The 49,150-nt window shown below is 68.1% G+C and carries 49 protein-coding genes; 20 read left to right on the forward strand and 29 right to left on the reverse strand.

Features of this window, described 5'->3' with window-relative positions; all coding sequences use genetic code 11:
- Positions 1–41: 41 nt before the first annotated feature.
- The 6 genes from DEU38_RS15045 to DEU38_RS15070 are packed head-to-tail and all read right to left on the reverse strand — an operon-like array spanning position 42 to position 6,666.
- The gene (locus DEU38_RS15045) at positions 42–818 is read right to left on the reverse strand and encodes an enoyl-CoA hydratase (protein ID WP_114722216.1); all 777 of its coding nucleotides are present in this window, start codon (positions 816–818) and stop codon (positions 42–44) included.
- Positions 815–1,726 (reverse strand): 3-hydroxyisobutyrate dehydrogenase, encoded by a 912-nt coding sequence (mmsB, locus tag DEU38_RS15050; RefSeq protein WP_114722217.1) that lies wholly within the window; start codon positions 1,724–1,726, stop codon positions 815–817. The genes DEU38_RS15045 and mmsB overlap by 4 nt, the downstream gene beginning before the upstream one ends.
- A complete protein-coding gene (locus DEU38_RS15055) occupies positions 1,723–2,817 on the reverse strand; it encodes an enoyl-CoA hydratase/isomerase family protein (protein WP_114722218.1) in 1,095 nt (364 codons plus the stop codon). The genes mmsB and DEU38_RS15055 overlap by 4 nt, the downstream gene beginning before the upstream one ends.
- Entirely contained in the window at positions 2,814–3,962 is a 1,149-nt protein-coding gene (locus DEU38_RS15060; RefSeq protein WP_114722219.1) for an isobutyryl-CoA dehydrogenase, read from the reverse strand. Before DEU38_RS15060 ends, DEU38_RS15055 begins: the two co-directional genes overlap by 4 nt.
- Before the next feature lie 48 nt (positions 3,963–4,010).
- Positions 4,011–5,156, reverse strand: coding sequence for an acyl-CoA dehydrogenase family protein (locus DEU38_RS15065; protein WP_174909447.1), 1,146 nt, complete (start codon positions 5,154–5,156; stop codon positions 4,011–4,013).
- Between the two features lie 4 nt (positions 5,157–5,160).
- On the reverse strand, positions 5,161–6,666 hold the full coding sequence (locus DEU38_RS15070) for a CoA-acylating methylmalonate-semialdehyde dehydrogenase (RefSeq protein ID WP_114722221.1): 1,506 nt from the start codon (positions 6,664–6,666) through the stop codon (positions 5,161–5,163).
- A 215-nt stretch (positions 6,667–6,881) separates the two neighbouring features.
- On the opposite strand from DEU38_RS15070, the gene DEU38_RS15075 reads away from it, so the two are divergent.
- Positions 6,882–8,555, forward strand: a complete 1,674-nt coding sequence (locus DEU38_RS15075) for a sulfatase-like hydrolase/transferase (protein WP_114722222.1) — start codon at positions 6,882–6,884, stop codon at positions 8,553–8,555.
- Between the two features lie 135 nt (positions 8,556–8,690).
- Here DEU38_RS15075 and DEU38_RS15080 read toward each other — a convergent pair whose 3' ends face one another.
- The 6 genes from DEU38_RS15080 to DEU38_RS15105 form a co-directional block, all read right to left on the reverse strand.
- Positions 8,691–9,857, reverse strand: a complete 1,167-nt coding sequence (locus tag DEU38_RS15080; RefSeq protein WP_114722223.1) for a mandelate racemase/muconate lactonizing enzyme family protein — start codon at positions 9,855–9,857, stop codon at positions 8,691–8,693.
- Positions 9,854–10,993, reverse strand: a complete 1,140-nt coding sequence (locus tag DEU38_RS15085) for a mandelate racemase/muconate lactonizing enzyme family protein (protein ID WP_114722224.1) — start codon at positions 10,991–10,993, stop codon at positions 9,854–9,856. The genes DEU38_RS15080 and DEU38_RS15085 overlap by 4 nt, the downstream gene beginning before the upstream one ends.
- Positions 10,990–12,627 (reverse strand): BCCT family transporter, encoded by a 1,638-nt coding sequence (locus DEU38_RS15090; protein WP_114722225.1) that lies wholly within the window; start codon positions 12,625–12,627, stop codon positions 10,990–10,992. The genes DEU38_RS15085 and DEU38_RS15090 overlap by 4 nt, the downstream gene beginning before the upstream one ends.
- Before the next feature lie 26 nt (positions 12,628–12,653).
- Positions 12,654–13,319, reverse strand: coding sequence for a GntR family transcriptional regulator (locus tag DEU38_RS15095; protein ID WP_114722226.1), 666 nt, complete (start codon positions 13,317–13,319; stop codon positions 12,654–12,656).
- A 305-nt stretch (positions 13,320–13,624) separates the two neighbouring features.
- Positions 13,625–14,938 (reverse strand): alpha/beta fold hydrolase, encoded by a 1,314-nt coding sequence (locus tag DEU38_RS15100; RefSeq protein WP_114722227.1) that lies wholly within the window; start codon positions 14,936–14,938, stop codon positions 13,625–13,627.
- A gap of 14 nt (positions 14,939–14,952) precedes the next feature.
- The gene (locus tag DEU38_RS15105; RefSeq protein WP_114722313.1) at positions 14,953–15,750 is read right to left on the reverse strand and encodes a helix-turn-helix domain-containing protein; all 798 of its coding nucleotides are present in this window, start codon (positions 15,748–15,750) and stop codon (positions 14,953–14,955) included.
- A gap of 130 nt (positions 15,751–15,880) precedes the next feature.
- Here DEU38_RS15105 and DEU38_RS15110 point away from each other — a divergent pair, with 130 nt between their 5' ends.
- Positions 15,881–16,246 (forward strand): nuclear transport factor 2 family protein, encoded by a 366-nt coding sequence (locus DEU38_RS15110; protein WP_114722228.1) that lies wholly within the window; start codon positions 15,881–15,883, stop codon positions 16,244–16,246.
- Positions 16,247–16,279: 33 nt separating this feature from the next.
- On the opposite strand, the gene DEU38_RS15115 is transcribed toward DEU38_RS15110, so the two are convergent.
- The 3 genes from DEU38_RS15115 to DEU38_RS15125 are packed head-to-tail and all read right to left on the reverse strand — an operon-like array spanning position 16,280 to position 20,172.
- A complete protein-coding gene (locus tag DEU38_RS15115) occupies positions 16,280–16,492 on the reverse strand; it encodes a hypothetical protein (protein WP_114722229.1) in 213 nt (70 codons plus the stop codon).
- Positions 16,493–16,523: 31 nt separating this feature from the next.
- Positions 16,524–17,324, reverse strand: coding sequence for an SWIM zinc finger family protein (locus DEU38_RS15120; RefSeq protein ID WP_114722314.1), 801 nt, complete (start codon positions 17,322–17,324; stop codon positions 16,524–16,526).
- 22 nt (positions 17,325–17,346) lie between these two features.
- Entirely contained in the window at positions 17,347–20,172 is a 2,826-nt protein-coding gene (locus DEU38_RS15125) for a DEAD/DEAH box helicase (RefSeq protein ID WP_181818794.1), read from the reverse strand.
- A gap of 89 nt (positions 20,173–20,261) precedes the next feature.
- Between DEU38_RS15125 and DEU38_RS15130 the strand changes: the two genes are divergently transcribed.
- From DEU38_RS15130 to DEU38_RS15150, 5 genes are all read left to right on the forward strand, one after another.
- The gene (locus DEU38_RS15130; RefSeq protein ID WP_114722231.1) at positions 20,262–20,579 is read left to right on the forward strand and encodes a hypothetical protein; all 318 of its coding nucleotides are present in this window, start codon (positions 20,262–20,264) and stop codon (positions 20,577–20,579) included.
- A gap of 64 nt (positions 20,580–20,643) precedes the next feature.
- Positions 20,644–21,348 carry an HNH endonuclease family protein gene (locus DEU38_RS15135; RefSeq protein WP_114722232.1) on the forward strand — a complete coding sequence of 235 codons (705 nt, stop codon included), beginning with the start codon at positions 20,644–20,646 and terminating at the stop codon, positions 21,346–21,348.
- A gap of 43 nt (positions 21,349–21,391) precedes the next feature.
- Positions 21,392–22,222, forward strand: coding sequence for a shikimate 5-dehydrogenase (locus DEU38_RS15140; RefSeq protein ID WP_114722233.1), 831 nt, complete (start codon positions 21,392–21,394; stop codon positions 22,220–22,222).
- Positions 22,223–22,708, forward strand: a complete 486-nt coding sequence (locus tag DEU38_RS15145; protein ID WP_114722234.1) for a DUF6328 family protein — start codon at positions 22,223–22,225, stop codon at positions 22,706–22,708.
- 23 nt (positions 22,709–22,731) lie between these two features.
- Positions 22,732–23,190, forward strand: coding sequence for a thioesterase family protein (locus DEU38_RS15150; protein ID WP_114722235.1), 459 nt, complete (start codon positions 22,732–22,734; stop codon positions 23,188–23,190).
- A gap of 6 nt (positions 23,191–23,196) precedes the next feature.
- On the opposite strand, the gene DEU38_RS15155 is transcribed toward DEU38_RS15150, so the two are convergent.
- Positions 23,197–24,225, reverse strand: coding sequence for a phosphotransferase family protein (locus tag DEU38_RS15155; protein ID WP_114722236.1), 1,029 nt, complete (start codon positions 24,223–24,225; stop codon positions 23,197–23,199).
- A gap of 167 nt (positions 24,226–24,392) precedes the next feature.
- Complete coding sequence (locus DEU38_RS15160) at positions 24,393–24,872, reverse strand: Lrp/AsnC family transcriptional regulator (RefSeq protein ID WP_114722237.1); 480 nt, start codon at positions 24,870–24,872, stop codon at positions 24,393–24,395.
- A 166-nt stretch (positions 24,873–25,038) separates the two neighbouring features.
- Here DEU38_RS15160 and pdhA point away from each other — a divergent pair, with 166 nt between their 5' ends.
- The 4 genes from pdhA (at position 25,039) to DEU38_RS15180 (ending at position 29,530) form a co-directional block, all read left to right on the forward strand.
- Entirely contained in the window at positions 25,039–26,136 is a 1,098-nt protein-coding gene (pdhA, locus tag DEU38_RS15165; protein WP_114722238.1) for a pyruvate dehydrogenase (acetyl-transferring) E1 component subunit alpha, read from the forward strand.
- A complete protein-coding gene (locus tag DEU38_RS15170) occupies positions 26,133–27,128 on the forward strand; it encodes an alpha-ketoacid dehydrogenase subunit beta (RefSeq protein WP_114722239.1) in 996 nt (331 codons plus the stop codon). Before pdhA ends, DEU38_RS15170 begins: the two co-directional genes overlap by 4 nt.
- Positions 27,129–27,147: 19 nt before the next feature.
- The gene (locus DEU38_RS15175; protein ID WP_114722240.1) at positions 27,148–28,299 is read left to right on the forward strand and encodes a dihydrolipoamide acetyltransferase family protein; all 1,152 of its coding nucleotides are present in this window, start codon (positions 27,148–27,150) and stop codon (positions 28,297–28,299) included.
- A 136-nt stretch (positions 28,300–28,435) separates the two neighbouring features.
- The gene (locus DEU38_RS15180) at positions 28,436–29,530 is read left to right on the forward strand and encodes an MFS transporter (RefSeq protein WP_397484719.1); all 1,095 of its coding nucleotides are present in this window, start codon (positions 28,436–28,438) and stop codon (positions 29,528–29,530) included.
- Positions 29,531–29,667: 137 nt separating this feature from the next.
- Here DEU38_RS15180 and DEU38_RS15185 read toward each other — a convergent pair whose 3' ends face one another.
- Genes DEU38_RS15185 through DEU38_RS15195 form a run of 3 tightly spaced genes read right to left on the reverse strand, consistent with a single transcriptional unit; the run spans position 29,668 to position 32,539 of the window.
- Positions 29,668–31,092: an NAD(P)(+) transhydrogenase (Re/Si-specific) subunit beta gene (locus tag DEU38_RS15185; RefSeq protein WP_114722242.1), complete on the reverse strand. Its 1,425-nt coding sequence runs from the start codon at positions 31,090–31,092 to the stop codon at positions 29,668–29,670.
- Positions 31,092–31,424 (reverse strand): NAD(P) transhydrogenase subunit alpha, encoded by a 333-nt coding sequence (locus DEU38_RS15190; RefSeq protein ID WP_114722243.1) that lies wholly within the window; start codon positions 31,422–31,424, stop codon positions 31,092–31,094. Before DEU38_RS15190 ends, DEU38_RS15185 begins: the two co-directional genes overlap by 1 nt.
- Positions 31,424–32,539: a Re/Si-specific NAD(P)(+) transhydrogenase subunit alpha gene (locus tag DEU38_RS15195; RefSeq protein ID WP_114722244.1), complete on the reverse strand. Its 1,116-nt coding sequence runs from the start codon at positions 32,537–32,539 to the stop codon at positions 31,424–31,426. Before DEU38_RS15195 ends, DEU38_RS15190 begins: the two co-directional genes overlap by 1 nt.
- A 269-nt stretch (positions 32,540–32,808) precedes the next feature.
- Between DEU38_RS15195 and DEU38_RS15200 the strand changes: the two genes are divergently transcribed.
- Positions 32,809–33,174 carry a DUF488 domain-containing protein gene (locus DEU38_RS15200; RefSeq protein WP_114722245.1) on the forward strand — a complete coding sequence of 122 codons (366 nt, stop codon included), beginning with the start codon at positions 32,809–32,811 and terminating at the stop codon, positions 33,172–33,174.
- On the opposite strand, the gene DEU38_RS15205 is transcribed toward DEU38_RS15200, so the two are convergent.
- Positions 33,150–34,697 (reverse strand): AMP-binding protein, encoded by a 1,548-nt coding sequence (locus DEU38_RS15205; RefSeq protein WP_114722246.1) that lies wholly within the window; start codon positions 34,695–34,697, stop codon positions 33,150–33,152. The genes DEU38_RS15200 and DEU38_RS15205 overlap by 25 nt on opposite strands.
- Before the next feature lie 214 nt (positions 34,698–34,911).
- Here DEU38_RS15205 and DEU38_RS15210 point away from each other — a divergent pair, with 214 nt between their 5' ends.
- From DEU38_RS15210 to DEU38_RS15220, 3 genes are read left to right on the forward strand one after another with little or no spacing between them, the layout of a single operon-like run.
- Entirely contained in the window at positions 34,912–35,622 is a 711-nt protein-coding gene (locus tag DEU38_RS15210; RefSeq protein WP_114722315.1) for a DsbA family protein, read from the forward strand.
- Complete coding sequence (locus tag DEU38_RS15215; protein WP_114722247.1) at positions 35,619–36,440, forward strand: maleylpyruvate isomerase family mycothiol-dependent enzyme; 822 nt, start codon at positions 35,619–35,621, stop codon at positions 36,438–36,440. Before DEU38_RS15210 ends, DEU38_RS15215 begins: the two co-directional genes overlap by 4 nt.
- Positions 36,441–36,446: 6 nt before the next feature.
- A complete protein-coding gene (locus DEU38_RS15220) occupies positions 36,447–37,103 on the forward strand; it encodes a Type 1 glutamine amidotransferase-like domain-containing protein (protein WP_114722248.1) in 657 nt (218 codons plus the stop codon).
- On the opposite strand, the gene DEU38_RS15225 is transcribed toward DEU38_RS15220, so the two are convergent.
- The 3 genes from DEU38_RS15225 to DEU38_RS29220 all read right to left on the reverse strand — a co-directional run bounded on the left by DEU38_RS15225 (position 37,061) and on the right by DEU38_RS29220 (position 39,362).
- Positions 37,061–37,429 carry a hypothetical protein gene (locus DEU38_RS15225; RefSeq protein ID WP_258557925.1) on the reverse strand — a complete coding sequence of 123 codons (369 nt, stop codon included), beginning with the start codon at positions 37,427–37,429 and terminating at the stop codon, positions 37,061–37,063. The genes DEU38_RS15220 and DEU38_RS15225 overlap by 43 nt on opposite strands.
- A 335-nt stretch (positions 37,430–37,764) precedes the next feature.
- Entirely contained in the window at positions 37,765–39,018 is a 1,254-nt protein-coding gene (fmdA, locus tag DEU38_RS15230) for a formamidase (RefSeq protein ID WP_114722316.1), read from the reverse strand.
- 32 nt (positions 39,019–39,050) lie between these two features.
- Positions 39,051–39,362: a zinc ribbon domain-containing protein gene (locus DEU38_RS29220; protein ID WP_254622880.1), complete on the reverse strand. Its 312-nt coding sequence runs from the start codon at positions 39,360–39,362 to the stop codon at positions 39,051–39,053.
- A 163-nt stretch (positions 39,363–39,525) separates the two neighbouring features.
- On the opposite strand from DEU38_RS29220, the gene DEU38_RS15240 reads away from it, so the two are divergent.
- From DEU38_RS15240 to DEU38_RS15255, 4 genes are read left to right on the forward strand one after another with little or no spacing between them, the layout of a single operon-like run.
- Entirely contained in the window at positions 39,526–40,998 is a 1,473-nt protein-coding gene (locus DEU38_RS15240) for a wax ester/triacylglycerol synthase domain-containing protein (protein WP_114722250.1), read from the forward strand.
- Complete coding sequence (locus tag DEU38_RS15245; protein WP_114722251.1) at positions 40,995–43,310, forward strand: glycerol-3-phosphate 1-O-acyltransferase; 2,316 nt, start codon at positions 40,995–40,997, stop codon at positions 43,308–43,310. The genes DEU38_RS15240 and DEU38_RS15245 overlap by 4 nt, the downstream gene beginning before the upstream one ends.
- Positions 43,307–44,746, forward strand: a complete 1,440-nt coding sequence (locus tag DEU38_RS15250; RefSeq protein WP_114722252.1) for an HAD-IB family hydrolase — start codon at positions 43,307–43,309, stop codon at positions 44,744–44,746. Before DEU38_RS15245 ends, DEU38_RS15250 begins: the two co-directional genes overlap by 4 nt.
- A 46-nt stretch (positions 44,747–44,792) precedes the next feature.
- Positions 44,793–45,380, forward strand: a complete 588-nt coding sequence (locus tag DEU38_RS15255; protein WP_114722253.1) for a hypothetical protein — start codon at positions 44,793–44,795, stop codon at positions 45,378–45,380.
- 95 nt (positions 45,381–45,475) lie between these two features.
- Here DEU38_RS15255 and DEU38_RS28490 read toward each other — a convergent pair whose 3' ends face one another.
- Entirely contained in the window at positions 45,476–45,616 is a 141-nt protein-coding gene (locus DEU38_RS28490; protein ID WP_174909400.1) for a hypothetical protein, read from the reverse strand.
- A 295-nt stretch (positions 45,617–45,911) separates the two neighbouring features.
- Between DEU38_RS28490 and DEU38_RS28495 the strand changes: the two genes are divergently transcribed.
- Positions 45,912–46,100: a hypothetical protein gene (locus tag DEU38_RS28495; protein WP_181818807.1), complete on the forward strand. Its 189-nt coding sequence runs from the start codon at positions 45,912–45,914 to the stop codon at positions 46,098–46,100.
- Here the strand turns inward: DEU38_RS28495 and DEU38_RS29815 are convergent.
- Genes DEU38_RS29815 through DEU38_RS15280 form a run of 4 tightly spaced genes read right to left on the reverse strand, consistent with a single transcriptional unit; the run spans position 46,032 to position 48,852 of the window.
- Entirely contained in the window at positions 46,032–46,580 is a 549-nt protein-coding gene (locus DEU38_RS29815) for an LpqN/LpqT family lipoprotein (protein ID WP_114722255.1), read from the reverse strand. The genes DEU38_RS28495 and DEU38_RS29815 overlap by 69 nt on opposite strands.
- Complete coding sequence (locus tag DEU38_RS28075; RefSeq protein ID WP_147283516.1) at positions 46,577–47,533, reverse strand: hypothetical protein; 957 nt, start codon at positions 47,531–47,533, stop codon at positions 46,577–46,579. The genes DEU38_RS29815 and DEU38_RS28075 overlap by 4 nt, the downstream gene beginning before the upstream one ends.
- A gap of 48 nt (positions 47,534–47,581) precedes the next feature.
- Complete coding sequence (locus tag DEU38_RS15275) at positions 47,582–48,556, reverse strand: WXG100 family type VII secretion target (RefSeq protein WP_114722257.1); 975 nt, start codon at positions 48,554–48,556, stop codon at positions 47,582–47,584.
- On the reverse strand, positions 48,553–48,852 hold the full coding sequence (locus tag DEU38_RS15280; RefSeq protein ID WP_114722258.1) for a hypothetical protein: 300 nt from the start codon (positions 48,850–48,852) through the stop codon (positions 48,553–48,555). Before DEU38_RS15280 ends, DEU38_RS15275 begins: the two co-directional genes overlap by 4 nt.
- Between the last annotated feature and the right edge of the window lie 298 nt (positions 48,853–49,150).

The raw sequence follows: 49,150 nt of genomic DNA on the forward strand, positions 1-49,150 counted from the left end.
CGTATCGACGAGCGATACGGGGCCGATGCGCGTTGCGGTACTCAGTGGTGCCCGAAGTTGGGATCCCGCTTCTCGGTGAAGGCGGCCATGCCTTCCTTCTGATCCTGGGTTGCGAACGCCGAGTGGAACACCCGCCGCTCGAAGCGCACGCCCTCGGACAGCGTCGATTCGAATGCGCGGTTGACGGATTCCTTGACCATCATCGCGATCGGCAGCGACATGTCGGCGATCTTCGACGCCGTGGCGATGGCCTCGTCCATGAGGTCGACCGCCGGAACCACCCGCGCGACCAGACCGGCCCGCTCGGCCTCCTCGGCGTCAATCGTCCGCCCGGTGAGGCACAGGTCCATCGCCTTCGCCTTCCCGACGGCCCGCGTGAGTCGCTGCGAGCCACCGATACCCGGGAGGACACCCAGCTTGATCTCGGGCTGACCGAACTTCGCCGAATCCGCGGCGAGCAGCACGTCGCACATCATCGCGAGCTCACAGCCGCCCCCGAGCGCATAGCCGGCGACGGCGGCGACGATGGGCTTGCGGGCCGCGGCCAGCCGGTCCCACGCCGAGAACCAGTCGTCGAGGTACATCTCCATGAACGACTTGCTCTGCATCTCCTTGATGTCGGCGCCGGCCGCGAACGCGCGATCCGAGCCGGTGATCAGGATGGCGCCGATACCGCGGTCGCGCTCGAAGTCGTCGACGGCGGCCACCACCTCCGACATCAACTGCGCGTTCAGCGCATTGAGCGCCTCGGGACGGTTGAGCGTGATCATGCCCACCCGCCCCGTGCGTCCGACCAGAATGGTCTCGTAGTCCGTCATCGAGTGCCTCCGTTCGACCTGTCCCTGATGTCCCTGATGATCGCCGAGAAGTCCTCGCCGCCGTGTCCGGTCTCGTGGAACCGCCGGTACAGCTCGGCCGCGCGCATGCCGAGCTCGGCATCGACACCGTTGGCGCGCAACGCGTTCGATGCCAGACCGAGATCCTTGTCCATGAGCGCCGCCGCGAACCCCGGCTGGTAGTCGTTGTTCGCCGGGCTCGTCGGCACCGGTCCCGGGACCGGGCAGTTGGTGGTGAGTGCCCAGCACTGCCCCGACGCGTTGGATGCGACGTCGAACAGTGCCTGGTTGCTCAGGCCCAGCTTCTCGCCCAGCACGAACGCCTCGCTGATCGCGATCATCGAGACGCCGAGGATCATGTTGTTGCAGATCTTCGCCGCCTGGCCGACGCCCGGACCGCCGCAGTGGACCACCTTGCGGCCCATCACCTCGAGCAGCGGGCTCGCCGCCTCGAAGTCCTCGTCGGCGCCGCCGACCATGAACGCGAGGGTGCCCGCGCTCGCGCCCATGACACCGCCCGACACCGGAGCGTCGACGCTGCGGTGTCCGGCCAGCTCGGCCAGCTCGTGGGCCGCGCGGGCGTCGGCGACGTCGATCGTGGAGCAGTCCACGAACAGCGTGCCCGGCCGCGCTGCCGCCAGCAGCCCACCCTCGTACAGGTCCAGCACGTGCTTGCCGCTGGGCAGCATCGTGATGACGACATCGGCGTCGGTGGCCGCGGCGTGCGCCGACGGGGCGACGGTCACGCCGTCTCGGCGGGCCTGATCGAGCGCGGCCTCGGCGAGATCGAACCCGTTGACGCGGTAGCCCGCCGTCGCCAGGTTCGCGGCCATCGGACCGCCCATGTGGCCTAGTCCGACGAACCCTACGGTGACATCGGTACTGCTCATCGCTGTTCCTCCCCACTCACGAGTGCCGCGGTCAGGCCCAGTTCGGCCTCGCCGAGCGACTCGAAGAATTGATCCACGTGTTCGTCGGTGACCGCCTCGAGGGTCGACGGCGACCATGCGGGGTTACGGTCCTTCTCTACCACCTGCGCCCGGATGCCCTCCACCAGATCGTGGGATCCGAGGCACGCCAACGACACCCGGTACTCCTGATCCAGCACGGCCTCGAGGTTGTCGAGCTCACGCGCGCGCCGCAGCGCCCGCAACGTCACCTTCGCCGCGGTCGGCGACTTCGCGAGGATCTGGTCGGCGGCGGCCTCGGCCTCCGGGATGCCGCTGGAGCGCAGGTTCGCGACGATCTCCTCGACGGTGTCGGCCGCGTAGGCCGCGTCGATCCAATCCTGCCGGGCCGCCAGGTCCGACGCCGGCGCAGGCTCTGCGAACTCGGCGAGCGCCGACTCCACGGATCCGCCGACGAGTGCCTCCTCGAGGGCGGCGATCCGGTCGGACGGGACGAAGTGGTCGGCGAAGCCGCAGTGGATCGCGTCGCCCGCCGTCAAACGCGCCGTGGTGAGCGCGATATGCGTCCCGAGTTCACCTGGCGCCCGCGACAGCAGGTAGGTGCCACCGACGTCGGGCACGAATCCGATGCCCACCTCCGGCATCCCGATCATCGACCGCTCGGTCACGACCCGGACGTTGCCGTGCGCCGAGACGCCGACGCCGCCGCCCATGACGATGCCGTCCATGATCGCGACGTACGGCTTGCCGTAGCGGGCGATCGCGGCGTTGAGCACGTACTCGTCCCGCCAGAAGTCCCGTGAGCCGTTACCGCCCTCGCGGGCATCGTGGTAGATCGAGACGATGTCGCCGCCCGCGCACAGGCCACGCTCGCCGGCGCCCCGCAGCAGCACCGCGCGGACCGCGTCGTCGTCCGACCATTCGAGCAGCGCGGCGGCCATCTGCCGCACCATGGCGTGGTTCAGTGCGTTGATCGCCTTGGGCCGGTTGAGTGTGATCCGCCCGAGGTCGCCGAACCGGTCGACAATGACCTCGCGGACCTCGGCGTCGTCGCTTCCGAGAGATTCACTCACGCCGGGCCCGCCGATCCGACGACCGAGCGGGCCACCACGATCCGCATGATCTCGTTGGTCCCCTCCAGGATCTGATGCACCCGCAGGTCACGCACGATCTTCTCCAATCCGTATTCCGCCAGATAGCCGTAGCCGCCGTGCAGCTGCAGCGCCTTGTTCGCGACGTCGAACCCGGTGTCGGTGGCGAACCGCTTGGCCATCGCGCACAGCTCCACCTTGTCCGCGGTGTCCGCGTCGAGCGCGTCCGCGGCCCGCCACAGCAGGGTGCGTGCGGCCTCGAGCTCGATCCGCATGTCGGCCAACTGGAACTGCAGCGCCTGCGACTCGATCAGCGCCGACCCGAACGCCTTGCGCTCCGCGAGGTACGCGACCGCCTTGTCGAGCGCGGCCTGGGCCCCGCCGACCGAGCACGCGGCGATGTTGAGCCGGCCGCCGTTGAGCCCCTTCATCGCGATCCGGAAGCCCTCGCCCTCGCCACCGAGCAGGTTCGCCGCCGGCACCCGCACCTCGTCGAGGATCACCTGACGGGTGGGCTGCGCGTTCCAGCCCATCTTCTTCTCGTTGGCGCCGAACGACAGTCCGGGCGCATCCTTCGGCACGATGAACGCCGAGATGCCGCGGGCACCGACCGACCCGGTCCGCGCCATGACGACGTAGACATCGGAGGTGCCGGCCCCGGAGATGAACTGCTTGACGCCGGTGAGGACGTAGTCGTCGCCGTCGCGAACGGCCTTGGTGCTCAGGGCCGCCGCGTCGGATCCGGCGCCCGGCTCGGTGAGGCAGTAGCTGCCCAACTGCTCCATCGACGCCAGTCCCGGCACCCAGCGGCGCCGCTGCTCGTCGTCGCCGAACTCGTCGATCATCCACGTCACCATGTTGTGGATGGAGATGTACGCGGCGATCGACGGGCATCCCGTCGCGAGCTGCTCGAAGATGCGGACGCCGTCGAGTCGGGTCAGGCCGGAGCCGCCCACGTCCTCGCGGATGTAGATGCCGCCCATGCCGAGCGCGCCGGCCTTGCGCAGCACGTCCACCGGGAAGTGCTTGGTCTGGTCCCATTCGATCGCGTTGGGCGCCAGGTACTCCGCGGCGAAGTCGCGCGCGGTGTCGCTGATGGCGCGCTCGTCGTCGGAAAGTCTGAACATTGCCTTCGCTCCTAGTTCGTCGTCAGGATCACGCTGTGGCCGCCGTCGTCAGAGAGATTTCGCAATGATCCCCTTCATGACCTCGTTGGCACCCGCGTAGATCTTCTGCACCCGTGCGTCCTCGTACATGCGGGCAACGAGGTACTCGCGCATGTACCCGTAACCACCGTGCAGCTGCACGCAGCGGTCGACGACCTCGCACTGTTTGTCGGTGAGCCAGTACTTCGCCATGGCCGCTTCCGCCGCGTCGAGGTCTCCCCGCAGGTGTTCCCGGATGCAGTGGTCGAGGAACACCTCGCACGTTCGTGCAATCGTCTGGCACTCGGCGAGTTCGAACGCCGTGTTCTGGAACTCGAACAGGCTGTGGCCGAACGCCTGCCGGGACTTGACGTAGGCGACGGTTTCCTCGACGGCCCGGTTCATGGCACCCGACGCCTGGGCCGCGATGATCAACCGTTCCTGGACGAGTTGCGCGACGAGCTGACCGAAGCCTCGGCCCTCCTCACCCAACCGGTTCGAAACGGGAACCCTCACATCGACGAAGGACAGTTCGGAGGTGTCCGCGGCGTGCTGCCCCACCTTGTCGAGCACCCGCCCCACCGTGAATCCGGGGCAGTCCCGCAGGTCGACGATCAACAACGAGATTCCCCGGGCGCCGGCCTTGGGGTCGGTCTTGACCGCCAGGACGATCATGTCGGCCGAAGAACCGTTGGTGATGAACGTCTTGGAACCGTTGACGACGTAGTGGTCGCCGTCCCTGACGGCCGTCGTCCGGATGGCCTTGAGGTCGGACCCTGCTCCCGGTTCGGTCATCCCGATGGCGCCGAGGATCTCCCCGGACGCCATGCCGGGCAGCCAGGTCCGCTTCTGCTCCTCCGTGCCGTACTCGTTGATGTAGTGCGCGACGATTCCGCTGTGTACGGAGACCCCGAACGCCAGGTCACCCGCATAGCCCTGCGCCTCGAACACCGCGAGATCGTGCGCGAACGTACCTCCGCCGCCACCGTATTCCTCGGGAATCGAGCAGCAGAGCAGTCCGAGCTTGCCGGCTGTGTGCCAGACGTCGCGATCGATGCGGCGCTGCGCCTCCCACTTCTCGTTGTTGGCGACGACCTCGCGTTCGAAGAATCCGGCCGCAAGTTCGGAGAGCGCCCTGACCTCGTCGTCGTGCCAGCTCGGCACGTACTTCTTCACCGCGTCAGTCCATCGTGGGGATGACGAAGTGGTCCGCATGCTCCTTGACACCGGAGGGCCAGCGCTGCGTGACCGTCTTGGTCTTGGTGTAGAAGCGGATCGAGTCCGGACCGTGCTGGTTGAGGTCGCCGAATCCGGACCGCTTCCAGCCGCCGAACGTGTGGTAGGCGATCGGCACGGGGATCGGGACGTTGACGCCGACCATGCCGGTGTCGACCCGGGCGCAGAAGTCGCGGGCGGTGTCACCGTCGCGGGTGAAGATCGCGACGCCGTTGCCGTACTCGTGCTCGCTCGGCAGGCGCAGCGCCTCCTCGTAGTCGTGCGCGCGCACCACCTGCAGGACGGGTCCGAAGATCTCCTCCTTGTAGATCCGCATCTCCGGGGTGACGCGGTCGAACAGCGTTGCGCCGGCGAAGAATCCGTCCTCGTGGCCGTCGAGCGTGAAGCCGCGGCCGTCGACCACCAGCTCGGCGCCCTCGTCGACACCGATCTGCACGTAGTTGTTCACCCGGGCCAGGGCGTCGGCGCCGACGAGCGGGCCGAAGTCGGCGTTCTCGTCGTCGGAGGTGCCGATCCTCAGCTTGCCGACCCGCTCGGTGAGCTTCGCGACGAGAGCGTCGGCGGTCTCCTCACCGACCGGCACCGCGACCGAGATGGCCATGCAGCGCTCACCGGCGGAGCCGTAGCCGGCGCCGACGAGGGCGTCCGCGACCTGGTCGAGGTCGGCGTCGGGCATCACGATCGCGTGGTTCTTGGCGCCGCCGAAGCACTGCGCGCGCTTGCCGTGCGCCGCCGCGGTCTCGTAGATGTACTGCGCGATCGGGGTGGAGCCGACGAAGCCGAGGGCCTTGACCCGCGGATCGGTGAGCAGCACGTCGACCGCGCCCTTGTCACCGTTGACGACGTTGAAGACGCCCGGCGGCAGGCCCGCCTCGAGGAACAGCTCGGCCAGCCGCAGCGGCACCGACGGGTCCCGCTCGGACGGCTTGAGGATGAACGCATTGCCGCACGCGAGAGCGGGCGCGGCCTTCCACAGCGGGATCATCGCGGGGAAGTTGAACGGCGTGATGCCGGCGACCACGCCGAGGGGCTGACGCATCGAGAACACGTCGATGCCGCTACCGGCGCTCTCGGTGTACTCGCCCTTGAGCAGGTGCGGGATACCGACGGCGAACTCGACCACCTCGAGGCCGCGCTGGATGTCGCCCTTCGCGTCGGCGATGGTCTTGCCGTGCTCGGAGGACAGCAGTCGCGCGAGCGGCTCCATCTCCTCCTGGATCAGCTGCAGGAACCGCATCAGGACACGGGCGCGGCGCTGCGGATTCCATGCCGCCCACTCCCGCTGCGCATCAACTGCATTCGCGATCACGGCCTCGGTCTCGGCCTTGTCGGCAAGCGGCACGCGCGCCTGCACCTGCCCCGTGTTGGGGTCGTACACGTCGGCGAATTGGCCGGACGTTCCGGGGGTGCGCTTGCCGCCGATGAAATGGGAGAGCTCTCGAACGCTCATTGTCCGAACCCGTCCTTTGCTGGTCGCTGCGGGGAGGCGAAGGAGACACACGTCACCTTCAACATTCTTCGCTGATCCTATAGTTGGAAGTCCATGTAAGTCCAGGGTTTGATCCCGACAATTGCCCGAACCGCAGCTCAGGGGGTCAAAGGTGGGTGAGAATGACGATCCGTACGCCTGCCTCACGCCGTTGTCTGCAGGATGGAGATCACCCGATGGACTCCCCGAGCACACCGCTACTCGACGCGATCGATCACCCGCTGAGCCGTCGCTCGCTCATGGGCGGTGCCGGCGCGCTACTGCTGGCCGGCATGGCGGGCGCGACCACGCGTGCGGGCGCATCCCCGCAACCGGCCGTCGCCCAACAGCCCGGCAGCGTGCCGCGTCGACCCAACATCGTCGTCGTGATCACCGACCAGGAACGCCGACCGATGTTCTGGCCCGAGGGATGGGCGGAGCAGATCCTGCCCCACCGTAAACGGCTGGCCGACACCGGATTGTCGTTCGACAACTCGTTCTGCAACGCGGCGATGTGCTCGCCGAGTCGCAGTACGTTCTTCACCGGCCTCTACCCGGCGCAGCACGGCGTCACCGCGACACTCACCGAGGGCGGGACGGTCTCCCCCACCGAGCCGACCCTGCCACTGGACATCCAGAACATGGCCGAGCTGCTGGAATCGGCCGGCTACAACGTGCACTACCGCGGCAAGTGGCACATGAGCAAGGGCTCCGACGGCGGCGACCCGTCCGGCGCCGATCTCGCCGCCTACGGATTCCAGGGCTGGATTCCGCCCGAGGGCGGCCAGGACACCAACCCCGACCACTTCGGTGGCGGGTGCGCCGATCTCGACAGCCGCTACGCGACCGAGGCCGTGGACTTCCTGCACGGCCTCGCCGCCGGCGACGACACCCCGTTCGCGCTCATCGTCTCGTTCGTCAACCCGCACGACGTGCTGGCCTATCCGCAGACGTGGGACGCGATCAACGGAACCTGCGACAACTACGGTTCCGACGCCCCCGGCATCTTCCAGCAGGGCATCGAACTGCCGCCGACCTACGACGAGAAGCTCGCCGCGAACTTCAAACCCACCGCGCAGGTGCAATCCGAGTTGCTGCTGGCCGCCGGACTCGGACCGCTGGTCGGCCCCGACGCCGCCCACAACTACGCCAACTTCTACGCCTACATGCACAAGGTGGTCGACGAACACATCGGTGCCGTGCTCGACGCGCTCGAATCCCAGCCCGGCAGAAGGGATTCGACGGTGGTGATCCGGATGTCGGACCACGGCGAGATGGGACTCTCGCACGGCGGGCTGCGGCAGAAGGTGTTCAACGCCTACGAGGAGACCCTCCGCGTGCCGATGGTCATCAGCAACCCGGTGATGTTCCCGCAACCGGTGCGGACCGGCGCCCTCGCCACACTGATCGACGTGATGCCCACGCTCGCCACCCTCGCCGACGTCCCCGACCGGTCCGCGTGGGACTTCAAGGGCGTCGATCTGATGCCGGTCGTGACCGACGCGGCCGCCCACCCGCAGTCACCGAGCGCCGAGGTGCAGGAGGTCGTCCACTTCACCTACGACGACCAGAACTGCGCCACCCCCGACGGACAGAACATCGTCGCCCAGCCCAACCACATGCGCACCATCCGGGACCGACGCTGGAAGTACTCGGCCTACTTCGACCCCGCCGGTGTGGTGCCACCGCAGTTCGAGATGTACGACCTCGACACCGACCCGCTCGAACTGCACAACCGCGCCGATCCGTTGAACATCACGTGGTTCGCACCGGCACAGGCGATGACCATGCACACGAAACTGTTCGAGGTCATGGACCGCTGCGGCACCACCCCGGCGAAGGGCCTGGGCCCGGTGCCGTTCGGGAGCTAGTCGGCGGCCCTCCGACGAGTCCTCGCATCAGTTCGAGACTTCGTCGGAACGCGCAGTGCGCCGCTGAACGAAACGTCGTCGGCGGTCCCGAAACTCACTTCGCCCATAGACTCTCCGCGTCCAAGGCAGGCCGTTCTATCCGATCGTGATGCGCCGTAAGCACGTTGCCTCGACCAGATCCCAGTCCAAGTCGACTCCCAGGCCCGGTTTGTTGGGTGCTCGCACATGTCCGGTGTCGTCGACTCTGATGTGGTCGAGGGCCGCGAACTCCATCGGCTCGATGGGCATAGCCTGTTCGAAGTAGCGGCAATTCGGATAGGCAAGCATGAGGTGGAGGTTTGCCGCCTGGGAGAGCGTGTATCCCCAGGATTGAAGCTCGACATTCATCGAACTCGCACGGGCAAGTTCCATCACGCGGCGCGCACCGGTAATGCCGCCGGCCAGCGTGGCATCGACGCGCGCGTGATCCCAACAACCCGCCTCGATACCGGATCTGATGAGCTCGGGCGTCAGAATCTCATTGCCTGCAGGCAGAATCTCGATTCCAAGCTTGCTCCGCAACCATCGATATCCGTCGAGGTCGGCGTCGGGTAAGGGCGCCTCGAACCACGTGTAATCCAACTCCTCGAGCCGCCGGCCGACCCGGAGCGCATCGCGACGGCTGTACCGGCCCTCGACGTCGAGCATCCATGCGACATCCAGATGCCCGTAGCGCTCGGCAATCGCGTCGACCAATTCCAGGTCACGGTCCGGGTAGCACCAAGTGTGGAATTTGACGGCCCGATACCCGGCATCGAGGTACTCGGCCGTCGCATCCAAGTACTCACCGATCGTGGGGAAGAAGGGCGTGCTCGCGTACGCCTGAATCTCGTGGCGGAACCCGCCCAGTAGTCGGTACAGCGGCACACCCAAGGATTTCGACTCGAGATCCCACAATGCAATGTCCAGCGGCGCCAGCGAAACCGGAAGCATCGAGGCACACCGGTTCGCCATCAGCACATGCAGACGTTCGCGCTGGGTCGGATCCTGCCCGATCAGCGCACTACCGACATGCTCGATCGCATGTCCCAGTGCGACGTCGACACCGCCCTCCGTCCACGAAATCGCCGCTCCCACCCCGAATCGACCGTCGCTTGCGGTGATCCGAACGATCGTGTTGGTGATGTGCAGCTCGTCGTAGTGCGCAGATGTGCGATATCGAGCGTCAGGATTCGCGAGGACGAAGACATCGACGGACTCGATGAACCCCGGTTCTGCAACGCGGGATTCGGCGATTCCTCGATCGAAGTTCGATGCAGTCATGATTGCCCACCCCAGCCGATCCTGACCCGGTACCGCTCGAGCAGGTCCTCGTCCAGTTCGATTCCGAGGCCGGGACGATCGCTGACCAGAACGTGTCCATCGACAAGAGGCGGCGGGTTCGTCACCAAACTCGTCGACAACGGGCTTGTACTGCGCGAGTATTCGACCAGGTCGCCGCCAGGCGTTGCCGCGAGGAATTGCACCGTGGCCGCCAGCAGAATGCCGGTGCTGAATCCGTGCGGGACCAGGCGGGTGCTGTACTCGTCGGCCAGTGCCTGGATCCGCCGCATCTCGGTGATCCCACCGCATCGGGTGATGTCCGGCTGGACGATGTCGGGCGTTGTCTCACGGATGAACTCGGCAAACTCGGCTCGTGTGGTCAGGCACTCTCCACCTGTGATCGGTGTGCCCGACGCCTCGGCGAGGCGCCTCAACCCGTAATGGTCATCTGCTGCGAGCGGCTCCTCGATCCAGGACAGACCGAACTCGGACATGCGCCGTTCCTGCTCCTGCGCATACCGGTAGTTCCGCCACCGGTACACGAGGTCGACGGCCAATTCGGCATCGGCGCCCACTTCGTCACGTACCGACCGCAGTACCGCGGCATCATGCTCGGGATCGAGTCCGAACAATCCCCCGCCCAGTTTCATACGGTTCAGGCCCTCCTCCTGGAGTCCTGCGACGATGCGCCGGTTCGCATCGGGGTCGTCGTCAGGAATGAAGGTGCCGTAGGCGGGGATCCGATCGCGCACCCGGCCGCCGAGGAGCCGGTGGACCGGCTCACCGTAGTACTGCGACGCGATGTCCCACAGGGCGATATCGATTGCGCTGATGGCGTGAATGGCAGCGCCGCGGCGGCCCATGTAAGACGAGTACTCGTACATCTTTCGCCACAGGCGCTCGATGTCGAGCGGATTCTCGCCGACCAGGATCTCGCGCAGGCCGATGCTGGTGGAATGCGACGACGGTGTGTCCACGAGCGCACACATCACGGCAGGAGAGCTGTCGGCCTCGCCGATGCCGATCAGTCCTTGATCGGTGTGAACCCGGACGAGGAAGGCGTCCTCACCCCACTCGCACTGCTCGGTCAACCCAGGAACCCGGAGCCAGATCGGCTCGACGTCAATGATCTTCATCGCGGCGTGCTGCTCTCTTTCTCCAACGCGTCTTCCGCTGGGTCCGCAATCTCCTCCGGTCGCACGAGCCCGGATTCGGGATCGACTCGGGGACCGTCCTGCCGAAGCCACCGGGTGAGGCCGACGATCTGCATCCCGAGCAGGAACAGAAACGGAATCGCGGTCAGTGTCAGACCTGTCTTGAGCGTCCCGAGGTTTGCGTTGATCGCCAACATCGCCATCGGAATCGCTGCGAGCATGACGACCCAGAACAGACGGAGGCCGCGAGCGGGATCGGTGCCCACCGGGAGGTTTCGGGTGCTCACCGCCGCAACTGTGAACGAGGTGGCATCCATGTGGGACGCCAAGAACAGCAGCATGATCACGAAGTAGACCACCGAGAACACCTGCCCCAGCGGCAGGGAGTTCAGCAGCTGCGCCACCGCGAAGTCGCCACCGCGCGTGGTGAGCAGCTCGGGCGCGTTGACGGTGCCGTTGACGGTCTCGTTCATCGCGTAGCTCGACAACACGCCGAAGAAGAACATGATTCCGGCGCACCCGCCCACTACCAGCCCGATCACCGTCTGACGAATGGTGCGGCCCTTGGAGACTCGCGCAATGAAGATCGCGACACCGGGCAGGTAGGAGATCCAGTACAACCAGTAGAAGACGGTCCAGTCACGCGTGAACGAGCCCCCACCATTGGGATCGGTGAACAACGACATATGGACGAAGTTCTGGATCTCGAGCCCGAGACCGTTGGTGATGTTGTTGGTGATGAACTCGGTCGGGCCGATGATGTACACGCCTGCAGCGAAGCCGAACGCAGCGAGGACCGCGATCTTCGCGAGCTTCTGCAAGCCCTTGTCGATACCGATGAACGAGCTCAAGCCGAACACCAAGGTAGACCCAGCCAGGATCACGGCCTTGATCCAGAACGAGTCCTCCACTCCGGCCAGCCCGGATACACCGGCCGAAACCGTATTCACCGTGACCGTGACCGTGAGGATCAGGCCACCGAACGTACCGAAGAGGAACAGCAGGTCGATCACACGACCCCAGACGCCGCCGGCGCGCATACGCCCGTTTACGGCCTCGATGTTGCCGGCATAACTGAGTCGTCGTCCCCGCCGAACGTGGAAGTAGTACGCCATCGAGATGCCCGCCACCACGTACATCGACCAAGCAATCGGACCCCAGTGGAAGAACGCATAGGCGATTCCCATGTCCATCGCTTCACGAGACTCAGGTTCGATGTTGAGTCCTGGCGTTTGGTAGTAGTACGCCCACTCCATGAAAGCCCAGTACATCGTCGCCGAGCCGAGGCCGGCGGAGATGAACATGAACAGCCAGCTGGGCGTGGAGTATTCAGGCTTGCCCTCGCCGAGCTTGATCTTTCCGAAACGCGAGATAGCAAGCCCGACGGCAAGGATGAAACAGCCGAAGCCCATCAACTGGACCGGCGCACCGAATATGCGTGTCGAGGCGTTGAACACCGTATTCGCGCCGTTCTGCGCTTGGTCCGGCCAGATCAAAAGCGCGACGACGACCAACCCGACAACGACGAGGGCGCCGATTGCCAGGACGAGATCCACTCTCGGTCGACGAGCCGCCGACGCTTCCGCTACCGCCGGCGCGGTATCCACTGCGGTCATTTCTTCTCCTATGAAGCGAGATGCGCTCACTCGGCGCGTTCGGCACCCAGCACGTCCAGGTGGGGGGAATTGGTATCGAGAATGTGGGCCTTGAGGGCAGCGAGGCTGCTGTCGAGATCCCCGGTACGGAAGGTGTCCACGAGTCGACGGTGGTCCTCGAGGAATGAGGTAAGGGCCCCGGTCCTACCGGTTTGCAGGGCAAAATGCATCCGAATCCGTTGATGGATGGAATCCCAGATGCTGCGGGCGGTCACCGAATCGCATGAATCGACGATCAGTTCGTGGAATCGGATGTCGGCGATGTTGAAGGCCTCGATATCGCCGCCGTCGACGGCGCGCTCCATGTCCGCGAGCACCACCGAGAAGGCGTCGAACACGTCCGAGTCGAATCGCTTCAGCCCCTCTTTCAGGGCGAACTGCTCGACATCGACTCGGATGGGCAACAGCAGTCCCTCTACCTCGTTGCGAGAGATCGAGGCCACTTCGGTACCGGTATAGGGCGTCGAAATGATCAAGCCCTGCAGTTCGAGAACGACGAGAGTTTCACGGACGACCGATCGGCTGACGCCGTACTCGTCCGCCAGTTCCTGCTCGATCACGCGAGAACCCGGAGCCAGCTCGCCGTTGAGGATCTTCCGGCTGAGCTCCGCGACGAGCCGGTCCTTGAGCGAGAGTTTCACGAGTTTCCCCACTTCGACATCCCTTCATCGTCAATCGATTGACGATTGTCGACAATAATTGATCGTGATCTCCGACACAAGCCGGTCACATCTGGGGCACCCAGTCCTCCACCGACGGTCATGGTTCAGTTCCGGTGCCTGATCTCGGGAATGCAGATCCCGTCGAGGCATCGACGAGCCCCGAAGTTGGCCGCCTTGGCGACAGAGAAGGTGTGGGGAGTACGCACGCGACGGACCGTCTCAGCCGGCACACCACCGCATCGTCGAGGTGAACGGGTGCAGGCCTGTGCCGGTGACGAGCCTGCACGCTGGCACCATCACTGCGGCGCGCAGTCGTCCTGCACGACACGGCCGGACGCGAGGAACTCGGTCACCAGCCCACCGCAACTCGAGCCGACCGTGGAACCGTGCACGCTGTCCTCGATCGTGAGGAGCCGACCGCCCATCGCGTCGTGCGCGTCGAGTGCCCACGGGTACGGCGTCACGAACTCGTCGCGATGCCCGATGATCAGCAGGTCGGTGCCGGTGTTCGCGACGGAAGTCGGCTCTCCGTCGAGTGGCCAGCCCGTGCACAGACTGATGCCGGGCACATCGGAGTCGGCCGGGAATTCGATGCGCCGCTGCGGGTCTCGTCGAATGTCGGCGTTGAGCGCCCGATGCTCGGCCAGCTGGGTCTCGGTGTCGCCGACGGGTCCGAGGCTGTTGCAGATGTACGCGATTCCCGCCGTAGGGTTCACCGCGTGTTCCAGGAAGTCCTCGGTCGACGGATCGAGCGGAGTGTCGTCGCCCGCGGCGCCGGGATCAGTGTCCGGCGGCACGTCGGGCTCATCGGGGGCGGGCGCATCCTCCCCCTCCGGCACGATGTCGTTCGGCTCGGGCGCGAGCCCGGGCGGGGCATCCGGGTCGGCGGTCGCGAGCACTCGCAGAGCCTCGGCAGCGGATGTACCCGTGTAGTCCATGCTGTCGAGCACCACGCGGCGCAGATGGTCGGGGAAGCGAGACTGCAACTCCGCCCCGAGGACCGTGCCCCACGAGACACCGAGGAAGTCGACGGTGTCGAGACCGAGGGCCCGCCGCACCGCGTCCAGGTCGCGGGCCGCGTTCGCGGTGGTCATGCTCGCGACGAGGCCGGGATCGACGCCGACACAGTCCGCGTTGGCCTCCGCGATCGATTCGGCGTACGCGGTGAGTGCGGCGTCGTCGTCGGTGTCGGGATCATCGGGCTCCGGACATGCGAGGCCGGTCGAGGCGCCGGTCCCGCGCAGGTCGATGCCGACGACCGTGCCGCCGACACCGAGCGACGATGCGACCGTCGCGGCCATGCTGCGTCCCTCGACTCCGGGACCGCCCGGATTGACGAACAGCGTGGGGGCGCCCGGATCGGTTCCGGTGATCCGGCTCAGTGCGAGTTCCACTGTCCTGCCGTCGGGGTCGTCGTAGTCCAGTGGCACGTCGACGCTCGTGCACTGCAGACGCTCGACGACGCCCGGGTCGATGCCCAGATCCGTCACGTAGTCGGTCAGGTCGCCGCACGGACCCCACCCGACCGACCGCGAGGTGGCCGTCCCGGTCGCGCCGCCGCATCCGGACAGGACCGCGCCGCACACGGTCGCGGCCGCGAGCACTGCCATCGGTCGCCGCGCCCTCACCTGGCTCCGTTCGCCCCGAGGAACCGGGTTGTCGCGGCGTCGGCCGGGAAGAACGATTCGATCGCCAACTCCGACACCGTCACGTCCATCGGGGTGCCGAATACCGTTGTCGTGCTGAGGAACGCGAGATCGTGGCCGTTCGCGCGGAGGCGCAGTGGCACGACGAGCGAGGCCCCGCCCGGCGACACTGCACTCTCCCCACCGGGATAGGCCGCCAGTTCCTCGCGCAGACGGCGCAGCTCGCGGTCGCCGGTCGCCTCGATCTGGTGGTCGAGCCGGTGCAGCACGTGCGCCCGCCACTGCCCGAGGTTGGTGATGCGCGGCGCCATCCCGTCCGGGTGCAGGCTCAACCGCAGCACGTTGACAGGCGGCTCGAGCAGCCAGGCGGCGGCGCCGTCGGTGAGCAGTCCGATCGCCGAATTGGCATCGATCATGTTCCAGTGCCGGTCGACGACGACCGCCGGCAGCGGATCGTGCGCCGCGAGAATCTGCGCGACGGCGTCGACCACCGCCGACATGGGGACGTCGGCGAGCACGTGCTCAGGGAACGCCGGGGCGAAGCCGGCCGCCAGCAGCAGCGTGTTGCGGTCGCGCAACGGAATGTCGAGCTGTTCGCCCAGACGGAGCAGCATCTCCCGCGTCGGCTGCGCGCGGCCGGTCTCGAGGAAACTGACGTGCCGCGTCGACACCTCGGCGCGATTGGCCAGGTCGAGCTGGGTCATCCGCCGATGCCCCCGCCACCGGCGGAGCAGTTCCCCGACCGGCTCGGTGGTCGTCTCCTGTGCCGCGGTCATGGCACCACAGTAGAAGCTCCGGGGAACGGTCCCCATTACCTCCGAGGTAATCGACCGGACGCCGCATGCCGGGCAGATTCGTTTCCGCAGGCCGCCGACCGGCAGCCCACCGGAAACGAAGGAGCGAACGATGAACGACTTCGACACCCTGATCCAGCGCTACCTGGCCACCTGGAACGAGACGGACACCGGCAAGCGTGATGCGATGGTCGCCGAACTGTGGGCCGACGACGGCCGCTACGTCGATCCCATCGGCGCCGCCGACGGTCCGGCCGCGGTGAGCGCGCTGATCGGCTCCGTGCAGCAACAGTTCGCCGGCATGCGTTTCGAACTGGCCGGCGGCATCGACGCACACCACGATCAGGCCCGCTTCACGTGGGAACTCGGCCCCGTCGACGGCGAGGCGCTGGTGGTCGGGTTCGACGTCCTCGAACGCGACCACAACGGCAGGATCCGACTGGTTCTCGGGTTCCTCGACAAGGTCCCCACGGCCTGACGGGCGAGGTCGCGCCCGCGACACCCCGCGGAGCTACGAGCCGAACATGATCAGGTCGGCGATACCGGCGAAGAAGTTCCAGGTGTCGGCGAAGATCTGGCCGACCACTGCGGCGAGCGGCCACAGTGGTTCGGGCAGACTTCCGAGCGGGTTCGGACCCGGAGGGCTGGCGTTCGCGACACCACCACCAACGAGCAGGAGCACACCCACGAGCGCGACGGCGGCGGTAATCCTGATCCTGTTCATACCCGGTGTATCCGGGCGGATCGGTCGCCCGTTACCGCCGTCGCGGATCGCGTGCGCCGAGCGCGCGGTAGCAGGCGCCGAGGTCACGCAGCGCCGACACCACTTCGGAGGGATCGTCGGTGTCGGCCTGCAACACCTTGCGGAGCAGCGCGGGGTCCAGGTCGTCCGTTGCCGCGCAGTATTCGACGGCGGGCAGCTCGGGCAGGTGCGCGCCGTCGCCGAAGTAGTCGTCGGTCCCGGCCGGCGGCTGCTCGTCCTCGCCCCCGACGCTGCGGATCAGGGTGTCGAGGTCCAGGCCGCGGAGGGCGAGCATCGTGAGGGGATCGTGGTCCACCCGCTCGGCCAGCAGGTAGGCGACGGCCGCGACGTGCTTGCACGGCCAGCCCGGGTCGGGGCACGTGCAGTCGAAGTCAAGTTCGCCGCTGCTGCCCGGCAACAGCATCGGCGCCAATTCCTGCGGCACAGCGCCGGACGCGAGCGCAGCGAGCATGCCCGGCGTCGAACGCACCGTCTCCACGAACGCCGCCACCTCGTCGTCGTCGAGGGTGCGCAGCGTCAGCACCGAGGTGAACGGCGCGATCTGGCTGCCCTGCACCTCGCCGGTGACCCGTCCGGGCGCGATGTGGAGGGCCACCACCTGGCCGCCGCGGGCATAGGTGCGTCCGCGACTGAGCCGGCCGGTGTCGCCCGCCCGCTCGAGTACCTCGGTCAGGGCGCGGCCCCACCACCCGCGCGCGAACGCGCCCCGCTTGGACTGCGCCTCGACACCACCGACCACCCGGAGCCGCGGGCCGAAGCCGCGGAAGTCCGGGCGTCCGTCGCGAGGACTCATCGACACCACCTCGTGCAGGCTCTCATTCGCCGACCGCCTCGTCGCCGAGGGTGAGCAGGTCGTGCAGTTGGTCGGTGCTCATCTCGGTGATCCACCGCTCGCCCGTGCCCACCGCGAGGTCGGCCAGTTCCTGCTTGGTGGAGAGCATCGCGTCGATGCGTTCCTCGAGTGTCCCGACGCACACGAGCTTGCGGACCTGCACGTCGCGCCGCTGCCCGATCCGGAAGGCCCGGTCCGTCGCCTGGTTCTCCACCGCCGGGTTCCACCAGCGGTCCAGGTGGACAACGTGATTGGCGGCGGTGAGGTTCAGTCCGGTGCCACCGGCCTTGAGGGAGAGCAGCATGATCGGCGGTCCGTCGTCGCCCTGGAACTGCTCGACCATGCGGTCCCGTCGCGCCTTGGTGACGCCACCGTGTAGGAACGGCACCTCCACCCCGAACCGCTCGGACAGGTACGGCACCACCAGGTCGCCGAACTCGCGGAACTGCGTGAACAGCAACGCCCGTTCGCCGTCGGCGGTAACCGATTCGAGGATGTCCTCGACCAGGCCGAGCTTGCCGGACCGGTGCCGGCCGCGGCGCAGCACCCCGGACCCGTCGCCGAGGAAGTGCGCCGGATGGTTGCACACCTGCTTGAGCCGGGTGAGCGCCGAGAGCACCGCTCCCTTGCGCTGCATGCCCTCGGTGTCCTTGATCTGCTTCAGCATCTCGTCGACCACCGCCCGGTACAGCGCGGCCTGCTCCACGGTGAGGTTCGCCCGCACCGTCATCTCGAACTTGTCGGGCAGGTCCGAGATCACCGTCGGATCGGTCTTCACGCGCCGCAGGATGAACGGCGAGGTCACCGCCCGCAGGCGGGACACCGCCGCCTCGTCCTGCTCGCGTTCGATCGGCACGGAGAACCGGGCCCGGAAGGCCTGTGCGCTGCCGAGCATGCCGCGGTTGACGAAGTCGAGGATCGAGCGCAGCTCGTCGAGACGGTTCTCCACCGGGGTGCCGGTGAGCGCGATCCGGTGCTGCGCGGGGATGGCGCGCGCGGCCCGCGCCTGCGCGGTGGCCGAGTTCTTGATGTGCTGCGCCTCGTCGAGCACCACCCGCCGCCACGCCTGCTCCCCCAGCGCCTCGACGTCGCGGGCCAGCAGCGAGTACGTGGTGATGACGAGGTCGCTGTCGCGCACCGCCGACGTCAACTCGTCACCGCGGCTGCGCCCGGCGCCGTGGTGCACGTGGACCCGCAGGTCGGGCACGAACCGGGCGGCCTCGCGCTGCCAGTTCCCGACCACCGACATCGGGCACACCAGCAGCGTCGGATGTTCGGACCGTTCGTGGGCCAGCAGCGCCAGCAACTGCAGCGTCTTGCCCAGGCCCATGTCGTCGGCGAGGACGGCGCCGAGCCCCGTCTCGCTCATGAACGCGAGCCAGTCCAGGCCGCGCTGCTGATAGGGCCGCAGGATCGCGTGCAGCCCCGCCGGCTGCGGCACCGGCGTCGGCTCGAGGGTGCCGTCGAGCAGGGTGCCGACCCACCCGGTGGCGTGCACCTCGTCCACCGGCACCGGGGGACGCTCCGCCTCGGTGAGCTGCCCGAACAGCCCGCCCAGGGTGCCGTCCTCGCCCGAGTTGCGCTGCGTCACATAGCGGGCGGCCTGCGCGAGGACGGTGTGATCGGCCTGCACCCACTTGCCGCGCAGGCGCACCAGATCGCTCTGGGTGCCCGCCAGCCGGACCAGTTCGTCGGGGGTGAGCACGACGTCGCCGAGCGCGAGTTCCCAGTCGTAACCGACGATCTCGTCCATGCCGACGGCACGGTCCTCGGCCGCCGCGGGCACCGGGGGCGAGGACACCTTGACCCGCAGCGACGGCGAGACCACCGCCCACGCGCGCGGCAACAGCAGCGTGATCCCGGCCGCGGTCAGCTCCCGCGCCCCGTGCAGCACCAGATCGGTGACGACCGGGGTGGGCAGCAGCAGGTCGAGGCTGTCCGGGTCGGTGGGCACGTCCCGCAGCCGCGGATACGCCGCGACCGCGGCCGCGAGCTTGCGGACCCCGATCTCGAGCAGGCGGGAGTCCGTGCGATGCAACAGGATCGGATTGGGCGCCTCACCCTCGGGCCGCAGGCACACCTGCAGGCGCCACAGCGCGTCGTCGAGGAGTTCGGGTTCCGCGCCCGCCTCGTCGGTGTCCTCGGCCTGCCCCTCCGGCTCCACCAGCCGCAGCACCAGTTCCGGTTCGTCGACGGTGAGGCTGCCCCGCCACGCCTCGAGACCACTGGCCATCCGGTTGTTGCCGCCGTCGTACGGCTCGCCGCGCAGCAGCGCCCGCAGCAGCGGGTGGTCCGAGTCTCGATCCCCCAGCAGCTCGCGCACCACCGCATCGGTCAGCTCGGCGACGAAGTCGTCGAGGATCTCCCGCGGGCTGCCCTCGTGCCGCTGCACCGGCGGCATCGCCGCGGCCAGCTCCGCGAGCCACGCGCGCTGCCGCTCGCCACCGAGCAGCCGCCACCGCGGCCACCAGTGCCCCTCCGCCCGGTACAGCTCGGGCACGACGCGCCCGGCGCGCGCCCAGCGTTCGACGCCGCGGGCCACGTGCGCCAGGTACCGCAGGTCGCCCGAGATCCCCGGAACGCCGTCCGGCACCGCGAGCAGGACGTCGGCGGCCTCGGCCGGAGCCAGCGCCAGGACCGGCACCCGCTGCGGCTCCACCCCGACCGCGGCGGGCACGTGCACGGTGTGGTGGCGGCGGAAGCGTCGGCGCAGCACGCGGCCGAGCGCCTCGGGCAACTCGGGCAGCTCCGAGTCCGGGCCTCGCCACAGCATGAGGCCCGCTCCCGGCGACCAGAGCCCGTGCAGCATGCGGTCCATCCAACCAGCCGCCGCCGACAAACCTGGAGTTCGCCTCGTCACCAGGCCCATACTGGGCAGACGCACAACCGGGAGCGGTCATGACGATCATGATTCAGGTCTTCGAACAGGTGTATTCGCCCACCACACCGTGGCAGCAACGCAAGGTCGCCTTCGTCGACGCCGACCACATCGTCGCGATGCGCCTCGACGGCCAGTCCGGGGTGTGGCTCGACGTCACCAAGCAGGGCGAATCGCATCGGCTCGCCACGACGAGCTCGCCGGAGCAGGCCATCTACTTCCTGCTCAGCGTCTTCGGCACCATGGCCGAGTGCCGGCAGAACGGCGGGTCGTGGCTGATCGGCCACGACGGCGTCGGCGCCGGTTCGATCCGCGCCGCGAAGTTCCCGCATTCCTGACGTCCCCTGTCGGTGCGGTCCGGCACACTGACCGCGGCAGGTCAGCGTCCGGGGAGGGGCAGCGGTGAGACGGGTTCGGGTTGTGCTGTGCGCCGCGGCGGTCGCGCTGGTGTCCTGGTCGGCTGGGTGTGCGATCGGGCCGAGCACGTCGGCGCCCGCTCCCGGCAGCCCCACCCGCGCCGCGATCGACAACCTCCTCGCCCGTGCCCAGGTGGTGGCGTCCCGTCCCGACGCGCCCGGCTACCAGCGCGGCTGCAAGGCCGGCCAGGGCTGCGTGTTCGGCCCGTCGTGGTCCGACGACCATTCCGGACCCGCGGGCTACGACGGCTGCGACACCCGCAACAACGTCCTGGCGGCCGACCTCACCGACATCACGTTCCGGGAGGGCACCCGCGACTGTGTCGTGATCGCGGGCGTGCTCGCCGACCCGTATTCGGGCCGGCGCATCGAGTTCACCAAGCAGGACGCGGGCGCCGTGCAGATCGATCACGTGTACCCGCTCGCCGCGGCGTGGGACATGGGTGCCGCCACGTGGTCGCCGGAGCAGCGACGTGATTTCGCGAACGACGTCACCTACAACCTGCTGGCCGTCAGCGGACCGGAGAATCAGGCGAAACGCGACAGCACACCGTCGGACTGGCTGCCGCCGGATCCGGCGTACCGGTGCTTCTACGTCGGCAAGTATCTCGGGGTCGCCGTGCGCTGGGGACTGCCGATCACCGCGGCGGACCGAGACGCGATCGACGATGTCGCCGCCGGGTGCGCGTGACGAGTTCCCCGCGCGAGGTCGGGCCGCCGGTTAGCGTGGACGGGTGAGCCGAACGATCACCGGAGATGTCAGCAAGGACACCCGCCTCTGCATGTCGCTGTCCGGACGGCCGAGCAACATCGGCACCCGTTTCCATAACTATCTCTACGACGAACTGGGCCTCGACTTCGTCTACAAGGCGTTCACCACCACCGATCTGCCGGCCGCGGTCGCCGGGATCCGCGCCCTCGGGATCCGCGGGTGCGGGGTCTCGATGCCGTTCAAGGAGGCATGCATCGAGCACGTCGACGTGGTGCACCCGTCGGCGTCGGCGATCGACTCCGTCAACACGATCGTCAACGAGGACGGCGAACTGCACGCCTACAACACCGACTACCAGGCGGTCGCCGATCTGCTGCACCGCGCCGAGCTGAGTCCGGAACTCACCGTCGCGGTCACCGGCAGCGGCGGCATGGCCAAGGCCGTGGTCGCGGCGTTGCGGGACAGCGGCTTCCGGACCGTCACCGTCGTCGCCCGCAACGCGGACACCGGTACCGCTCTCGCACGAACCTACGGGTTCGAGTGGCAGCCCGAACTCGGCGCCGCGCACCCGCAACTACTGGTGAACGCCACCCCGATCGGGATGGCCGACGGCCCCGAATCCGAGGCGCTGCCGTTCCCCGAGGCCGCCGTCGTCGCCGCGCAAGCCGTGTTCGACGTGGTCGCGCTGCCGCCCGACACGCCCCTCGTCCGGCTCGCCACCGAGCACGGCAAGACCGTCGTCACGGGCGCCGACGTCATCGCGCTGCAGGCGGCCGAGCAGTTCGTGCTCTACACCGGAGTCCGCCCCACCGACGAGCAGATCCGGCGGGCGTCGGAGTATTCGAGGTCCTAGATGGCCGAACTGCCGCCCGCCGAACCGGGAGAGACGCCGAGCGCACGCCTGGCGCGCAACTTCAGCGAGCTCCTGCAGGAACTGCGGGTGGCGCAGGCGGGAGTGCAGATCCTCTTCGCGTTCCTGCTCGCGATCGTGTTCACCGACGTCTACGCGGAGCAGTCGGCGTACGTCCGGGGACTGCACCTGGTGACGGTGCTGTGCGCCGCGGCGTCGTCGACGCTGCTGATCGCGCCGGCGGTGTGGCACCGGATCCTGTTCCGGCACCGGCGGCGCGAGGAGATCCTGCGCTACGCCAACCGGTGCGCGCTCGCCGGCTCGGCCTTCCTCGCGGCCACCATGACGGGGACGGTCCTGATCGTTGCGGAGGTGGCCGTCGGCGGATGGTTCGCGAAACTGATCGGTGCGGCCACGGCGGTGGTGTTCGTGGGGCTGTGGTTCGTCGTGCCGCGGCTGCTCCGTCCGGACGACGAGCTGCCCGCGTGAATTCCGCGCTATCGTCTGAACTCATGACAGCCCCCGACGAGCCCGAGCCTCGCGCCGAGGCCTATCCCGCACTGTGGCCGGTACCCACCCGCTGGGCGGACAACGACCACTACGGGCACGTCAACAACGTCACCTACTACTCGTACTTCGACACCGCGGTCAACGGATGGCTGATGGCGAGCACGGGCCTCGACATCCGCGAGCTGCCGGCCATCGGGATCGTCGCCGAGACGTCGTGCCGGTTCGTCCGCGAGCTGTCGTTCCCCGACCAGCTGCACGTGGGTCTGTCCGTGGAACGGCTCGGCACCAGCAGCATCGTGTACGCGCTCGCGATCTTCCGCGAGGACAGCGACGGGATGCTCGACCTCGCGGCGACAGGTCGGTTCGTCCACGTCTACGTCGACGCAGAGACTCGCCGCCCGGTCCCGATCCCACCCGAGATCCGCAGCGCCGCACACCTACTCACCACGGATGCCAACTGACTCCGCTCAGTTCAGGCCCACGGCATCCGCGGTGGCGACCGCGCGCCTGACGACGCCGTCGATCAGTTCGGCGGTCGGTCCGCCCCGCTCGGCACGGTTGCGGGGATCGTCCGTGGTGCGCCGCAGCACCCCCTCGGCGATGATCGCGAGCTTCCACAGCGCCAGCACGTGCCAGAACCCGACCGCGGACGCATCCCGTTTGGTCTCGTGGACGTACACCTCGACCAGCTCGTCCCGCGTCGGGAATCCCTCGAGCGTCGACGCCATGAACGGGCCGGCGACGCCGTCGCTCCGTTCGGGCCAGTAGGCGAGCAGACCGCCCAGGTCGGCCAGCGGGTCGCCGAGTGTGGACAGCTCCCAGTCGAGCACCGCCACGACGCGACCGTCGTCGGGCGAGGTGATGACGTTGCTGAGGTGGAAGTCGCCGTGTACCAGCGTGGTTTCGGTCTGCTCCGGGACGTTGCGCGCGAGCCTGGCGGCGAGTCTCTCGATGTCGGGCAGGTCGTGTGTCTTGGACTGGGCCCACTGCGCGGACCACCGCTTGAGCTGGCGCTGCGCATACGGTGCGTGGCTCGCGAGGTCGAGCAGGCCGGCGCTCTCGAGGTCCACACGGTGAATGCTGGCGAGCGCCTTGGGAAGCGACAGGCCGATGGCGCGGCGGCGCTCGGGGCTGAGCTGCTCAGCCACGGCTTCGTGGTCGATCACGAGGCCGTCGACGTAGCTCATCAGCACCAGTGGGACATCGGTGACCGCCGGATCCGTCGTCAACGCAAGCATTTTCGGCACCGGGACGTCGGTGCCCTGCAGCGCGGCGAGGATGCGGTGCTCACGAACCACGTCGTGCGCGGACGCCAGTAACTGTCCCAGTGGCGGACGCCGCAGCACCCAGCGTCCGCCGCCCGAATCACGAACGGCGAAGGTGAGATTCGACTGCCCGATCCCGATCCGCTCGAACGACAGCGGCGCTATCGCGCCGACTCCCAGGCCGGCGATCCATGTCGAGACGGCATCCTCGTCGAGACCCACAATGCCCACTTCACACCACTCCCCTGCCGCGTCTCGTGTGTTGCTCCCGTTTGACCTGAACACTTCGAACAAGCTGCTGAAAACAGTCGGCGAAACGGCCGATTCCACGGCGTCGAACACACCCCCGCCAACATCCGTCCGCCGATGCTAGCCGCCCGAAAGCTCCGATGCGGGCATTACGGCGCGCGGCCTTCGGCGGTGCGCTCGAGCAGCGGGGCGGTCCGCGGCCCCACCAACTCCCGCATCACGAGCGCCATGTTGGTGCGCTCGACACCCGGGATCTTCAGGATCTGCCCCGCGAGCCGGTAGAGGTCGTCGGCGTCGGTCGCGACCACCTTCACCGACAGATCGGTCAGGCCGGTCATGCCGTACACCTCGACCACCTCGGGGATGTCGGCGAGCGCGTCGACCACGGCGTCGAGCTGGTGCTGGTCCACCCGGGTGGAGACGAAGGCCGCGAGCGGATAGCCCAGCGCCCGCGGATCCACCAGCCGGTCGAATCCGCCGATGGCACCGGATCCCTCCCACCGCGCCAGCCGCGCCTGGACGGTGTTGCGGGAGAGCCCGAGCCGCTGTGCGAGTTCCACGCCCGTCGCGCGGGGATTGTGCGACAGCTCGAGCAGCAGTCGGGCATCGGTGCCATCCAGAGTGGTCATATTTCGCAGTGTGCCCGCCGCAGCACCCCCCGAGTTGTGCATTGTGCTGAATCGTTGCAACTTCGCTTGCGCAGATCGCGGGACGGTGGATGCTGTGAGGTAGAGCACTTGCATTCGGCGTCCGCTCACGAGGCGGCCCCGGATCCCGGCAGCGAGGTGACCCACGATGGCCGACAAGATCGCCTTCCCGGTGCAGCTGGTCCAACCCGACGGACGACGCGTGCACCGCCCCGACTACGCAGCGCTGGTCGCCGACATCGGTCCCGACCGGCTGCGCGATCTGTACGAGGACCTCGTCGTCGTCCGGCGCATCGACACCGAGGCCACCGCGCTGCAGCGGCAGGGCCAGCTCGGGATCTGGGCGCCGCTCCTGGGGCAGGAGGCCGCGCAGATCGGGTCCGTGCGGGCGCTCGAGCCGGACGACTACATCTTCACCAGCTACCGCGAGCACGCCGTCGCGTACTGCCGCGGCGTGGATCCGGCGGTGATGACCCGGCTGTGGCGCGGGTGCGCGTTCTCGGGCTGGGATCCGGCGTCGGTGAACATGACGAACCCCGCGATCGTGGTGGGGTCGCAGGGCCTGCACGCCACCGGGTACGCCCTCGGCGCGCACCTGGACGGCGCGGAGATCGCGACCGTCGTCTACTTCGGTGACGGCGCCACCAGCCAGGGCGACCTCGCCGAGGCGCTGGGCTTCGCGACGAGCCTGGGGGCGCCGGTGGTGTTCTTCTGCCAGAACAACCAGTGGGCCATCAGTGAACCCGTGCATCTGCAGAGTCCGGCGCCGATCGCGGCGCGGGCCGCGGGCTACGGAATGCCGGCGGTCCAGGTCGACGGCAACGACGTGCTCGCCGTTCTCGCGGTGACCCGCCAGGCCGCGCGACACGCGCGCGAGGGCGGCGGGCCGTCATTCGTCGAGGCCATCACCTACCGGATGGGCCCGCACACCACCTCCGACGACCCCACCCGGTATCGGACCGCGGCGGAATCGGAGGTGTGGAAGGCGCGCGATCCGATCGACCGGATGCGCCGTCTCCTCGAACGCGAGGGGCTGTTCGACGACGCCCTCGCGGACCGGGTGCAGGCCCGTGCCGACGAGGTCGCCGCCCGGCTGCGGGCCGGGGCACTCGAGGCGCTCGACCCGGATGTCGACGAGTTGTTCGAGCACGTGTACGCCACCGACCATCCCCTGCTCGACGAGGAACGCGCCGAGTACCGGGCGTACCTCGACACGCTGACCGCCGGTGAGGAGGCCCTGTCATGACCACCACGACACCCACGACCACGATGGCCCTCGGCGCCGCGCTGAACGCGGGACTGCGCAGGGCGCTCGAGGACGATCCGAAGGTGGTGCTGATGGGCGAGGACATCGGCAAGCTCGGCGGCGTCTTCCGGATCACCGACGCACTGCAGAAGGACTTCGGACCGGCCCGCGTCATGGACACCCCGCTCGCCGAATCCGGAATCGTGGGAACGGCGTTCGGGCTCGCGTTGCGGGGCTATCGACCCGTGTGCGAGATCCAGTTCGACGGCTTCGTCTATCCCGCGTTCGACCAGATCGTCTCGCAGGTCGCCAAGATCCACTACCGCACCCGCGGTCACGTGAAGGCGCCGTTGACGATTCGCATCCCGTACGGCGGCGGCATCGGCGCGGTCGAGCATCACTCGGAGTCCCCGGAGGCGTACTTCGCGCACACCGCCGGGCTGCGCGTGGTCAGCCCCAGCACCCCGGCGGACGCGTTCGCGATGATCCGGCAGGCGATCGCCCTCGACGACCCCGTCGTGTTCCTCGAGCCCAAGCGTCGCTACTGGGATCGCGGCGAGGTCGACGTCGACGCTCCCCCGGATCTGCCGCTGCACCGGGCCCGGATCGTCCGGCCCGGCACCGACGCCACTCTCGTCGCCTACGGCTCGATGGTCCCGACGGCGTTGCAGGCCGCGGACATCGCCGAGTCCGAGGGCACGTCCCTCGAGGTGGTCGACCTGCGGTCGCTGTCCCCGATCGACTTCGACACCGTGGAGGCGTCGGTGCGGCGGACCGGTCGGCTGGTCGTGGCGCACGAGGCCCCGGTGTTCGTCGGCCTCGGCGCGGAGATCGCGGCGCGCATCTCCGAGCGGTGCTTCTACCAGCTCGAGGCGCCCGTGCTGCGGGTCGGAGGCTTCGACATCCCGTACCCGCCGGCCAAGCTCGAGAAGCATCACGTCCCCGACGCCGACCGCATCCTCGGCGCTGTCGACGAGGTGCTCGCGGCATGAGCAGCGAGGCACTCGCATCATGACGCGGATCGAGGAGTTCCGGCTGCCCGACCTCGGGGAGGGTCTGACCGAGGCCGAGCTGGTGTCGTGGGCGGTGGCCGTCGGCGACACCGTCGAGCTCAACCAGGCGATCGGGGAGGTCGAGACCGCGAAGGCGCTGGTGGAGTTGCCGTCGCCGTTCGCCGGTGTCGTACGCGAACTGCTCGCCCGGCCCGGCGACACCGTGCCGGTGGGCGCGTCCCTGATCCGGGTGGAGACCGACTCCGCGACGCCCCCGAAGCCGACCGCGGAGACGTCCCGGGCCGATTCGGTGCTGGTCGGCTACGGGCCGTCCGCCCCCGCCCCGAGCCGCCGGCACCGTCGTGCCGGTCCGGTACACCGGGATTCGGCCACCCGCCCCGACGCGGTGCGCCGGCACCAGGCGCGGCCGGTCCCGGCCGGGACCGACGGGACCGACGGGGCGGACCCGCGGGAGACCCGGACCCCGATCCGCGGGGTGCGGCGGGAGACGGCGTCGGCCATGGTGCGCAGCGCGTCCACCGCCCCACAGATCACCGAGTTCCTCACCGCCGATGTCACCGAGACGGTGCGACTGCTCGAGCAGCTCCGGTCGTCGGACCGGTTCACCGGACTGCACCTCACACCGCTGGCCCTGGTCGCGAAGGCGGTGCTGGTGACGCTTCGGTCGCATCCCGGCATGAACTCGTCCTGGCTCGAGGACACCCAGGAGATCGTCACCAAGCATTACGTCAATCTCGGCATCGCGGCGGCCACCGAACGCGGACTCGTCGTCCCCAACATCAAGGACGCCGAGAAACTGACACTGCCCGACCTGTGCCGGGCCCTCACCGACCTCACCGACACCGCGCGCGCCGGGAAGGCGACACCCGAGCAGCTGTCGGGCGGGACGATCACGATCACCAACGTCGGCGTGTACGGCGTCGACGCGGGCACCCCGATCCTCAACCCCGGCGAGGCCGCGATCCTCGCCCTCGGCGCGATCAACCGTCGGCCGTGGGTGCACGAGGACCAGCTCGCGATCCGCGAGGTCACCACACTGAGCCTGACGGTGGACCACCGTCTCGTCGACGGCGAACAGGCGTCGACGTTTCTCGCCGATCTCGGGGCGGCGCTCACCGACCCGGTGCCGACCCTGCTCGCGCAGCTGTGACCGGTCCGGCCGCCCGGCACCGGAGTTCGGTACAAAGGGGTACGTGAACGCCCAGCAGACGGACCGGCCGCTCCACCTGCGATCGGCGCGTGCCGCGATCTTCGGGGTGTTCGGGATCAACGGCTTCCTGCTCGCGATGTGGGTGGTCCACATCCCGGCGATCGAGGCGCGCACCGACATCTCCCATTCGACGCTGGGGTCGCTGTTGCTACTCCTCGCGGCGGGCGCGATCGCGGGCATGCAGCTGTCGGGTCCGCTGTCGGACCGCTTCGGCAGCCGACGGCTGGTGGCGCTCAGCGGCACCCTGCTGTCGATCGCCGTGATCGGGCCCGGTCTGGCCGGCAACGCGTGGCAGCTCGGCTTGGCGCTCACGGTGTTCGGGTTCGGCAACGGCGCCCTGGACGTCGCGATGAACTCGCAGGCCGTCTACGTCGAGCAGGCGTACCGGCGGCCGATCATGTCTGCGTTCCACGGCATGTTCTCGATCGGCGGCGTCGCCGGCTCGCTCGTCGGGGCGGCGACGTTGGCCGCGGGCTGGTCGCCGCTCGTCGCGCTGGGCGGGTCCGCAGTGGTCGGTCTCGTGGGGATCGCCGTCTGCACGACGCGGCTGCTGCCGCCGTCCGCGCATCCACAGCCGGAGCATCACGAGACCCGGCCACGGGGGCGGTACTCGACCCGGGTGGTCGCACTCGGTGCGGTCGCGTTCGTGCTGATGCTCGCGGAGGGGGTCGCGAACGACTGGAGCACGCTGCAGGTCAAGGAGCATCTCGACACGACCGCCGCCGTCGCCGCGCTCGCGTTCGGAGGGTTCTCGCTGACGATGACGCTGGGCCGCTTCACCGCCGACCGTGTCAGCGCGGCGCTCGGTCCCGTCGCGATCGTCCGGTACGGCACGCTCATCGCGGCGGCCGGCATGGCGCTGGTGATCGTCTCGCCGTGGCTGCCGACGACGCTGCTCGGGTGGGCACTGTTCGGCCTGGGCCTGTCCGGGTGCGTGCCGCAGATCTTCACGACCGCGGGCAATCTCGGGACCGGCTCGGCGGGCGCGAACATGTCGCGCGTCGTGGGCATGGGCTACATCGGGTTCCTCGCCGGGCCCGCGACCATCGGGTGGGTCACCCAACTGGTGCCGCTCACCGTCGCGATGGTGGTGCCGCTGGCCTGCGTACTGGTGGCGGCGTGCTTCGCGGGTGTCGTCCGGCGCCCCACGAGCCGGCCCGTGCAGGTGTGAAAGTCCCTCCGAAACTCGGTCTCCCGAAACGGCGGAAGGGTCCCTTCACACGCTGGGAGCGTGTGAAGGGACCCTACGACTGTCGAGCGGAGGGGGAGTCACCCGGCAGCTGCCGTCTTCCGTGATTCCCGAAGCGGCTACAGGGCCTTGAGCTCCTCGGTGACCTCGGAGACCATCTTCTTCGCGTCGCCGAACAGCATGGAGGTCTGGTCGGCGGTGAACAGCGGGTTGTCGATACCGGCGTAGCCCGATGACATGGACCGCTTGAGGACGATGACGGACTTGGACTGGTCGACGTTGAGGATCGGCATCCCGTAGATCGGGCTGGACGAGTCCTCGCGGGCCGCGGGGTTGGTGACGTCGTTGGCGCCGATGACGACGGTGACGTCGGTGCGGGAGAACTCGCCGTTGATGTCGTCCATTTCCTTCATCGCGTCGTACGCGACGTCGGCCTCGGCGAGCAGGACGTTCATGTGTCCGGGCATGCGGCCGGCGACCGGGTGGATCGCGTACTTGACCTCGACGCCCTTGTCCTCGAGCAGCGCCGCCATCTCCTTGACCGCGTGCTGGGCCTGCGCGACCGCGAGACCGTAGCCGGGCACGACGATGACCTGGTTGGCGTACGCCATCTGGATCGCCGCATCCGACGCGGAGGTCGCCTTCACAGTGCCACCCGATGCGGCGCCGGCGGCGCCGCCGGCGTCCCCGCCGCCGAACGAGCCGAAGATGATCGCCGGGATGGACCGGTTCATCGCCTTGGCCATCAGGTTGGTCAGGATCGAGCCCGACGCGCCGACGATCATGCCGGCGACGATCATCGCCTGATTGTTCAGCGCGAGACCGGCGGCCGCCGCGGACAGACCGGTGAGGGCATTGAGCAGCGAGATGACGACGGGCATGTCGGCGCCGCCGATCGGCAGCACCACGAACAGACCCATGACACCGGCGGCGACGAGCAGGCCGACGATCAGCCACGGCGACTGCGGGTCGCCGTCGGCGCCCAGGCCGATGTAGATCGCGAGACCGAGCGAGACGAGCGCGAGGACGATGTTCGCCAGCTGGAACAGCTTGGCCGACGCGACGACCTTCTTCTCGAGGTTCTTGTTGAGCAGTTCCTGCAGCTTCGCGAACGCCACCAGCGAGCCCCAGAACGAGACCGAGCCGATGATCGCGGCGAACAGCGAGCCGACGATGAACGGCGCCGAGGGCACCGCCTCGACGGCGGTGAAGCCGTCGGAGTTGAGGAACTCGGCCCACGCGATGAGCGCGACGGTGCCGCCGCCGACACCGTTGAACAGGGCGACCAGTTGCGGCATCGCGGTCATCTTGGTGCGCAGCGCGGGCGGGACACCGAGGATGATGCCGACGGCCAGGCCGCCGATGATCAGGCCCCAGTTGTCGGTGTCGCGGATATCGATCAGGACCGCGACGACGGCGACGAGCATGCCGACCGCGGCGATGTAGTTGCCGCGCACGGCGGTCTTCGGGCCGGTCAGGCCCGACAGACCGTAGATGAACATCGCGAACGCGACGATGTACAGGATCGTGACGAGGTAGCCCATCAGGCGTCAGCCCCCTTCTTCGCAGCCGCCTTCAGGGCGTCCTTCTTGGGCTTGAACATCGCGAGCATGCGGTCGGTGACCACGAAACCACCGACCACGTTCAAGGTGCCGAACACCAACGCGACGAACAGAATGATCTTGATGCTCCAGGGCGCGTCACCGGGCAGATGCCCGAGGACGACGAGCGCGCCGAGCACGACGATGCCGTGGATGGCGTTGGTGCCCGACATCAGCGGCGTGTGCAGCGTGTTCGGCACCTTGGAGATGACGGCGAAGCCGACGAACCCGGCCAGGACCAGGATCGCGATGTTCGCGAGCAGTTCGTTGTACATCAGGCGTTCGCCTCCTCACGGGTGACGCAGGCGGCGGCGAGGATCTCGTCGTCGAAGTCCGGCGCGAAGGCACCGTTCTCGTCGAGCATCAACTCGATGACCGCCTGCAGGTTCTTCGAATACAGCTCGGAGGCGTGCTCGGGCATCGTCGCCGGCAGATTCAACGGCGAGCAGATCGTCACACCGTGCTTGACCACGGTCTGACCGGGCTCGGTGATCTCGCAGTTGCCACCGGTCTCACCGGCGAGGTCCACGATCACCGAGCCGGGCTTCATGCCCTGCACCGCTGCGGCCGTCACCAGACGCGGCGCGGGACGACCCGGCACCAGCGCGGTCGTGATGACCACGTCGAAGCCCTTGATCGCGTCCTCGAGCGCCTGCTGCTGCTGGGCCTGCTCGGCCTCGGTCAGCTGACGGGCGTAGCCACCCTCGCCGGCGGCATCGATGCCGAGATCGAGCCACTGTGCACCGACGGAGCGGACCTGATCGGCCACCTCGGGGCGCACGTCGTAGCCGGTGGTGCGGCCGCCGAGACGCTTCGCCGTCGCCAGCGCCTGCAGACCCGCGACACCCACACCGAGGACCAGCACGGTCGCCGGCTTCACGGTGCCCGCGGCGGTGGTCAGCATCGGGAAGTACCGCGTCGACTCCGACGCCGCCACCAGCACCGCCTTGTAGCCGGACACGTTCGCCTGCGACGACAGCGCATCCATCACCTGGGCACGCGAGATACGCGGGATGGCCTCGACCGCGAAGGCCTGCACGCCGGCCGCCTTCAGATCCGCGATCCGGTTGTCCGCGTTGCGGGGCGCCAGGAAGCCGATCAGCGTCGAGCCCGAGCGCAGCTTGGCGATCTCGTCGGTCGACGGCGCGGCCACCTTCGCCACGATGTCCGCGGACCACGCGTCACCGATGGTGGCACCCGCCTCGACGTACAGCTCGTCCGGAATCAGGGCGGCCAGACCGGCCCCGGACTCGACAACGACGTCGACGCCCTTGGCGGACAACGACGCCACAACCTTCGGCACCAGCGCCACCCGCCGCTCGTCGTCGTTCGTCTCCCGAACGACACCGACCGACGGGCGCACCTGTGCCGCGCTCTTCGATGTATCCAATGTTTCGACTTCCTGCGTTAGATGGTGTGCACGCCACGACGGGCGGCAACTCTCGAGCGATCGACGGACGATGACCCGATCGATGCAAGTGGTCCACGATGGTAAGCAGAACTACCGTGAGCAAGGGAACACACGCAAGTCGTCAGAGTCGTCTGAATCGAGTCCGAACAGAGGTATACCACTGTAAGGAACACATTTTGTGATACAGCTCACTAATTCACATGGACGTAACTTGGCGCCGAAATAGGCCCAAGACACGGAGGTGAGAGATGCCCGTCAAGACGGTGGAGATCGAACGCGTGTACGACCATCCGGGTGCCGAAGCGGGCTTCCGTGTCTTCGTCGACCGGCTCTGGCCGCGGGGGCTGCGCAAGGATTCGTTCCATTACGACGACTGGGCCAAGGAGCTGGCCCCGTCCACCGAGCTGCGCCGGTGGTACAGCCACGACGTCGCCGAGTTCGGCGAGTTTCGGTCCCGTTATCTCGCCGAACTCGAGTCGCCCGACGGCCGCAGCGCCGTGGAGCGCGTTCTCGAGCTCGCGCACGACCGTCCACTCGTCCTCCTGACCGCCACCAAGGACGTCGAGCACAGCCACGCCGCGGTACTGCGTCAGTTCCTCAGGGACGTCACATAGCGGGCCCGGAGTTGATGCTTGACCAACTTGCCTGTCGGAGTGCGCGGTAGGTCGTCCGCGAAGTCGACCGAGCGCGGCGCCTTGTAGTGCGCGACGCGGTCGCGGACGTAGTCGAGCAGCTCGCGCGCGAGGTCGGCGCTCTTCGTCACACCGTCCGCCAGCTGGACAACAGCCTTGACCTGCTCCCCCATCTCCTCGTCGGGCACCCCGATCACCGCGACGTCGTACACCTTGGGATGCAGGGTCAGCACGTTCTCCATCTCCTGCGGATAGATGTTGACGCCGCCGGAGATGATCGTGAACGCGGCGCGGTCGGTGAGATAGAGGAATCGCTCGTCGTCGATGTAGCCGATGTCGCCGCTCGTCGTCCAGGTCGGATGGTCCGGGTGCTGCGCCGACGCCGTCTTGGCCGGATCGTTGTGGTACTCGAAGGGCAGCTCGTCGCGCTCCCAGTAGACGGTGCCGATCTGCCCCACCGGCAGCTCGCGCCCGTCCTCGTCGCAGATGTGCACGATCCCGAGCACGCCGTCCCGGCCGACCGAGCCCGGATGCGCGAGCGCCTGCGCACTGTCGATGAAGGTGACCCCGGAGCCCTCGGTGGACGCGTAGTACTCCTGGATCACCGGCCCCCACCACTCGATCATCGCCCGCTTGACGTCCGGCGGGCACGGCGCCGCGGCATGGACGGCGACCTGCAGGCTGGAGACGTCGTATCTGTCCCGAACCTCCTTGGGCAGCTTCAGCATTCGCACGAACATGGTCGGCACCCACTGGCTGTGCGTGACCTTGTACGTCTGGATCAGGTCGAGCGCCTCGGCGGGCTCGAACCGGTCCATCACGATCACGGTGCCGCCGACGGAGTTGATGGTTCCGCAGAAGCGCAGCGGCGCTGCGTGATACAGCGGCGCGGGGCACAGATAGACGGTGTCGGAGTCGAATCCGTACATGGGCGCGAACACCGCGGTGTACGGGTCCGTCGTCTCGTGGACCTCGCCGACGGGCAGTCTGGGCTTGATGCCCTTGGGCCGGCCGGTGGTGCCCGACGAATACAGCATGTCCTGGCCGCGCGGCTGCGACTCGAGCGGTTCGACGGTCTGCGCCGCGAGCACCTGCTCGTAGTCGTCGTAGCCGGCGAGCGCGCCACCGAAAACGAGACGGCGGCGGACCCGGGGAAGATCGGCCGGGTCGCCCGGGAGCGCCGCGGCCGCGTCAGCGGACACGACGAGAACCGATGCCCCGCAGTCGTCGACCACGTACGCGGTCTCGGCCGCGGTGAGGTGCCAGTTGACCGCCGTGATGTAGAGACCGGATCGCAGCGCGGCCCAGTACACCTCGAGCATCCGCAGGTCGTTGCCCGCGACCATCGCGAGGTGATCGCCCGGCCGCATCCCCACCTCCCGCAGGTACCGGGCCAGGCGCAGGGACCGCTCGTCGAGCTGCCGATACGTCAACTGCTCACCGGTGGCGGGCCGGATGATCGCGGGCTTGTCGGGGGTGGCGGCTACGAAGTTTCCCGGGAACACGGCAGCTCCTCATGTGAACGGTCGTTCGCTTCGGTCTGGCCCGATCGTCCACCACCGCGCGCCCTTCCGTGACGGGTTTCGCCCGAATCGCCGGATCCCGACCGGGTGCGCTCTTTCGATGTGTCATGGCGTCGCACGGGAGGCCGATCGGTCATAGAGTGACAGGGTGACCACCGACACATCCGATGCTGCCGCGCCCGCCGGCGACGAGGCGATCACGTCGGTGGACTTCCACTTCGATCCGATGTGCCCGTTCGCGTTCCACGCCTCGCGCTGGATCCGGCACGTGCGGGCCGAGACCGGCATCGACGTCGACTGGCGCTTCTTCAGTCTCGAGGAGATCAACCGCCGCGACGACGAGAAGCAGCAGCAGTTGCATCCATGGGAGCGGGACTGGGCCTACGGGTGGTCGCTCATGCGGATCGGTGCGCTGCTGCGTCGCGAGAGCATGGATCTGCTGGACCGCTGGTACGCCGCGACCGGCCACCTGCTGCACGTCGACGGCGGAAAACCGCACGACCCGGATGTCGCACGGGATCTGCTCGGCAGACTCGGACTCGACCCCGGCCTGCTCGATGCCGCGCTGGCCGACCCGACCACGCACGACGACGTCCGGGCCGACCACGACCGGGTGGTCGCGGCGGGCGGGTTCGGGGTCCCGACGCTGTTCGTGCTGGGCACCCCGCTGTTCGGGCCCGTCCTGGTCGATCCGCCCGAGGGCGAGGCCGCCGTGCGACTGTGGAACATGGTGACCGAGATGCTCGAGTTCCCCCGCGTCTACGAGCTTCAGCGTGTGAAGGGGCCGGTGGACGCGGCGGCCATCGGTGAGGCACTGGCCCCGTACCTGCGGGGCCGGGACTGGCAGAGTGTCAATCGCGGTGAGGTCGTGGACCTTTCCGGACTGGAAACGGAGCGAGATACATGAGCGATTTCCCCCAGGGCATGCTGGTCGATGCACTGTCCGAGCAGTGGGCAGTGCTCGACGAAGTGCTGTCCACGGTCGAGGGCGATGTGTGGACCACGCCGACGGCCCTGCCGGGTTGGACGGTGCGCGACATCGTCTCGCACATCATCGGGACCGAATCGCTGCTGTCGGGCCTCAAGCCCCCGGAGACGGCGATCGACGTGCACACACTTCCCCACGTGCGCAACGAGATCGGTGCGCTCAACGAGCGCTGGGTGGAGGGCCTGCGAGCCCATACCGGGGCGCAGACTCTCGCGATGTTCCGCGAAATCACCTCCAGCCGCCGCGAGGTACTCGCCGACATGACGCAGGCCGACTTCGACGCTCCCGCAATGACACCGGCGGGTCCGGCCACGTACGGCCGGTTCATGCGTATCCGGTTGTTCGACTGCTGGATTCACGAGCACGACATCCGCGATGCGCTGGGCGCCCCCGCGGGCGACGAGGGCGGCACCCGCGGCGAGCTGGCGTTCGCGGAGATCGCGGGCGCGCTGGGGTTCATCGTCGGCAAGCTGGGCGGTGCCCCCGAGGGTGCCCGGGTCACATTCGAGCTGTCCGGCCCGCTGGCCCGCACCATTCACGTCGAAGTCGACGGCCGGGCCGCGGTGGTCCCGCAGCTGTCCGCACCGGCGACGTCGACGATCGCGATGGGTTCGCCGCTGTTCACCCGGCTCGCCACGGGCCGCACCACCGCCGCGGAGCACACGTCGGAGTTCGAGCTCGGCGGCGACGCCGAGGTGGGACGACGGATCGTCGACCACCTCGCCTTCACCGTCTGAGCAACCGTGCGACTGTTCCTGGCGTCGTACCGGTTCGGTCTGCACGTGGACCGGTTCGTCGACCTGGTCGGCGGCCCCGGCCCGATCGCGGTGATCGCCAATGCCGCGGATGCGTGGCCGGCGCGGGCCCGGGACTCGGCCGTGGTGAGCGACGTCGTGCCGCTGCGCCGTCTCGGGTTCCTGCCGTCGGAGGTGGATCTACGCCACTACGTCGACCGTCCGGCCGCTCTCGCGGAGACGCTCTCGGGATTCCGGTCGGTGTGGGTGCGCGGCGGCAACACGTTCGTCCTGCGTGCGCAGCTGGCACGAAGTGGTGCCGACGACGTCCTGCGGGATCTGCTCCGCCGGGACGCCCTCGCCTACGCGGGCTACAGCGCCGGCGCGTGCGTCACGGCACCGTCCCTCGTCGGGGTGGACAGCGGGGACGATCCGGGCGAGGTGACGCCGACCTGCGGGGTGCCGCCGCGCTGGGACGGGCTGGGCCTGATCGACTTCTCGATCGTGCCGCACTGCGTGGGTCCGGACACTCCCCCGGACGCACAGAACCCCGGCGACGACGCGGCTCGCATGATCGAGGCCTGTCGCGGTGCCGGGGTTCGGTATCGGGCGTTGACCGACGATCAGGCGATCGTCGTGGATGCGGAGGCCACCGCGTTGCTGTAGCCGCCGACGGCGGCCAGTTCGCGGGGCTCCTCGCGCGGGGCCAGCCGGTCCAGTGCGGACCAGGTGATCTCGCAGCGCTTGACCGTCATCTCGTCGGCCTCGGAGAGCAGGGCGGTGAGCAGGGCCTTCGGGTTGCGGTCCCACGACGCGTCGATGCGGCCCACCTGGTCGTTGGTGAACAGCCCGGAGCCGGCCACGGCCGAGACCCAGTCGTTCACGTCACCGCGGTGGATGCGCCCGAGGGCGTCGTAGTCGACTCCGCCGTCGAGGAACTCGTACGAGAACATTGCGGCGACGTAGTCCTCGATGCAGTTCGAAGCGCTCACAATTCTGCGCCCCTTTCTCCCCGACGGCCTAGCCCTCACCACCGGAAATAACAGATCCGGAAACAAGGAGATGTTCATGGTCATATCGCGTAACGCTTTGATTGCGTGGTGCGATGAGAACGACGCTAACGCGGCGAAAGACGTGGGTGTTACTGTTTGATCATAACGATTGAATAACGTCTCCGAATTTCGCGCTCGAGGCTACAGCCAGGGAAAATACGCGTTAAGTTCGAACGAACGGTCCTGTTTTTCTTGTACAGGAGTTCATTTCGCGGTCGCGCGGGAACCGGCCCGCATCAGGTACGACGCGAGCCGGTTCCCCCGCCGGCCGGGGCCTAGCGTGCGGAGTGCGGCGCGCCCATTCCCGGATCGATCCGCACGGGACCGTCCGCGGACGGCGCGACCGGGAAGTCGAAGATCGCGGTCGGCAGGTACACCGTGGCGCACGAGTTCGGGATGTCGACGACGCCGGACAGGCGGCCCTCGATCGGCGCGGCGCCCAGCAGCAGGTACGCCTGCTCCGGGCTGTAACCGAACTTGGTGAGGTAGTCGATCGCGTGCAGGCACGCCCGCTGGTAGGCGAGGTGCGAGTCGAGGTACCGCTGCTCGCCGTCGAGCGTCACCGACGTGCCCGAGAACGCCAGCCACTCCGAATACTGCGGATCGGTGTTGCCGGGCATGAAGATCGCGTTCTCCGACACGCCGTACGTCTCCATGCCGCCCTTGATCAGGTCGACGCGCAGATCGATGAACCCGCCCATCTCGATCGCACCGCAGAAGGTGATCTCGCCGTCGCCCTGCGAGAAGTGCAGGTCCCCCACCGACAGCTTGCCGCCGTCGACGAACACCGGATAGAACACGCGACTGCCCTTGGTGAGGTTCTTGATGTCCTGGTTGCCGCCGTTCTCGCGGGGCGGGGCGGTGCGGGCGGCCTCGCCGGCGACGCGGTCGAAGTCGGCGCCGGTGAGGGTGCCCAGCACCGCGTCGCGCGGTTCCGGTGGCAGCGCGAGCGGCGGCACCCGGTCCGGATCGGTCGCGATCAGCGCGGCCTCACGGGTGTTCCACCTGCCGAGCAACTCGTGCGACGGCGCGGTGCCCATCAGGCCCGGATGCACGATGCCGGTGAACTTGACGTGCGGCACGTGCCGGGACGTCGCGGTCTGCCCGGAGAAGTCCCACACCGCCTTGTAGGCGTCGGGGAACTGCTCGGTCAGGAAGCCGCCGCCGTTGTCGCGCGGGAAGATGCCGGTGTACCCCCAGCCCTGGCCGGCGAGCGGACCCGAGTCCTCCTGCGGGATCGGTCCGATGTCGAGGATGTCGACGATCAGCAGGTCACCGGGCTTGGCGCCCTCCACCGCGAACGGCCCCGACAGCGTGTGCACCGTGGTCAGCGGGGCATTGAGGATGTCGTCGGCCGAGTCGTCGTTGCGGATCGCGCCGTCGAACCATTCCCGGCAGTGCACGCGGAACGAATCGCCCGGCTTCACCGTGACGGCGGCGGGGATGTCGGGGTGCCACCGGTTGTGGCCGATCTTCTCCTGCTCGGTGAACTTCTTGCGCGAATCCAACGGGAACAGCAACTCGGGCATACGGATCTCCTTCACGACGCGAGGGGAAAGACTCAGGGGCGGGGCAACTTTCGGTGCAGCGGATTGGTGGTGACGTTCTGCACCGCCGTGCGGGCTCCGGGGCGCGGGCCCGAGACCACCGCGGGCTCGCTCGCGGACCGGGCGGTCGCGTCGAGCAGACGCATCTGCGTCGACGAGCCGTGGCCGAGCCGCGGGCCGGTGATCTGACGGCGCGCGTCGGACGCACAGGCGGGGCAGGCGGAGCTGTCGGGGACGGTGGCCATCGAGTAGGTGCGGTCGAACGGACCGCACTGCGCGCACCGGAACTGATAGAGGGGAATGACCGCGTCCTTTCGCCGGGGCAAGGATCGAAGTCCCTCAGACGTTAACCGAGGTGGCACCCGATCGCGCGGCAGACGACTTGTCCGCCGTGTCCGGAAAGGCGAAGCCCGAATCTCGTGACGCGTCCGCTCCCGCGGGGCCACACTTGAGGCGACACCCCCGATCGTGGATTCGAGGAGCGTGCGTATGGCCGACGGGCAACCGTTCATCCCACCGAGTGCGGTGGATGTGGACCTCTCCGCGGTCGGATGGGCGCAGAACCGGACCATGTCGGACTTCGAGACCGGCATGTGGCGGATGGAGGAGGTGCGCCCCGAACTGCGCACCCCCATCGTCGCCGTCGACGTCCTCGACCGGGCACCGGACTGGGATCGGTTGGTGCGGGCGCACGAATGGGCGTCGCACATCGTGCCGCGCATCCGGATGCGCGCGGTGGAACCGGCGTTCGGCCTCGGCAATCCGGTGTGGTCGGTGGACCCCGAGTTCGACCTCGACTACCACCTGCGCCGGGTGCGGTTGCCGGAGCCGGCCGACCTCGACCACGCGCTGCGGATCTGCCGGCACCTCGCCACCGAACCGTTCGACAAGGCCCGCCCGCCGTGGATGGCGATGCTCATCGAGGGCCTGGGTGACGGCCGCGCCGTCTACGTCGTCAAGACGCATCACAGCATCACCGACGGCATGGGCGGCATCCAGATGATGGCGCTGCTGCACAGCCGCCGCCCCGAACCGACGCCCGACAAGCCGGACCGCGCGCCCGCGCCGCCCGAGCACCTGTCGGATCTGTCCGCGCTGGGGCTCGAGGTGCTCACCGAGGTGCGCCGCGCCCCGAGCCGGATCGCCGACCTGGTCTCCGGCTCGGCGCGGGCCGCGATCACCGCCGTGACCCGGCCGTTCGACGCGGCGGGAGAGGTCCTCGACTACGCGAACTCCCTGCGCCGCGTCATCCAGCCGCCCCCGGCGACGGGCTCTCCCCTGCTGCGCAACCGCGGTCTCGGGCGCTGGTTCGGGGTGCTCGAGGTGGAGTTGCCGGTCCTCAAGGGCGCGGGCCACGCGGCCGGTGGTTCGGTCAACGACGCCTACATCGCTGCGCTGCTCGGCGGCTTCCGCCGGTACCACGAGGAGCTCGGCGAGGCCGTCGGCAAGATCCCGATGGGCATGCCGATCAACATGCGGGCCGCGTCGGATCCGTCCGGCGGCAACCGGATCGCCGCGGTGCGGTTCGCGGGGCCGGCCGCCGAACCGGATCCGGCGTTGCGGATCCGCAAGGTCCGCGCGATCGTGCTGGCGCTGCGGGAGGAACCGGCCCTCGACATCGTCGAGGCGGCGTCGCCGCTGCTGGTGCGGCTGCCGACCCGGCTGCTCGCCGAGTGGTACCTGTCGCAGTCCAAGGGGCTGGATCTGCAGGCGTCCAATGTCGCGGGGGTGCCCGTGCCGGTGTATCTGGCGGGGGCACGGATCGAGCGGATGTTCCCCTTCGGCCCGGCACCGGGCTGCGCCGTGATGGCGACGATGGTCTCCCACGTCGGGACCTGCTGCATCGGCGTCAACCTCGACACCGCCGCGGTGACCGAACCGGCGCTGTTCATGCAGTGCCTGCAGGAGGGGTTGGACGAGGTGGTGGCGCTGGCCGGCGCCGCGAAGGGAGCCGAGGGATGACCGAACACGGCGCACAGTCCACACACCCGACGATCTATCTCACCGAGCCGATGACGGAGACCGAGGAACGCGCACTGCGGACCTGGCTGGGGCACCAGGAGTCCGAAACCGGATCGCCGACGGTCACGTTCGCGAACACCGATCAGGCACTGTCGGCCCTGACGCGCCGGGACGACGACCCGATGGTGACACCGGTACGCGTGGTGTGGCTGCCCGATATCACCAACGGCCATCGTGCGCAACGGCTTCGGGACGTACTGTCCGCGAGGGACCCGCTCCATCTCGGGTCCAACGCGCAGCGCCGGGTGCTCCGCTCCGATCCGGCGCGCTGCCGGGTCATCGAGGGCGACGCCGCGTCGATGAGCGAGCTGCGGGACCGGCTGGCCGAGCGCGGCGGCGGATCGCTGCCCGACTTCATCCGTCGTCAGGCCGCCCTCGCGCTGGAACGCGCCGAACGCAATCTGCTCGGCACGCAGTACAAGGTGTCCCGGTTCGTGGTCGAGGAGATCACCGACACCAGCCGGTTCACCGCCGGGATCAAGAACCTGGCCTCCCGACTGAACCTGACGGTGGTGGACGTCGACCGTCGGGCCCGCGCCGACCTCGACGAGATGGTGGCGGCGCAGAGCCGTCGGGCGATCGCACTGTGGGATCAGCTGGGCCGCTACTTCTCCCGTGCGTATCGCCTGGACGTGGACACCACCCGGTTCGAGGAACTGCGCGAGCTCAACCGGGAGCATTCGCTGGTGTTCCTGCCCAGCCACCGCTCGTACCTGGATCCGCTGGTGCTGCGGCCGGCGCTGCTTGCCAACGATCTGCCGCTCAACCACGTGATGGGCGGACTCAACGTCAGCTTCTGGCCGATCGGCCCGATCAGCAAGCGGTCGGGCACGGTGTTCATCCGCCGCAAGTTCGACGGCGACGAGATCTACAAGTGGACGCTGCGCGAGTACATGCGGTTCCTGCTGAACAAGCGGTTCAACCTCGAGTGGTACATCGAGGGCGGGCGGTCCCGCACCGGGAAGCTGCGCCCACCCCGGTACGGGCTGCTGACCTACCTCGCGAAGGCGTTCCAGTCGAGCGACGCGTCGGACGTCTACCTGGTCCCCGTCTCGCTGGTGTACGACCAGCTGTACGAGGTCAGCGCGATGGCCGCGGAGGCCCACGGCGCGGAGAAGCGCAAGGAGAGTATCCGCTGGCTGGTCGGCTACGTCCGGGCGCAGGGGCAGCGCCGCGGCGTCGCGCACGTGACGGTGGGACGGCCCCTGTCGCTGCGGGATTCGCTGGCGCAGGAGGACGATCTGCGGCGGGCGATCCAGAAGACCGGCATCGAGGTGAGCCACCGCATCAACGAGGTCACCCCGATCACGGCGTCGTCGCTGGTGATGCTCGCGTTCCTCGGCATCGAGGACCGGGCGCTGACGGTGCCCGAGCTGGGTTTCATCCTCGGCCCGATGGTCGACTACATGACCGCCCGCAAGCTCCCCACCGCCGGCGACGTCGATCTCACCAACCCGCAGGTGATCCGGAAGGCGCTGTTCACCCACCTCGACTCGGGAGTGCTCAAGCGGTTCGACGAGGGCAACGAGCGGGTGTACTACCTGGGCAGGGACCAGGGACTGGTGGCGGCGTTCTACCGCAACAACACCATTCACTTCCTGCTGGTGCGGGCGATCGCCGAGATGGTGCTGGTCTCGGCCGTGGACGAGAAGTTCGCGGACCCGCTCGCCGACGGCTGGGCGGAGGCCAAGGCCATCCGGGATCTGCTCAAGTTCGAGTTCTTCTTCAGCGACAAGGAGACGTTCCAGGAGGAGTTGCGCGCGGAGCTGAGCCTGATCGACCCGGCGTGGGAGAGCGATCTGAGTAAGACGGAGCACGTGGAGCACATCCTCTCCGAGGTCCGCCCCTATCTGGCGCACCGGGTGCTGCAGCCGTTCCTCGAGGCCTACGAGGTGGTGGCCGATCATCTGCTGGATGCGCCGGTGTCCGAGGACTTCGACGAGAAGACCTTCGTCGCCGGGTGTCTCGCACTGGCCCAGCAGCGGCGGTTGCGCCAGCAGCTCGCGAGCAGCGAGTCCATCTCGTCGGAGCTGTTCGCGACCGCGCTGCAACTGGCGCGCAACCGGAAGCTGATCGAGGTGGCCGATCCCGAGGTACCCGAGCGCCGGCTGGCGTTCGCCCGGGAGGTGCGGACGCTGGTGCGCCGGGTCCGAGAGATCCGCGCACTCGCGCACGTGAAACTCGATCAGGTGAAGGGCGCCGACTCGACCGCCCAGATCGTCGGCGATCCCGGGGCGGAGTTGGACCGATGAACCGACTGAGGGATCTGTACGCCGCCATCGCGGCCGCTCCCGAGGGCCCGTCGACGCTCGCGGCCTTCGACCTGGACGGCACCCTCATCACCGGCTACTCGGCCACCGTGGTGTATCGGGATCGGCTGCGCCGCTTCGACATCAGCATCGCCGAGCTGCTCCGCACCACCGGCGCGGCGTTCGACACGCAGTTCCGCGGCGCCGACGTGGGCCGGCTGATGGAGATCGCGGTGACCGGGCTCGCCGGTCGGCGTGAGGACGAGCTGCGGGAGTGGAGTCAGCGGCTGTTCCGGCAGGAGATCGCGTCGATGATCTACCCGGATGTCCGACGGCTGCTCGACGCGCACCGCCGGGCGGGGCACCGGATCGTGATGGCGACGTCGGCGACGACGTATCAGGCGCAGTACGTGGCGGAGGATCTCGGGATCGACGAGGTGCTGTGCAGCCGACCCGAGGTGGTCGACGGCATGCTGACCGGCAAGCTCACCGGCCCCGCCCTCTGGGGTCCGGCGAAGGCGAAGGCGCTGCGGGAGTTCGCCGATTCGGTGGCGGTGCCGATGTTGGAGGCGTTCGCGTATTCCAACGGCGCCGAGGATGTTCCGATGCTCGATTCGGTGGGACGTCCGGTGGCGCTCAACCCGGACCGCAAGCTCGCGGACCTCGCACGCGCCGAGGGGTGGCTGTCGGTGAACCTGCCCAAGCCGGAGCGGGGTGCGACGCCGATCGCGACGCTGCGCACGGCGACCGCACTGGGCGCGCTGGGCGCGGCCACCATGGTCGGTATCGGGGCCGGGGTGTTGACGGGAAGCCGTCGCACCGCCGCCAATGTCGTGGGCACGGTGGGGCCGGATCTGGCGCTGACGATCTGCGGGATCGACGTGAAGATCACCGGCGAGGACAATGCGTGGAAGGACCGGCCGGCGGTGTTCATGTTCAATCACCAGAGTTCGCTCGACCTGCTGCTGGTGGGCAAGGTGGTCCAGCGGGACGCGACGGGCGTGGCGAAGAAGGAGGCGGCGCACGATCTGCGGTTCGCGGCGATCGGCACGCTACTGGATGTCGCGTACGTGGATCGGACGGACAGCAAACAGGCCCGCGCGGCACTCGGGCCGGCGGTGGACAAACTGAAGGACGGCACGTCGATCGCGATCGCCCCGGAGGGCACCCGCTCCCCCACGCCGAGACTGGGCCGATTCAAGAAGGGCGGCTTCCACATGGCGATGCAGGCGCAGGTCCCGATCGTGCCGATCGTCATCCACAATGCCGGGGACCTGATGTGGCGCAACTCGTTCGTCGCTCACCCGGGCACGGTCTACGTCGACGTCCTCGACCCCATCGAGACCAAGGACTGGAACGTCGACGACCTCGACCAGCACATCGCCGAGGTGCGGGCGCGGTTCGACGAGGTACTCCGGGCGGGGCCGGTGAAGGCCTAGGGTGTCTCTCCTATTGCGGGACCCTCGGGTCGGTACAGTGCCCCATATGATCCGAAACGCCCGGTTTGTTCCTGTGGTACTGCTTCTTGCTGCGGCGGTCAGCGCCTGCGGTTCCGACGACGCCGATCCGGCCGCCCCGGAGGTCGTGCCCGACGAGGTCGCGGTCGCCGACGAGGGTGCGGCGAGCGCCGCGGGCGCGGAGGTGTTGGCGCGGTTCACGAGCTGCGACGACGTCTCGCCTGCGGTGGCGCAGTACATTGCAGGGCTGCAGGAGAGCTCGTCCAATGCGGTCGACGAGTACGGCGCGATCTGCAACTGGGAGACCCCGGACGGCGCCACGTCTCTGAGCGAGATCCGTGGCGTCGAGGTTCTCATCGAGCCGGGGACCGGCGAGGTTCCGACGGTGCAGGACCTCGAGGCCGGCCAGCTCGTCGTCCTCCCGGACGCCGAGCTCGCGAAGGCCGGTGGCGTCGCTTACACCCTCCCGGTGACGACGGCGGTCGCCGGGGTGATCGTCACCACGGTCGCAACACCCGATGTCAAGGTGACGATCACCGGCGGGCAGTGGGACGACATGCCGTCGCTGGACGGTCCGGCCGCGGTGTCGGCCGCCAAGCAACTGATCGGCACCTAGCGAGCGCCCCGGGATGAAGGCGGCCGGGTGGACGACGACTGCTCGTCGTGTCGCCGATCCGGCCGCCTCCATTCAGAAGATATGCACTGGCCGCCTCAGCTCCCGATCACGGGCGGGGCGGCCAGTGGAAGCTTGCCGATCAGTTCGCTGCCGTTGTCGACGTTCACCAGGTAGCCGGGCGTCTTGTGCTCGGATTCGTCGTCACCGCGGCCGCGCGCCCCGGCGCCGGGCATCATGCCGGCACCTGCCGCGCCCGGTCGGGCCCCCGCCGCGCCCGAGCCCGATGTCGTGGCCGCGGTCGCGGTCGTTCCGCCTGCGGAACCGGATCCCGATCCGGAACCGATTCCGCCGCTCAGGATTCCACCGGATCCGTAGCCGAGTCGGGTGCTGTCACCGCCGCAGGCGCAGTCCAGGCGAAGGCGGGGCCTGGTTACGGCGTCGGTCCGATTGGGGTTCGGCGCGAACTGGTCGTTCGCGGCGGGCTGGGCACCGGCTGTCGCGGGGTCGCCCCCGTGTTCTGTCTACGTCGACGTGTTGGAATCCATCGACACCAACGGTTGGAAGGTCAAGGCCGTCGACAAGCACATCGCCGAGGTGCGGAGGCGATTCGACGAGGTGCTCCGGGTGGGGCCGGTGAAAGCGTGCGCGACCTCAGTGTCGGAGGACCTGGAGACCCAGATTGATCACGGTGACATCGGTATCCAGATCACCTACCTGTGACGACAACCTCGTCAGGGTCAGTTGGGTGAGATACTGCCCGGATTCGTCGTCGACCACAAGGTAGCGCGTGGTCGCCTGCAATACCCATGAATCAACGGCATAGGTTCCGCACACAAACGCTGACCGGCATCCAAGAAAGTCGAGTGTGCTCGTCTCACGTTCCGCCCAGCATGGGAGGCGGCGCGAATCCTCGAACGCTCCCTTCAAGAGCCAATCACTGTCCACGCGCCCGGTCAGTCTGCCGTGCAGTAGCACGGCATTGGGCGTGAACCCCTGTTCTGCTGCGGGCAAATTCACCAGCACCCGGGCGCCTGGGAAGTCCATCGACGACGTCTCGCTCCACCCGGGCAGTAGGGGAACGTCTATCGTGACTGGAAGCGGCCGGTCGGGAGCACTCATGGCAACGCTGACACCAAGTGTTTCCAGACGACCGGCAACCGTTTGTGGCGCCGGTTCAGCTATGCCATCAAGAGTCCTCATGGGACAAGGCGATTCGTGCGGTTGCCTGCGCTCTCACTCCGATCGATCCCGAGACGCGCCCTCAACCGCGGCGGTCTCAGGGCCTCGCGTGCGGCCGGGGTTCCGACGATCGACCGAGCGGCCGGAGTCTCGCTCATGCGGTGGAGCAGTTCGAAAAGCATGTTCGGTTCTGCTACATACATCTTCGCTAGGATCGTCAATTCGCGATCGGAATCGAACTTCGTACGCGCTTTCGGTTCGATCGGATCGACTGTACGGAGCTTGATCATGGGATGGCGGACGTCGACTCCGCCGCTGTGAATCACCATTTCGTCTGCAATCACCGTCTCGATGTCGCCCCAGTCACGATACGTATCGACGGTTCCAGCACGCAACGAGAAGGGTCGGCGTTCAACGCGGCTGACACCCGAGGAGTAGATCCGCACCTCACCACGCGGTCGGAAAACAATTACACACAACGCAGCCAGCAGCGCAACGAGACCGAGGATTCCTAACAGTGTCGCATTGCCATCCGTCCCACGGCCTTCCGGTAGCAGCGACGAAGCCGAGCCCAAGAAGTAACTGCCCGACGCGACAATTCCGTACACGCCTGCGCCTCCAAGTGCCACTGCGAAGGTCAGAGCGCCAGCGCATCTAGTCGGAATCCGAGTCCCCTGCCCGTGCAGGTCATCGCAATCCGTGATCCGACGTGACAGCCCGATGGCTTGTATACCTCCCATACCGAGCCCGATCCATCCCAGGCCACCGAGCAGTACGCAGGCGCCCAGAGCACCTGCTGCAGCCCACCAGTCGCCCATGATGAGAGCCTTCGCTGTCACCCCCACTCCCAGCGCCGATAGCAATCCCATGAAGATCGCACACGCCAGCCAAGCGCGGTTCAGGCGCTGCGGCCATGGCGCGGAATCGCCTGACCGACTCATATCAAAGGTACTTTCCGATTCTGCCGAATCCACCCTGCACTCCCCTTCTGCCGCTTGGCAAACTCACGTGTGGTGTGGCTGTCAATCCCAGAAGTACTGCAGAACTTTGGATCCCGCATATCCCCCGATGACACCAGCGGCAGCTCCCACGACGAGTCCGACCGCGGTACCGGCCCCTGGAAAGACTGTCCCGATCGCCGCACCCGCGGCGGCCGCACTGCCTATGCCTGCAAGCACTCCTCCGCCTTCTGTGACCACCGCCTTCGTCGGATCCATGCCGCCGTTGATGTCGTTGGCAATCGCCGGCACCACGCCAATGGCGGCACCGAACGGACCGAACCCTCGGCCAATCATGCGGGCCACATCGTCGCCGGACGTCTTAGCCACACTGACTAGGCCTTCCTTCGTGGCATCCGCGACCAGACCGATCGACGCTGCTGCCGTTGTCGCAGGTACATCCGGTTTCCACGAGAACCCCCCGTCCTCGGACCTGACAACGGCACCCGAGGCCGCTTCGGCACCTTTGACTTCCAAATTCTCGATTGCGGCCCGCAGCCGTCGCTGCATCTCGTCGGCAACCGATGCTGCGTCCCGCAGCGCCGCCAGAACGGACAGGGTGAGTTCTGCTGCGTCCCTCTCAATCTGAATCCGTGCGTAGTCTCTGGTCTCGGGCGGCGCGAGCGGGAGCCAACCGAGCAGCCCGCTGGGGTCGACGGTTCCGCTGTCGTCGACGGCGTATCCCTGGGTTCGCGCATCCGTCACCACAGACAGCACGTGCTCGCGGGCCGATTCCGTCGCGGATGCGCTGTTCCGGAGCTCGTACGCGATGGAAGCGATCGCATCCGATATCGCGACAGCGAGCGATCGCTCCCGCGTGATCCTCGCAGTCGCCGCGTCCGCCGCTGATCCGCGCCACGTTTCGGACAGATTCGATTGCGCCGCGACGACGTCATCCAACTGCTCGGCCAATGCCGTCGCGATCGAATCGATCGCATCGGCAGCGGATCCAAGAGCGTGCGGTTTCCACGAAGTGACCTGTGAAACGGTGAGAATCACGGATGTACATCCATCGCATTCAGCATCTCACTGAAATCCGCTTCGGAGACTTCGTAGTTGTTTGCAGTCCCGGTGGAGATTTGCGAGATGACTCCCAGCCTGACGCACACATTTCTGAGTGCCGCAGCGACTGCATCGCACCCTCGGACCGAAACGGTCGAAATTTCAGTGCCCGGCAAGGCCTCCTGGCAGTCTACAAACGGTGAACTCACGTCCAGCCCTGCCAACGACTCGGAAGTTCCGGCCACTGCGGAACTGAACTGCCGCAACATCTCCGGATCCACGATCAGCGACATGCGCCCCCCAAAAAGGTCGATCTGCGCTCCCCGCCGGGGAGCGTAACAAAGCTGACATTCTTCGTCCCCCACACCGCAGTCCGTCAGGTAGCGAGCTGTGGATGCGCCGACAGCTCACTCGTCAGCGATCCGTCGCCCCGATGACCGGAGGAGCAGCGAGCGGGAGACTACCGATCAGTTCGCTGCCGTTGTCGACGTTCACCAGGTAGCCGGGCGTCTTGTGCTCGGATTCGTCGTCACCGCGGCCGCGCGCCCCGGCGCCGGGCATCATGCCGGCACCTGCCGCGCCCGGGCGTGC

Origin of the sequence: Rhodococcus sp. AG1013 (assembly GCF_003350365.1) — a bacterium.
Lineage (GTDB): Bacteria > Actinomycetota > Actinomycetes > Mycobacteriales > Mycobacteriaceae > Prescottella.

Bases quoted from the DNA above. Each gene is read 5' to 3' on its own strand.
- DEU38_RS15150 (WP_114722235.1), top strand. From the start codon at position 22,732: ATGACAGCCCCCGACGAGCCCGAGCCTCGCGCCGAGGCCTATCCCGCA.
- DEU38_RS15180 (WP_397484719.1), top strand. From the start codon at position 28,436: ATGTGGGTGGTCCACATCCCGGCGATCGAGGCGCGCACCGACATCTCC.
- DEU38_RS15245 (WP_114722251.1), top strand. From the start codon at position 40,995: ATGACCGAACACGGCGCACAGTCCACACACCCGACGATCTATCTCACC.
- DEU38_RS15145 (WP_114722234.1), top strand. From the start codon at position 22,223: ATGGCCGAACTGCCGCCCGCCGAACCGGGAGAGACGCCGAGCGCACGC.
- DEU38_RS15250 (WP_114722252.1), top strand. From the start codon at position 43,307: ATGAACCGACTGAGGGATCTGTACGCCGCCATCGCGGCCGCTCCCGAG.
- DEU38_RS15215 (WP_114722247.1), top strand. From the start codon at position 35,619: ATGAGCGATTTCCCCCAGGGCATGCTGGTCGATGCACTGTCCGAGCAG.
- DEU38_RS15080 (WP_114722223.1), bottom strand. From the start codon at position 9,857: ATGACTGCATCGAACTTCGATCGAGGAATCGCCGAATCCCGCGTTGCA.
- DEU38_RS15125 (WP_181818794.1), bottom strand. From the start codon at position 20,172: ATGCTGCACGGGCTCTGGTCGCCGGGAGCGGGCCTCATGCTGTGGCGA.
- DEU38_RS15075 (WP_114722222.1), top strand. From the start codon at position 6,882: ATGGACTCCCCGAGCACACCGCTACTCGACGCGATCGATCACCCGCTG.
- DEU38_RS15200 (WP_114722245.1), top strand. From the start codon at position 32,809: ATGCCCGTCAAGACGGTGGAGATCGAACGCGTGTACGACCATCCGGGT.
- DEU38_RS15185 (WP_114722242.1), bottom strand. From the start codon at position 31,092: ATGGGCTACCTCGTCACGATCCTGTACATCGTCGCGTTCGCGATGTTC.
- DEU38_RS15110 (WP_114722228.1), top strand. From the start codon at position 15,881: ATGAACGACTTCGACACCCTGATCCAGCGCTACCTGGCCACCTGGAAC.
- DEU38_RS15070 (WP_114722221.1), bottom strand. From the start codon at position 6,666: ATGAGCGTTCGAGAGCTCTCCCATTTCATCGGCGGCAAGCGCACCCCC.
- DEU38_RS15255 (WP_114722253.1), top strand. From the start codon at position 44,793: ATGATCCGAAACGCCCGGTTTGTTCCTGTGGTACTGCTTCTTGCTGCG.
- DEU38_RS28490 (WP_174909400.1), bottom strand. From the start codon at position 45,616: ATGATGCCCGGCGCCGGGGCGCGCGGCCGCGGTGACGACGAATCCGAG.
- mmsB (WP_114722217.1), bottom strand. From the start codon at position 1,726: ATGAGCAGTACCGATGTCACCGTAGGGTTCGTCGGACTAGGCCACATG.
- DEU38_RS15240 (WP_114722250.1), top strand. From the start codon at position 39,526: ATGGCCGACGGGCAACCGTTCATCCCACCGAGTGCGGTGGATGTGGAC.
- DEU38_RS15175 (WP_114722240.1), top strand. From the start codon at position 27,148: ATGACGCGGATCGAGGAGTTCCGGCTGCCCGACCTCGGGGAGGGTCTG.
- DEU38_RS15045 (WP_114722216.1), bottom strand. From the start codon at position 818: ATGACGGACTACGAGACCATTCTGGTCGGACGCACGGGGCGGGTGGGC.
- DEU38_RS15105 (WP_114722313.1), bottom strand. From the start codon at position 15,750: ATGACCGCGGCACAGGAGACGACCACCGAGCCGGTCGGGGAACTGCTC.
- DEU38_RS15170 (WP_114722239.1), top strand. From the start codon at position 26,133: ATGACCACCACGACACCCACGACCACGATGGCCCTCGGCGCCGCGCTG.
- DEU38_RS15160 (WP_114722237.1), bottom strand. From the start codon at position 24,872: ATGACCACTCTGGATGGCACCGATGCCCGACTGCTGCTCGAGCTGTCG.
- fmdA (WP_114722316.1), bottom strand. From the start codon at position 39,018: ATGCCCGAGTTGCTGTTCCCGTTGGATTCGCGCAAGAAGTTCACCGAG.
- DEU38_RS15090 (WP_114722225.1), bottom strand. From the start codon at position 12,627: ATGACCGCAGTGGATACCGCGCCGGCGGTAGCGGAAGCGTCGGCGGCT.
- DEU38_RS15115 (WP_114722229.1), bottom strand. From the start codon at position 16,492: ATGAACAGGATCAGGATTACCGCCGCCGTCGCGCTCGTGGGTGTGCTC.
- DEU38_RS15130 (WP_114722231.1), top strand. From the start codon at position 20,262: ATGACGATCATGATTCAGGTCTTCGAACAGGTGTATTCGCCCACCACA.
- DEU38_RS15060 (WP_114722219.1), bottom strand. From the start codon at position 3,962: ATGTTCAGACTTTCCGACGACGAGCGCGCCATCAGCGACACCGCGCGC.
- DEU38_RS15100 (WP_114722227.1), bottom strand. From the start codon at position 14,938: ATGGCAGTGCTCGCGGCCGCGACCGTGTGCGGCGCGGTCCTGTCCGGA.
- DEU38_RS15280 (WP_114722258.1), bottom strand. From the start codon at position 48,852: ATGTCGCTGATCGTGGATCCGGAGATGTTGCGGCAGTTCAGTTCCGCA.
- pdhA (WP_114722238.1), top strand. From the start codon at position 25,039: ATGGCCGACAAGATCGCCTTCCCGGTGCAGCTGGTCCAACCCGACGGA.
- DEU38_RS15120 (WP_114722314.1), bottom strand. From the start codon at position 17,324: ATGAGTCCTCGCGACGGACGCCCGGACTTCCGCGGCTTCGGCCCGCGG.
- DEU38_RS29815 (WP_114722255.1), bottom strand. From the start codon at position 46,580: ATGAGGACTCTTGATGGCATAGCTGAACCGGCGCCACAAACGGTTGCC.
- DEU38_RS15085 (WP_114722224.1), bottom strand. From the start codon at position 10,993: ATGAAGATCATTGACGTCGAGCCGATCTGGCTCCGGGTTCCTGGGTTG.
- DEU38_RS15190 (WP_114722243.1), bottom strand. From the start codon at position 31,424: ATGTACAACGAACTGCTCGCGAACATCGCGATCCTGGTCCTGGCCGGG.